At 57.6% G+C, this 56,770-nt stretch carries 53 protein-coding genes and 4 tRNA genes; 31 read left to right on the top strand and 26 right to left on the bottom strand.

Features of this window, described 5'->3' with window-relative positions:
* Positions 1–595: 595 nt before the first annotated feature.
* The gene (locus tag ACRZ9X_RS00005; protein ID WP_480514976.1) at positions 596–1,954 is read left to right on the top strand and encodes a hypothetical protein; all 1,359 of its coding nucleotides are present in this window, start codon (positions 596–598) and stop codon (positions 1,952–1,954) included.
* Positions 1,955–1,995: 41 nt separating this feature from the next.
* Here ACRZ9X_RS00005 and ACRZ9X_RS00010 read toward each other — a convergent pair.
* Positions 1,996–2,081, bottom strand: a tRNA-Leu gene (locus ACRZ9X_RS00010).
* Between the two features lie 145 nt (positions 2,082–2,226).
* Between ACRZ9X_RS00010 and ACRZ9X_RS00015 the strand changes: the two genes are divergently transcribed.
* Together ACRZ9X_RS00015 and ACRZ9X_RS00020 are read left to right on the top strand one after the other, a co-directional pair.
* On the top strand, positions 2,227–2,805 hold the full coding sequence (locus tag ACRZ9X_RS00015; protein ID WP_480514977.1) for a YqaA family protein: 579 nt from the start codon (positions 2,227–2,229) through the stop codon (positions 2,803–2,805).
* Complete coding sequence (locus tag ACRZ9X_RS00020) at positions 2,802–3,266, top strand: disulfide bond formation protein B (RefSeq protein ID WP_480514979.1); 465 nt, start codon at positions 2,802–2,804, stop codon at positions 3,264–3,266. Before ACRZ9X_RS00015 ends, ACRZ9X_RS00020 begins: the two co-directional genes overlap by 4 nt.
* A gap of 3 nt (positions 3,267–3,269) precedes the next feature.
* Here ACRZ9X_RS00020 and ACRZ9X_RS00025 read toward each other — a convergent pair whose 3' ends face one another.
* Complete coding sequence (locus ACRZ9X_RS00025) at positions 3,270–3,857, bottom strand: HNH endonuclease (RefSeq protein ID WP_170653521.1); 588 nt, start codon at positions 3,855–3,857, stop codon at positions 3,270–3,272.
* 212 nt (positions 3,858–4,069) lie between these two features.
* Here ACRZ9X_RS00025 and ACRZ9X_RS00030 point away from each other — a divergent pair, with 212 nt between their 5' ends.
* Both ACRZ9X_RS00030 and ACRZ9X_RS00035 read left to right on the top strand, forming a co-directional pair.
* Complete coding sequence (locus ACRZ9X_RS00030) at positions 4,070–4,675, top strand: pseudouridine synthase (RefSeq protein ID WP_480514981.1); 606 nt, start codon at positions 4,070–4,072, stop codon at positions 4,673–4,675.
* A gap of 31 nt (positions 4,676–4,706) precedes the next feature.
* The gene (locus ACRZ9X_RS00035) at positions 4,707–5,132 is read left to right on the top strand and encodes a VOC family protein (RefSeq protein ID WP_480514983.1); all 426 of its coding nucleotides are present in this window, start codon (positions 4,707–4,709) and stop codon (positions 5,130–5,132) included.
* Between the two features lie 9 nt (positions 5,133–5,141).
* Here ACRZ9X_RS00035 and ACRZ9X_RS00040 read toward each other — a convergent pair whose 3' ends face one another.
* The 4 genes from ACRZ9X_RS00040 to ACRZ9X_RS00055 are packed head-to-tail and all read right to left on the bottom strand — an operon-like array spanning position 5,142 to position 7,236.
* Complete coding sequence (locus ACRZ9X_RS00040) at positions 5,142–5,441, bottom strand: putative quinol monooxygenase (RefSeq protein WP_480514985.1); 300 nt, start codon at positions 5,439–5,441, stop codon at positions 5,142–5,144.
* Positions 5,441–5,938 (bottom strand): N-acetyltransferase family protein, encoded by a 498-nt coding sequence (locus tag ACRZ9X_RS00045; RefSeq protein WP_480514987.1) that lies wholly within the window; start codon positions 5,936–5,938, stop codon positions 5,441–5,443. The genes ACRZ9X_RS00040 and ACRZ9X_RS00045 overlap by 1 nt, the downstream gene beginning before the upstream one ends.
* Positions 5,939–5,941: 3 nt before the next feature.
* Positions 5,942–6,607 carry an alpha/beta hydrolase gene (locus ACRZ9X_RS00050; RefSeq protein WP_480514989.1) on the bottom strand — a complete coding sequence of 222 codons (666 nt, stop codon included), beginning with the start codon at positions 6,605–6,607 and terminating at the stop codon, positions 5,942–5,944.
* Positions 6,604–7,236 (bottom strand): DNA-3-methyladenine glycosylase family protein, encoded by a 633-nt coding sequence (locus ACRZ9X_RS00055; RefSeq protein WP_480514991.1) that lies wholly within the window; start codon positions 7,234–7,236, stop codon positions 6,604–6,606. Before ACRZ9X_RS00055 ends, ACRZ9X_RS00050 begins: the two co-directional genes overlap by 4 nt.
* Positions 7,237–7,335: 99 nt before the next feature.
* Between ACRZ9X_RS00055 and ACRZ9X_RS00060 the strand changes: the two genes are divergently transcribed.
* The gene (locus tag ACRZ9X_RS00060; RefSeq protein WP_480514992.1) at positions 7,336–8,562 is read left to right on the top strand and encodes an MFS transporter; all 1,227 of its coding nucleotides are present in this window, start codon (positions 7,336–7,338) and stop codon (positions 8,560–8,562) included.
* Positions 8,563–8,569: 7 nt separating this feature from the next.
* On the opposite strand, the gene ACRZ9X_RS00065 is transcribed toward ACRZ9X_RS00060, so the two are convergent.
* Genes ACRZ9X_RS00065 through cysS form a run of 3 tightly spaced genes read right to left on the bottom strand, consistent with a single transcriptional unit; the run spans position 8,570 to position 12,379 of the window.
* Positions 8,570–9,346, bottom strand: a complete 777-nt coding sequence (locus tag ACRZ9X_RS00065; RefSeq protein ID WP_480515881.1) for a squalene/phytoene synthase family protein — start codon at positions 9,344–9,346, stop codon at positions 8,570–8,572.
* Position 9,347: 1 nt separating this feature from the next.
* Positions 9,348–10,982, bottom strand: coding sequence for a citramalate synthase (cimA, locus tag ACRZ9X_RS00070; RefSeq protein WP_480514993.1), 1,635 nt, complete (start codon positions 10,980–10,982; stop codon positions 9,348–9,350).
* Positions 10,979–12,379 (bottom strand): cysteine--tRNA ligase, encoded by a 1,401-nt coding sequence (gene cysS / locus ACRZ9X_RS00075; RefSeq protein WP_480514994.1) that lies wholly within the window; start codon positions 12,377–12,379, stop codon positions 10,979–10,981. The genes cimA and cysS overlap by 4 nt, the downstream gene beginning before the upstream one ends.
* A 273-nt stretch (positions 12,380–12,652) precedes the next feature.
* Here cysS and ACRZ9X_RS00080 point away from each other — a divergent pair, with 273 nt between their 5' ends.
* A complete protein-coding gene (locus tag ACRZ9X_RS00080; RefSeq protein ID WP_480514996.1) occupies positions 12,653–13,840 on the top strand; it encodes a pyridoxal phosphate-dependent aminotransferase in 1,188 nt (395 codons plus the stop codon).
* A gap of 6 nt (positions 13,841–13,846) precedes the next feature.
* Here ACRZ9X_RS00080 and ACRZ9X_RS00085 read toward each other — a convergent pair whose 3' ends face one another.
* The gene (locus ACRZ9X_RS00085; protein WP_480514998.1) at positions 13,847–14,365 is read right to left on the bottom strand and encodes an outer membrane protein; all 519 of its coding nucleotides are present in this window, start codon (positions 14,363–14,365) and stop codon (positions 13,847–13,849) included.
* Positions 14,366–14,785: 420 nt separating this feature from the next.
* Here ACRZ9X_RS00085 and ACRZ9X_RS00090 point away from each other — a divergent pair, with 420 nt between their 5' ends.
* Positions 14,786–16,330 carry a trimethylamine methyltransferase family protein gene (locus tag ACRZ9X_RS00090; protein ID WP_480515000.1) on the top strand — a complete coding sequence of 515 codons (1,545 nt, stop codon included), beginning with the start codon at positions 14,786–14,788 and terminating at the stop codon, positions 16,328–16,330.
* Positions 16,331–16,901: 571 nt separating this feature from the next.
* On the opposite strand, the gene ACRZ9X_RS00095 is transcribed toward ACRZ9X_RS00090, so the two are convergent.
* The gene (locus ACRZ9X_RS00095) at positions 16,902–20,519 is read right to left on the bottom strand and encodes a vitamin B12-dependent ribonucleotide reductase (RefSeq protein ID WP_480515002.1); all 3,618 of its coding nucleotides are present in this window, start codon (positions 20,517–20,519) and stop codon (positions 16,902–16,904) included.
* Positions 20,520–21,087: 568 nt separating this feature from the next.
* On the opposite strand from ACRZ9X_RS00095, the gene ACRZ9X_RS00100 reads away from it, so the two are divergent.
* Complete coding sequence (locus ACRZ9X_RS00100; RefSeq protein ID WP_480515003.1) at positions 21,088–21,492, top strand: hypothetical protein; 405 nt, start codon at positions 21,088–21,090, stop codon at positions 21,490–21,492.
* A gap of 6 nt (positions 21,493–21,498) precedes the next feature.
* Here ACRZ9X_RS00100 and ACRZ9X_RS00105 read toward each other — a convergent pair.
* The 4 genes from ACRZ9X_RS00105 to pdxH all read right to left on the bottom strand — a co-directional run bounded on the left by ACRZ9X_RS00105 (position 21,499) and on the right by pdxH (position 23,348).
* Positions 21,499–21,575, bottom strand: a tRNA-Pro gene (locus tag ACRZ9X_RS00105).
* A 43-nt stretch (positions 21,576–21,618) separates the two neighbouring features.
* On the bottom strand, positions 21,619–22,086 hold the full coding sequence (locus ACRZ9X_RS00110; RefSeq protein ID WP_480515005.1) for a DUF192 domain-containing protein: 468 nt from the start codon (positions 22,084–22,086) through the stop codon (positions 21,619–21,621).
* 7 nt (positions 22,087–22,093) lie between these two features.
* A complete protein-coding gene (locus ACRZ9X_RS00115; RefSeq protein ID WP_480515882.1) occupies positions 22,094–22,600 on the bottom strand; it encodes a cold-shock protein in 507 nt (168 codons plus the stop codon).
* A 142-nt stretch (positions 22,601–22,742) separates the two neighbouring features.
* Positions 22,743–23,348 (bottom strand): pyridoxamine 5'-phosphate oxidase, encoded by a 606-nt coding sequence (pdxH, locus tag ACRZ9X_RS00120; RefSeq protein ID WP_480515007.1) that lies wholly within the window; start codon positions 23,346–23,348, stop codon positions 22,743–22,745.
* A gap of 135 nt (positions 23,349–23,483) precedes the next feature.
* Between pdxH and fabI the strand changes: the two genes are divergently transcribed.
* The 5 genes from fabI (at position 23,484) to trpE (ending at position 29,498) form a co-directional block, all read left to right on the top strand.
* Positions 23,484–24,290 (top strand): enoyl-ACP reductase FabI, encoded by an 807-nt coding sequence (gene fabI / locus ACRZ9X_RS00125; protein WP_480515009.1) that lies wholly within the window; start codon positions 23,484–23,486, stop codon positions 24,288–24,290.
* A 4-nt stretch (positions 24,291–24,294) separates the two neighbouring features.
* Positions 24,295–24,804 (top strand): xanthine phosphoribosyltransferase, encoded by a 510-nt coding sequence (gpt, locus tag ACRZ9X_RS00130; protein WP_480515011.1) that lies wholly within the window; start codon positions 24,295–24,297, stop codon positions 24,802–24,804.
* 69 nt (positions 24,805–24,873) lie between these two features.
* Positions 24,874–26,049 (top strand): aminotransferase, encoded by a 1,176-nt coding sequence (locus tag ACRZ9X_RS00135; protein ID WP_480515013.1) that lies wholly within the window; start codon positions 24,874–24,876, stop codon positions 26,047–26,049.
* Between the two features lie 84 nt (positions 26,050–26,133).
* Positions 26,134–27,975: a peptidyl-prolyl cis-trans isomerase gene (locus ACRZ9X_RS00140; RefSeq protein ID WP_480515014.1), complete on the top strand. Its 1,842-nt coding sequence runs from the start codon at positions 26,134–26,136 to the stop codon at positions 27,973–27,975.
* Between the two features lie 11 nt (positions 27,976–27,986).
* Positions 27,987–29,498, top strand: coding sequence for an anthranilate synthase component I (trpE, locus tag ACRZ9X_RS00145; RefSeq protein WP_480515016.1), 1,512 nt, complete (start codon positions 27,987–27,989; stop codon positions 29,496–29,498).
* A 36-nt stretch (positions 29,499–29,534) separates the two neighbouring features.
* On the opposite strand, the gene ACRZ9X_RS00150 is transcribed toward trpE, so the two are convergent.
* Positions 29,535–30,983, bottom strand: a complete 1,449-nt coding sequence (locus ACRZ9X_RS00150) for a divergent polysaccharide deacetylase family protein (protein ID WP_480515018.1) — start codon at positions 30,981–30,983, stop codon at positions 29,535–29,537.
* Positions 30,984–31,182: 199 nt separating this feature from the next.
* Here ACRZ9X_RS00150 and ACRZ9X_RS00155 point away from each other — a divergent pair, with 199 nt between their 5' ends.
* From ACRZ9X_RS00155 to lexA, 6 genes are all read left to right on the top strand, one after another.
* Complete coding sequence (locus tag ACRZ9X_RS00155; RefSeq protein ID WP_480515020.1) at positions 31,183–31,764, top strand: anthranilate synthase component II; 582 nt, start codon at positions 31,183–31,185, stop codon at positions 31,762–31,764.
* Positions 31,761–32,780, top strand: coding sequence for an anthranilate phosphoribosyltransferase (trpD, locus tag ACRZ9X_RS00160; RefSeq protein ID WP_480515022.1), 1,020 nt, complete (start codon positions 31,761–31,763; stop codon positions 32,778–32,780). Before ACRZ9X_RS00155 ends, trpD begins: the two co-directional genes overlap by 4 nt.
* On the top strand, positions 32,777–33,589 hold the full coding sequence (gene trpC, locus ACRZ9X_RS00165) for an indole-3-glycerol phosphate synthase TrpC (RefSeq protein ID WP_480515024.1): 813 nt from the start codon (positions 32,777–32,779) through the stop codon (positions 33,587–33,589). Before trpD ends, trpC begins: the two co-directional genes overlap by 4 nt.
* Entirely contained in the window at positions 33,589–34,062 is a 474-nt protein-coding gene (gene moaC / locus ACRZ9X_RS00170) for a cyclic pyranopterin monophosphate synthase MoaC (protein WP_480515025.1), read from the top strand. Before trpC ends, moaC begins: the two co-directional genes overlap by 1 nt.
* A complete protein-coding gene (locus ACRZ9X_RS00175) occupies positions 34,059–35,231 on the top strand; it encodes a molybdopterin molybdotransferase MoeA (RefSeq protein WP_480515027.1) in 1,173 nt (390 codons plus the stop codon). The genes moaC and ACRZ9X_RS00175 overlap by 4 nt, the downstream gene beginning before the upstream one ends.
* Positions 35,232–35,309: 78 nt before the next feature.
* Positions 35,310–36,008, top strand: a complete 699-nt coding sequence (gene lexA / locus ACRZ9X_RS00180) for a transcriptional repressor LexA (protein WP_480515029.1) — start codon at positions 35,310–35,312, stop codon at positions 36,006–36,008.
* Here the strand turns inward: lexA and ACRZ9X_RS00185 are convergent.
* Positions 36,002–38,044: a ComEC/Rec2 family competence protein gene (locus tag ACRZ9X_RS00185; RefSeq protein WP_480515030.1), complete on the bottom strand. Its 2,043-nt coding sequence runs from the start codon at positions 38,042–38,044 to the stop codon at positions 36,002–36,004. The genes lexA and ACRZ9X_RS00185 overlap by 7 nt on opposite strands.
* Positions 38,045–38,122: 78 nt before the next feature.
* Here ACRZ9X_RS00185 and gltX point away from each other — a divergent pair, with 78 nt between their 5' ends.
* Both gltX and gltA read left to right on the top strand, forming a co-directional pair.
* Entirely contained in the window at positions 38,123–39,523 is a 1,401-nt protein-coding gene (gltX, locus tag ACRZ9X_RS00190; RefSeq protein ID WP_480515032.1) for a glutamate--tRNA ligase, read from the top strand.
* Between the two features lie 119 nt (positions 39,524–39,642).
* The gene (gene gltA, locus ACRZ9X_RS00195) at positions 39,643–40,938 is read left to right on the top strand and encodes a citrate synthase (RefSeq protein ID WP_480515033.1); all 1,296 of its coding nucleotides are present in this window, start codon (positions 39,643–39,645) and stop codon (positions 40,936–40,938) included.
* Positions 40,939–40,988: 50 nt separating this feature from the next.
* Here the strand turns inward: gltA and ACRZ9X_RS00200 are convergent, their stop codons facing one another.
* Positions 40,989–42,074 carry a PA0069 family radical SAM protein gene (locus ACRZ9X_RS00200; RefSeq protein ID WP_480515035.1) on the bottom strand — a complete coding sequence of 362 codons (1,086 nt, stop codon included), beginning with the start codon at positions 42,072–42,074 and terminating at the stop codon, positions 40,989–40,991.
* 276 nt (positions 42,075–42,350) lie between these two features.
* On the opposite strand from ACRZ9X_RS00200, the gene ACRZ9X_RS00205 reads away from it, so the two are divergent.
* Both ACRZ9X_RS00205 and ACRZ9X_RS00210 read left to right on the top strand, forming a co-directional pair.
* Complete coding sequence (locus tag ACRZ9X_RS00205) at positions 42,351–43,049, top strand: corrinoid protein (protein ID WP_480515037.1); 699 nt, start codon at positions 42,351–42,353, stop codon at positions 43,047–43,049.
* 100 nt (positions 43,050–43,149) lie between these two features.
* On the top strand, positions 43,150–43,827 hold the full coding sequence (locus ACRZ9X_RS00210; RefSeq protein ID WP_480515039.1) for a DUF1638 domain-containing protein: 678 nt from the start codon (positions 43,150–43,152) through the stop codon (positions 43,825–43,827).
* A 3-nt stretch (positions 43,828–43,830) separates the two neighbouring features.
* On the opposite strand, the gene ACRZ9X_RS00215 is transcribed toward ACRZ9X_RS00210, so the two are convergent.
* Positions 43,831–44,241, bottom strand: a complete 411-nt coding sequence (locus ACRZ9X_RS00215) for a SufE family protein (RefSeq protein ID WP_480515041.1) — start codon at positions 44,239–44,241, stop codon at positions 43,831–43,833.
* 217 nt (positions 44,242–44,458) lie between these two features.
* Between ACRZ9X_RS00215 and ACRZ9X_RS00220 the strand changes: the two genes are divergently transcribed.
* Positions 44,459–44,908, top strand: a complete 450-nt coding sequence (locus tag ACRZ9X_RS00220; protein ID WP_480515043.1) for a hypothetical protein — start codon at positions 44,459–44,461, stop codon at positions 44,906–44,908.
* A 6-nt stretch (positions 44,909–44,914) separates the two neighbouring features.
* Here ACRZ9X_RS00220 and rnd read toward each other — a convergent pair whose 3' ends face one another.
* The 3 genes from rnd to purM form a co-directional block, all read right to left on the bottom strand.
* Positions 44,915–46,072, bottom strand: coding sequence for a ribonuclease D (gene rnd / locus ACRZ9X_RS00225; RefSeq protein WP_480515044.1), 1,158 nt, complete (start codon positions 46,070–46,072; stop codon positions 44,915–44,917).
* 116 nt (positions 46,073–46,188) lie between these two features.
* On the bottom strand, positions 46,189–46,785 hold the full coding sequence (purN, locus tag ACRZ9X_RS00230; protein ID WP_480515046.1) for a phosphoribosylglycinamide formyltransferase: 597 nt from the start codon (positions 46,783–46,785) through the stop codon (positions 46,189–46,191).
* Positions 46,782–47,828: a phosphoribosylformylglycinamidine cyclo-ligase gene (gene purM, locus ACRZ9X_RS00235; RefSeq protein WP_480515047.1), complete on the bottom strand. Its 1,047-nt coding sequence runs from the start codon at positions 47,826–47,828 to the stop codon at positions 46,782–46,784. The genes purN and purM overlap by 4 nt, the downstream gene beginning before the upstream one ends.
* 107 nt (positions 47,829–47,935) lie before the next feature.
* Between purM and ACRZ9X_RS00240 the strand changes: the two genes are divergently transcribed.
* A tRNA-Ile gene (locus ACRZ9X_RS00240) sits at positions 47,936–48,012 on the top strand.
* A 154-nt stretch (positions 48,013–48,166) separates the two neighbouring features.
* Here ACRZ9X_RS00240 and ACRZ9X_RS00245 read toward each other — a convergent pair.
* The gene (locus ACRZ9X_RS00245; protein ID WP_480515049.1) at positions 48,167–48,685 is read right to left on the bottom strand and encodes a hypothetical protein; all 519 of its coding nucleotides are present in this window, start codon (positions 48,683–48,685) and stop codon (positions 48,167–48,169) included.
* A gap of 267 nt (positions 48,686–48,952) precedes the next feature.
* Here ACRZ9X_RS00245 and ACRZ9X_RS00250 point away from each other — a divergent pair, with 267 nt between their 5' ends.
* A complete protein-coding gene (locus ACRZ9X_RS00250; RefSeq protein ID WP_480515051.1) occupies positions 48,953–50,935 on the top strand; it encodes an acyltransferase family protein in 1,983 nt (660 codons plus the stop codon).
* Positions 50,936–50,953: 18 nt separating this feature from the next.
* Here the strand turns inward: ACRZ9X_RS00250 and ACRZ9X_RS00255 are convergent, their stop codons facing one another.
* Complete coding sequence (locus ACRZ9X_RS00255) at positions 50,954–51,793, bottom strand: right-handed parallel beta-helix repeat-containing protein (RefSeq protein ID WP_480515053.1); 840 nt, start codon at positions 51,791–51,793, stop codon at positions 50,954–50,956.
* 893 nt (positions 51,794–52,686) lie between these two features.
* Between ACRZ9X_RS00255 and ACRZ9X_RS00260 the strand changes: the two genes are divergently transcribed.
* Together ACRZ9X_RS00260 and ACRZ9X_RS00265 are read left to right on the top strand one after the other, a co-directional pair.
* Positions 52,687–52,848, top strand: coding sequence for a hypothetical protein (locus ACRZ9X_RS00260; protein ID WP_480515055.1), 162 nt, complete (start codon positions 52,687–52,689; stop codon positions 52,846–52,848).
* A 390-nt stretch (positions 52,849–53,238) separates the two neighbouring features.
* Positions 53,239–53,352: a VPLPA-CTERM sorting domain-containing protein gene (locus ACRZ9X_RS00265; RefSeq protein ID WP_480515883.1), complete on the top strand. Its 114-nt coding sequence runs from the start codon at positions 53,239–53,241 to the stop codon at positions 53,350–53,352.
* A 143-nt stretch (positions 53,353–53,495) separates the two neighbouring features.
* On the opposite strand, the gene ACRZ9X_RS00270 is transcribed toward ACRZ9X_RS00265, so the two are convergent.
* Together ACRZ9X_RS00270 and ACRZ9X_RS00275 are read right to left on the bottom strand one after the other, a co-directional pair.
* Positions 53,496–54,092 (bottom strand): N-acetylmuramoyl-L-alanine amidase, encoded by a 597-nt coding sequence (locus ACRZ9X_RS00270; protein WP_480515057.1) that lies wholly within the window; start codon positions 54,090–54,092, stop codon positions 53,496–53,498.
* A gap of 155 nt (positions 54,093–54,247) precedes the next feature.
* Positions 54,248–55,567 (bottom strand): ATP-binding protein, encoded by a 1,320-nt coding sequence (locus tag ACRZ9X_RS00275; RefSeq protein ID WP_480515059.1) that lies wholly within the window; start codon positions 55,565–55,567, stop codon positions 54,248–54,250.
* A 44-nt stretch (positions 55,568–55,611) separates the two neighbouring features.
* Here ACRZ9X_RS00275 and ACRZ9X_RS00280 point away from each other — a divergent pair, with 44 nt between their 5' ends.
* Together ACRZ9X_RS00280 and ACRZ9X_RS00285 are read left to right on the top strand one after the other, a co-directional pair.
* The gene (locus tag ACRZ9X_RS00280; protein WP_480515061.1) at positions 55,612–56,526 is read left to right on the top strand and encodes an MBL fold metallo-hydrolase; all 915 of its coding nucleotides are present in this window, start codon (positions 55,612–55,614) and stop codon (positions 56,524–56,526) included.
* Positions 56,527–56,599: 73 nt separating this feature from the next.
* Positions 56,600–56,674: transfer RNA gene (locus tag ACRZ9X_RS00285), tRNA-Asn, on the top strand.
* Positions 56,675–56,770 lie beyond the last annotated feature (96 nt).

Genomic DNA, 56,770 nt, shown 5'->3' on the forward strand with positions numbered 1-56,770 from the left:
CGCACCACCCGTCGGATAATAAACACCCGTTACACCACCCGTCCCAATCGTGATAAACTCCTCAGCATACGCCGCAGGCGCTAAAAAGGCGGCCGCTGCAAATGCGGTAAGGCTGAGTTTTCCTGAATTCTTCATATCTGTTCTCCCTGTTGTCTTCTTTGGCAGACTTGACGACACCTGAAATCAGCTACTGCGCCAACCCGGCAACGTAAGGTATCTCAATACTTGATTTTTTCCAAAGTCTCCCGACCACTAAGAGGTTTCATTCAGACACTGCACTTGTCAAGTCCAGTGGACAGGTGCCAGGGCACGATTCCCAGTTCTGACAAGCAATCAGAGCTCAATTACCAGCACAAACCAAGCCTGATAGAGCGTACACCGCGCGATATCAAAACGGACCGCGACGGCTCACGCAAATTGGCGAGGCAGTCTTTCGCTCGTGCCAAAAATCCACTAATATTCCGAACTTGGAGCCATGAAATCAAAAAGGTAGTCACCTTGATCTGGGTTCAACCGACCACGATCTTCTGGTTCAAACACCAACTTGTGCACCTAATTTTGTCGAAATGCTTCAGATTGAATTTGGTTGCATTTCATGCCAGATCACGAGTCTGGTCCTGTGACTGGAAAAGGCGATGCATCTCAGAATTTATCGATGCAAAAAATAAAAAGTAGAGGCACGATGTTAAAAGAAATTTTAAACAAATTTCGTACTGATACCAACGATGCTGACTTTGACAAGCTTTTGCGGGTTAAGCAGAACCACAAACACAAACCTCACCTCATAGAACCTTTCCAAGATACGGAAAGCAGCGCAATCACATTTGCTATTCGGCGTCTATCACGCCAGAATCTCACGATAGATGTCACGACCCAACTCCAAAAGGATCAAATTCAGTTTACCGTCCCAAGAAAATTCAAAATAGAAGGCAATTGCCTCGCTGCTGCGCTTGCTTGTCTTTGCGGCAAAAACTACCAGTCCATTCACTTTGAGTTTCTGGTTTCAGCCGAAGCGCAAGCCCTAATCGCCAAAGGGTGCCAAGCCACAGTTACCGCGTCCGAAGTTTGCCCCCCAAGGCTTGCAGGGAACGGACATTGTCTAGGGTTTTCGGGCGGAATGGACTCGTTGGCCAGCAAGCACATCGCCCCGGATCGCAACTATGATCTGATCGGGATAGACTTCGGCGGATGGTTTGAACGCGAATACTTATTCCTAAAAGAATACGATCAGATTACTTCGGTTTGTTCCACGAATTTTCGCAGAAAGAAATATGACCGTAACAGTTGGATGTTTATGGCTGCTCCCATGCTTTTGGTCGCTGATCATTTCGGCTGGGGAAGCGTAGCCTTTGGCACAACTTTGGAATCGAATCCAGAGACCTTGTACGGTTTGGACTGGACGCCTCCTGACTTGCCGATTCTGGAGGCTGGCGGGTTAAAAAATGAGACCTTGCTTTTTGGATGTTCGGAATTTCTTGGTAGTCGTATTGTTTTAGTTAACGAGAAAGAAGCTGTTGAAAACTCACTGGTGTCCTTGGCCGCAATCGGTTCAGAAAAATCATTCAGGAAAGCGCTGGCATTGCATCTGGTAAATAGCCTGATGAAAAACCAACCCACAGATCGCTTTGACATCGCCCCTCCACGTGAAAAGGTTGTTTTGGGTAAAGAATCGTATGTCGACTTTGCCTTTATGGTTTTTGCCAAATTCTGTGATCCGGAGTGGCTGTCACTTGCAGTCGATATCCCTGACGACATCCTGGCCTCGGTGCGTCAGACGAAGCTGGATTGGTTGCTCAAATACCATCCCATCGGCTTGGAAAAGGTCACCGGCCAGGCGCGGAAAGACTTGGAAGCGGGACTTAAGAAAAATCAAATCGAAGTATTTTCGGACAACGACTTGCGCGACTATGAAGCATTCACCGACTTAGTCAGAAACTTGCAATTAAGTGGCTAGAACTACCGAATTCTCAGCCATTTTTAACGAGTCACGTGTGGTGGTGCCCAAGGAGAGACTCGAACTCTCACGCCCGTGAAGGCGGGGGATTTTGAATCCCCTGCGTCTACCATTCCGCCACTTGGGCCACACGCCTTGAAGTATAGTTCAATTCCGGGAAGGTCCAGAGGCAAAAAACACCCAGTGCCCTGTTTGTTTCCGCCCCGGCGGTTGACGGCTTGGTGACCACATGATTTGGCTTGCACGGTCTGAGATTGGGATTTGAGTTTCTTATGTTGCGATCGCTTTATGACTGGACCATTCGCCTGGCCGAACACCCCCATGCGCTGTGGGCCTTGGCCGCTGTCGCCTTCGTCGAAAGCTCGTTTTTTCCGATTCCACCAGACGTTCTTATGATCCCGATGATCCTGGCGCGCCCGTCGCGGGCTTGGCTGATCGCAACGGTCGCTCTGGTCGCGTCCGTTCTGGGTGGCATGCTCGGCTATGCGATCGGGGCGTTCTTTTACGAAAGCGTTGGTCAGCCGATCCTCGAGGCGATGGGCAAGGCCCATGCTATGGAAGAGTTCAACACGCGCTTCAACGATTTCGGCTTCTGGGCGGTGCTGACCGCTGGCGTCACCCCGTTTCCCTACAAAGTCATCACCATCATGTCGGGCTGGACGGGGATGCCGTTGGGAACGTTCATTGCAACCTCGATTCTGGCCCGCGCGATGCGATTTTTCCTTGTCGCCGGTCTGCTTTGGAAATTCGGAGAGCCGATCCGCGACTTCATTGAAAAACGCCTGGGTCTGATGTTCACTTTGTTCATCATTCTGCTGTTTGGCGGCTTTTTTGTCGTGAAGTACCTATGACGTCCAAAAGATCCTTGATTCTGATCGCCTCAGTCGGGTCAGCGGCGATGCTGCTGGGCGCTTGGGGATTCCAGTATCTGGGTGGGCTTGCCCCTTGCAAGATGTGCATCTGGCAACGGTATCCCCATGGGATTGCAGTGGTTTTGGGAGTGTTCGCTTTTGCCTTTCCGGCTGTCCGCATTCTGCCCGCGTTCGGGGCACTGGCGGCAGCAACGACGGCAGGCATCGGCGCGTTTCATGCCGGGGTTGAGAAAGGCTGGTGGGAGGGCCCCTCGACCTGCACCTCTGGCGATATTGGCGGTCTAACGCCAGAAGAGTTGCTCAATCAGATCATGTCCGCACCATTGGTGCGATGCGACGAGATTCCGTGGGAGATGTTTGGGATTTCAATGGCCGGATGGAACGCGCTGATTTCGGCAGCGCTGGTGTTGATCTGGCTGGCGGCGTGGCGGGTGCGCTGAAAGCTACTGCTGATCCAGCTCTGCATCCCAATAAAGGAAGTCGATCCAGCTGTCATGCAGGTGGTTGGGCGGGAACTTCCGGCCAATATTGCGCAACGCCTCGGCATCCGGCTGGCGCGGCGGTTTGTTCAGCGACATCCCCGCCTGCCGCAGCGACTTGGACCCCTTGCGCAGATTGCACGGGCTGCAGGCCGCGACCACGTTTTGCCAGCTTGTGACCCCTCCGGCGGCCCGAGGGACCACGTGATCAAATGTCAGCTCTCCCCGACTACCGCAATACTGGCATTTGAATTCGTCCCGCAGAAATAAATTAAAGCGCGTGAAGGCCACGCGCTTTCTGGGTTTTACATAGTCTTTCAATACAACGACCGAGGGTATTCGGATTTCGGTACTGGGGCTTCGGACCACTTCGTCATATTCGGCGACGATGTCCACCCGATCCAGCCAGGCGGCCTTGATGGCCTCCTGCCACGGCCAGAGGGACAGCGGATAATAGGATAAAGGGCGGTAATCGGCGTTCAGAACCAATGCCGGATGATGCCTGAGCGCACCGGGTTCCCTGACAAATTCGGTCCTGAAGTCTCCGTCCATAACAGAATCGCTCCTCGCTCTGCACTGCCCGTTTTTTGACATCAGAGCGGGAACACCCGCCCCGGCCTTACCTCAACTATATATCGTGTTAAAACTCTGACAAGTCCCGATTTTACACAACATCTCGGGTACTTGTTATGCGCGGTCCGTAACGGCTATGTGACAGTTATCCACAGCTTGCGCGCTTGTGATCTGCAGGTTATGGCGGAGACATGTCCTGGTTCATCCGTTTCAACAAACCTTTTGATGTGTTGCCGCAATTCACTGATCGGGCCAACGCGGACACACCGCGCCGCACCCTGTCGGATTTTATCGATCTGTCAGGCGTCTATCCGGCGGGCCGGCTGGACCGCGACAGTGAAGGCCTGATGCTGCTGACCGACAATGGCCGCCTGCAGGCGCAGATTTCAGATCCCAAGCACAAGATGCCAAAGACCTATTGGGTTCAGGTCGAAGGTGTTCCCGATGCAGCTGCATTGAAAGCGTTGCGGGACGGGATCGAACTTAAGGACGGCGTGACCCGACCCGCCAAGGCGCGGTTGATGGACGAGCCCACTGATCTTTGGCCCCGCACACCGCCCATACGCGAACGTCAGACCATTCCCGACACCTGGATCGAGCTTACGATCCGTGAGGGGCGCAACCGGCAGGTGCGCCGCATGACGGCGGCGGTGGGGCATCCGACCCTGCGCCTGATCCGCGCCCGCATTGGGGATTGGAACCTCGACGGACTGGCGTCTGGCGATTGGGACAGCCTGCCCGAACCGCAGGTCAACGCGGCACCGCATCGCAAACGGGACCGCCGTCCGCGCAGGTGACAAAAACGGCGAAATGTGATAGGCTTAGGCCATGAAACTTACGCCGGACATCCCTGCCCCAACAGGCATTCTGGAAGCCGCACTTTATGTAGATGACCTGGATGCAGCCGAGCAGTTCTATGGCGCGGTTCTGGCGCTTGAGAAAATCCAGCGTGTGGCGAACCGACATGTCTTTTACCGGGTCGGAAGCTCGGTTCTGTTGTTGTTTGTCGCCGACGAAACGGAAAAACCACCCGGAAATCCGGACCTGCCGGTGCCTCCGCACGGTGCCCGTGGTGCCGGGCATGTGTGTCTGACGATGACGCGTGATCAGATCGACGGTCTGCGCAAGCATCTGCTGGACTGGAACATCCCGGTGGATGCCGAATTTGACTGGCCAAACGGTGCACATTCTCTTTATGTGCGCGATCCGGCCGGGAATTCGGTCGAGTTTGCCGAAGGGCGGTTGTGGAGCTGAACGCCGACCCTAAAGCGGCTGTTTTTCGCCCCCAACCACACGGCAAATATCGCGCGAAACCACGCCAATCTCGGCCAGTGCCGCACGGAACGTCGCCATATGAGGCGCTTGAAAATGGGCCTCAAGCGCGGCCTGATCAGCCCATTCCTCATAGACACGAAACCGGTTCGGCTGGCCGAGAATCTGACTGAATTCGTAAACCAGACACCCCACCTCTTTAACCGTCTCAGCCACCATGGCCTGTGCCGCTGCGCTGGCCTTTTCCACGCTCTCGGGCGATACCTCAACAATTCCGGTTACAATCAGCATCAGTCCCCCTTTCTCAGGTCAAAACGTTTGGAAATTCTGTTCACGGGTGTTCCGTCGCGCAACGGCACCCCATACGCCACCGAAAAATCCTGAAAGCCCATCTTATCATAGTAGCTCAGGCCCATACCGTTATCCGCCCGAATCGTGGCGTTGATGGCGCTGAACCCAAGTGATTTCGCCATTATTACAGTCTTGGAAAACAAGGCCCTGCCCGCGCCTTTCAGCACCGGGTCACGTCGCGTGAATGTTGCGATGTCGGCGCAATCCTCCGGCAGTTTCACATTCGTTCCAAGCCACTGGAACCCGGCAACCTCTCCGTTCGGGTCCAGCGCGACATGGGTGCAGACCTTGTCCGGCCCGTTCAGATAGCTTTGGGCAAACAGAGCCTCGGTAAAGGGGATTTCAAAGGCCGTCGAGCCGCCAATCTCGATAATCTCGTTCAGGATGCGGCAAGCTGAAGCCACATCCTCTTGCATCATCGGGCGGATGGTGATCACGGCCTAAAGGCTCAGCTTGTCGCGCATGAAAGCCAGCGCGACACTCAACCCATCAGGCGCAATTCCGTGACCGGTGCCCTTCATGACATGCGCGTAGACCTCTTTGAATTCTGCGGCCTGCAGCGCTTCGGCAGCTTCGGGCAATGATTGCGGCGGTACCACGTCATCTGCGTCACCATGCACCAGCAGCACCGGCATCCGGCTGACGGTTTCATCCGGCAGCAGGTCTGGCTCAAGCAACCGGCCCGAGAAGGCAACGATCCCGGCGACGGGGTCCTCGCGCCGGGGGGCGACGTGCAGGCTCATCATTGTGCCTTGCGAAAAGCCGAACAGAACCACCTGCTCGGGCAGCACATCTTCGTCGACCATCAGCGCGTCGAGAAACGCGTTGAAATCCTCGACGGCCATTTCCATGCCGCGACGCGCCTCTTCCTCGGACGAGCCGTCGATCCAGGGAATCGGGAACCATTGGAAACCGTTGGGCATACCGGGTATTTGCTCGGGCGCGTCCGGGGCGACAAAAAGCGTATCGGGCAGATGTTCGCCCAGGACATCCGCCAGCCCCAGCAGATCAGCCCCGTTGGCTCCGTAACCATGCACAAACACAACGACCGAGCGCGTGTCGCCCGAAACCGGCTCTTTTCGGAGCGCATTCAATACTCGAGTCATCTGATCCCTTCTCGTTCCTTGGCTACCCGGTAATAGGCCCACAGCACCCGCGCCGCAACCGAGCGCCAGGGCGACCACGCCTCGGCCATCTGGCGCAATTCCTTGTCGGTCGGTCGCTTGGGCAGGTCATACAAAATACGCGCCGCTTCCTGTAGCGCCAGATCGCCCGGCGCAATCACATCCGCGCGGCCCAGCGAGAACATGGCATAAATCTCGGCCGTCCAAACGCCGATGCCTGGAACCTGAGTCAAAACGGCCACGACCTCTGCATCAGACGCATCGCGCAACGCCTTGTAATCAATACGTGCTTCGGCCAAAGCCCGGGCGTATCGCATCTTCTGTCGGCTTAACCCGACGGCCCGCAAATCCTCATCCGTGGCCCACATGATTTTGCGTGGTCCGGTCAGTTTGGCATCCTTCAGACGCGCCCAGATCGCATTGGCCGAGGCCACGCTGACCTGCTGACTGACGATCGCACTCAGCAATTGTGCGAACCCGTCCGGGCGACGGCGCAGGGGCAAAGGTCCGGTTTGTTCCATCGCATGGGCCATACGCGGACAGGCCTTGGCCAGCCACTCGGCCCCTTCGGACACGCAATCGGGTGTTTCGATGATACGACCGACGGACATGCACGCTTCCTAAAAGTGACGATTATTCGCACGTTAGGCAGATGCACCGGCGATGCAAGCGGCTTGTGTCCTTAGCTGTTCACCGATACCCATTGGCGCATGACGATGACCTCCGCCACCCCCGACAACTCTCAGGCCAAACGTAATGTTGCGGTTCTGGTTGCCGCGCAGTCCATTCTGGGTGCGCAGCTGCCGATGAAGTTCATCGTCGGCGGATTGGCCGGACAGTCGCTGGCCAGTAACCCGTGCCTGGCGACTCTGCCCATCTCGCTGATCGTTCTGGGGTCGATGCTCGCGGCGACGCCGGTTTCGGCGATCATGCAGCGCTGGGGACGTCGCACAGGATTTCTGATCGGAGCTACCGCCGGGGCATGTGGCGGCCTTGTCGGCGCGTACGGTCTTTATCTGGGGTCATTCCCGGTATTCCTGCTGGGAAGCCTGCTGACCGGCATCTATATGAGTGCCCATGGTTTTTATCGTTTCGCAGCCGCCGATACCGCGTCAGATGCGTTCAAACCCAAAGCAATTTCTTACGTGATGGCAGGTGGGCTTGCCGCCGCGATCATTGGGCCGCAGATCGTCAAGCTGACCTCAACCGCTTATGTTATCCCCTTTCTCGGCACCTACCTGGCCGTTATCGCACTGAACATTCTGGGCGCGGCTCTTTTCTTTTTTCTCGACATTCCAACGCCGGCGCGCCCGACCGAGGATACCCCCAAGGGGCGCACCCGGCTGGAACTGCTCAAGACACCCCGAATTGCCGTCGCGGTTATCTGCGCCATGGTCTCCTATGCGCTGATGAACCTTGTCATGACCTCGACCCCGCTGGCGGTGGTCGGATGCGGCTATACCGCCAATGACGCGGCTGATGTGGTGACGGGCCACGTGCTGGCCATGTATGTGCCCAGCTTTTTCACCGGTCATCTGATCGCGCGCTTCGGGGCCGAGAAGATCGTGGCCATTGGGCTGGCCATTCTCGCCGCCGCCGGGGTTGTTGCCCTTCAGGGGATCGAGCTTGAGAACTTCTTTGTCGCCCTGATCCTGCTGGGTGTCGGCTGGAACTTTGGGTTCATCGGTGCCACGTCGATGCTGGCCGCATCGCACGCGGTGCATGAGCGTGGGCGCATGCAGGGTTTGAACGACCTTCTGGTGTTCGGAGGGGTAACCCTCGCCTCGCTGGCTTCGGGTGGTCTGATGAATTGTTCCGGCGGTTCCGCGGTCGAGGGGTGGACGGCGGTGAACCTTGCCATGATCCCGCTTCTGACTTTGGCAGGTGGTGCGCTTTTGTGGTTGCTGCTGCGGCCCTCGGACGCGCAAACAGCCTGAGCGGATATCACCAGCGCCCTGTTGCCGCCATGCGCATCAGAGACCATCGACGACGTATCTCACCCTGCGCCAATGCGCCTGCGGCGACCCGCCCGGGCTGTGATAAGGCTTTGCGCAGAACCCATTCGGCCTGCCATCCGGCATACAACGCAGGTCGCGCCGCCGCCGAAACCGATGATCGCTGCGATCGCGCCAGTTCCAGACGGTGCAGCGCATCTTGCGCCAGGCCATGAACCCCGTCGGGTGTCCCGTCCAACAATGGAATGCGACCGCGCGCCTCAAGGTCCGGGATGGCCCGAAACCAGTTGGCGACCCCCACGGCATAGCCGTAATCCCGCAATACCGTCTCTTCGGCCTCGCCCAGCGATTGCGCCGAAGCAACCGTTAACGTCCCGGCGCTTTGATCAATGTAGGCGTCAAAGTGCTCTCGGTCTTCAAACGGGTCCTTATAGATATCCCAGCGCCTTACGGCGATATATTCATCCATCTGTGCCGCAAGATGCGGAGAAAGGATCCGTGACAGTGGCGTGACAACCTCGTGCCGTCGCACCGTCGGACCTTCGGCGATCTCTTGCAAGGCATCCCGCCACCACTGCAGGCGCATTTCAGCAATCATCGTCTCTTGGGTCACCCAAGGTGCCCGCGCCACTTCGACGTTGAGCGCATAGATCGGGAACAACACTGCGCGCGCGCTCACCGGTGCCGCCATAACCGCCATGAACCGGTCAGGATCGGCGCGATGCACCAGCGCGGCGCAGGCCTTGACGTCCTCGTCGAACTGCACCTTATTCAGCCGCTTCACTGCGCGGCACGCAGTCACGCACCAGTTTCCACTGAATCGCATCCAGCAGCGCCTCGAAGGACGCGTCCACTATGTTGGCGCTGACGCCCACCGTGGACCATCGACGGCCCTGCCCATCTTCGCTGTCGATGATCACACGTGTTACGGCCTCGGTCCCGCCCTGCGTGATCCGCACCTTGAAATCCACCAGATGCATATCGTCCAAGATCGGAGAATACTGCCCCAGATCCTTGGACAGAGCCTTGGCCAACGCATTCACCGGCCCCCGGTCACTGCCTTCCCCGTCCAGCGATTCACTGACGGACAGTTTCTTTTCACCGTCCACTTTCACGACCACGACGGCCTCGGACAGACTGACCATCCTGTTGTATTTGTTCTTCCGCCGTTCGACGGTCACCTTATAGCGCTTCACCTCGAAAAAGGCGGGCAGTTGCCCCAGTTCATCCCGGGCCAGCAGCTCGAAACTCGCTTGTGCGGTGTCATAGGAATAGCCTTCGGCCTCGCGCAGTTTGATCCGTTCCAGAATGCGACCCAACGCCGGATCACCAGCCTCGACCGTCAGACCCGCATCGGTCAGCCGCTTACGCAGATTGGATTGCCCGGCCTGGTTGGACATCGGGATGATCCGCGCATTGCCCACACTGCCGGGATCCACATGTTCGTAGGTCGAAGGGTCCTTGAGGATTGCACTGGCATGCAGCCCTGCCTTATGGGCAAACGCTGACGCCCCGACATAGGCCGATTGCTTGCTTGGCACGCGGTTGAGGATATCGTCCAGCATCCGGCTGATCTGTGTCAGACCCTCCAGCGCTTCGACGGTCACACCAATGTCAAACTGACCGGCATATGGATCCTTCAGCAGCAATGTCGGGATCAGCGAGGTCAGATTGGCGTTTCCACAGCGTTCTCCCAATCCGTTCAGAGTGCCCTGCACCTGCCGCGCACCCGCGTCCACAGCAGCCAGTGAACAGGCAACCGCGTTTTCAGTGTCATTATGCGTATGAATGCCCAGACGGTCGCCCGGTAGCCCGGCTGCAATAACCTCGGACACGATCCGTCCCACTTCGGCAGGCAGTGCGCCGCCATTGGTGTCACACAAAACCACCCAACGCGCACCCGCGTCCAGCGCCGCGCGGCACACCTGTACCGCGTATTCCGGGTTGTCTTTGTAGCCGTCAAAGAAATGCTCGGCATCGAAAAGCGCCTCGCGCCCCTGCGCCACGATATGCGCGACCGAGGCGCGGACGTTCTCGACATTCTCCTCCAGCGAAACACCAAGCGCATGGGTGACATGATAATCATGCGACTTGCCAACCAGACACACCGCTGGCGTGCCGGCGTTCATCACTGCGGCCAGAACATCGTCATTTTCGGCTGACCGGCCAGAGCGCTTTGTCATCCCGAAAGCTGTCAAAACCGCCGAAGTCTTTGGGGTAACGTCGAAAAACGCGCTGTCCGTGGGGTTGGCGCCCGGCCATCCGCCCTCGATATAGTCCACCCCCAAAGCATCCAGCGCCTGCGCGATCTGAACTTTTTCCGCCGTCGAGAATTGCACACCCTGCGTTTGCTGGCCGTCCCGCAACGTGGTGTCATAAAGATAGAGGCGTTCTTTGGTCATGTGACACCCTCCAGCTTGGCCGCGTCGAACCCGGCACCAGGAACCAGTTCAACACCGTCCTTGCTCATGCGCACTTCAAGACCGGCCTCAACAAAGGCGGCTTTCAAACGGTCAACTTCGGAGAAATCCTTGCTTTGCATCGCATCGGCACGGGCGGCCGCCAGCCGGGCCGCAAAAGCGGACAGATCAGAAGACCCTGCATCGGCCCAGCCCCCCATGTCATCGGACAACAAACCAAGAACCCGGGCACTTGCCAGCAACCCACCCGCATCTCCATCCGCCGCAAGCCGGTGGAGTTCCGCAATGGCACCGGCAGTGTTCAGATCATCCGCCAGTGCGCCGATCACCGCAGGTGCCGCGCTGGCGGCGGGCTCGATGCCCGCTGTCAGCGCCCGCCACTTGCGCAATGTCGCTTCGGCCTCACGCGCCTTCTTCTCTGTCCAGTCCATCGGCTTGCGATAATGGGTTTGCAGGAACACGAAACGGATCACCTCACCCGGTACACCTTTGTCCAACAGATCATGAACGGTAAAGAAATTGCCCAGCGACTTGGACATCTTCTTGCCTTCGACTTGCAGCATCTCATTATGCAGCCAGACCCTTGCGAACTCACCATGCGGATGCGCGCAGCGGCTCTGGGCGATCTCGTTCTCATGATGCGGGAACATCAGATCGTTGCCGCCGCCATGAATGTCAAAGCTCTCGCCCAGCAGCTCATAGCTCATGGCCGAGCATTCAATATGCCAGCCCGGACGCCCCCGCCCCCAAGGGCTGTCCCAGCCCGGCAACTCATCGGTCGATGGCTTCCAAAGCACGAAATCCATCGGGTTTTTCTTGTACGGCGCCACCTCGACCCGCGCGCCGGCAATCATGTCATCGACCGACCGACCCGACAGCTTGCCGTATTCGTCTTTCCAGCTGTCCACAGCGAACAGAACATGACCCTCGGCGGCATAAGCGTGTGATTTTGAGATCAAGTCCTCGATCATCGCGATCATCTGCGCGATATACTGCGTCGCACGCGGCATCTGGTCGGGCTCCATCGCCCCAAGCGCGCCCATGTCATGCAGATACCAGCCGATGGTCTCATCCGAGCGCTCCTTTACCAGCTGCTCCAGCGACCCTGCTGCACCGGCCTGTTTTCGCGCCAATGCGGTTGCATTGATCTTGTCATCGACATCCGTGAAATTGCGTACATACGTTACGTGATTGGCGCCATAAACATGGCGTAACAAACGATAAAGCACATCAAACACCACCACCGGACGCGCATTGCCCAGATGGGCACGGTCATAAACCGTTGGCCCGCAGACATACATCCGCACATTATCGGGATCGATCGGCACGAAATCCTCTTTCGTCCGTGTCCGAGTGTTGTGCAGTTTGATCGTCGTCATCGGTTCAGCTCCAAAAAACAGCAAGCGCGGTCGCGTTGGCGCGGGCTTAGCAACTTGTCTCAGAGATGAAAACGAAAGAAACCGGCCCGCTTGAGAATTCAGCAGGAAATGCAGCAGATAATGATGCAGGTCATCCGGTTCATGCGCTGTTGATAACATCGGATGCCACCCGAGCCAAGGTTTCATTTGCCCATCCCTTGACTACCCTTTGTTGTGATTGACAAACCCGTCCGCCTCTGCCCCATTCCCCAAACGCAGGCTACGGAGACGGCCATGAAATTGTCGCATCGCATCACACATCTGACCGAGGGCGGCTCGGATGGTTGGGGTGTGTTCTACCGTGCCCGGCGTTTGGTCGCAGAGGGTCACGCCATCACCGAATTGACTATCGGAGAACACGATATCGGCACGGATGCCTCGATCCTGAAGGCGATGGATGCCTCGGCTCGCGATGGGCATACCGGATATGCAATGGTGCCCGGAACCGATCTGTTGCGCGACACGGTAGCGGCGCGGGTGCAACTGCGGACCGGGGTAAAGACAACACGAGACAATGTTCTGATCACGCCTGGTGGACAAGCCGCGCTGTTCGCGTCTCATATGGCGGTTTGTAATCCAGGCGATATTGGTCTCTATCTGGCCCCCTATTATGCCACCTACCCCGGCACCATCCGTGGCGCGGGTGCTGTCGCCAAAGAGATCCAGCTGCGGGCCGAGGATGCGTTTCAACCCCGCGCGGCAGATATCGATGCCGTCGCTGAAGGCGCAGCATCGCTGCTGATCAACAGCCCGAATAACCCTACTGGCGTGATCTACTCTCAGGACACATTGAACGACATCGCCCAAGTCTGCCGCGCCCGCGACCTTTGGCTGATTTCGGACGAAGTCTATGACACACAGGTCTGGGAAGGCCGCCATATCTCGCCCCGGGCCCTGCCGGATATGATCGACCGGACGCTGGTGGTCGGGTCGATGTCGAAATCCCACGCAATGACCGGATCGCGCTGCGGCTGGATCGTCGGACCGGAAGAGGTCGTTGCCCATCTGATCAATCTGGCCACCCATACCACTTACGGGGTGCCCGGATTTATTCAGGATGCCGCAAGCTATGCTCTCGCCGCCGGGCCAACCTTGGAAACCGAAATTGCTGAACCGTTCCGCCGTCGGCGGGCTCTGGCGCTGAATGTTCTAAAGAGCCAGCAAACCGTTGGCGTCATTCCCGCACAGGGCGCGATGTATCTGATGCTTAATATTCGCGCTACAGGGCTCAGCGGCGAGGCTTTTGCCGATGCGCTGCTGGACACGCATGCCATTGCGGTCATGCCTGGTGAAAGCTTTGGTGCAGCGGCGGCAGGACATATAAGGATCGCCATGACTGTCGCGGACGAAAAGTTTGAGGCCGCAATGCGCACGGTTTGCGATTTTGCCGCAAAATTGGCTACGCAGCGCGCTGCGGAGTAGGTCGATTCAGAATCGGAAGGTTGTGCGCAGGTTGAACACGTTTGTATCCAGCCCGCCGCCGGAATCCGGCAGATCATCAAAATCCTGGCGCAATGCCTCGCCACTGATCACGAACCGATCCCCCAGAGGGTAGGCCACGCCGATCCCGTAAACCGCCGCCGTATCATTGTCGCCCGAGGTCTCGGCCCGCGATGTACCGACAACCACATATCCAAGCGCCGAGCCAAAATCATAGCCGCCTTTGATTTTCACGCGCGACATGCTGTCCAGACTGCCTTCGCCACGACCCAGATCAAGGTTAAGGCGATTATATTCCAACTCACCCCCCAGAACGAAATTGCCGAAGTCATAGTCGTAACCGATGAGCGGTCCAAAGCTGAGGTCGCCACCGCCCGAGCCTGACGGGCCGTCGGCATCCGCATAACCCAGGCTGAATCCGGCATAGGCCCCAGTCCAGTCTTCTGACAATGCAGGACCGGCCCCTGCTATCAGAACTGCGACCCATATGGCCTTAAGTGCCTTCATGTAGACCCCCACATACAAAACCCCAGTCCGCAGAACCGGCGCGAGCCCCTTTCAAATTGGTTCGGGCGCAATGAAATCAACATTAACTTACGACCTAGTTTCAAATACCTAATGACAGCTTAACAGAAAGTCATCAAATCGGGAGAAAAACATTTTATCACGCATTGTTGGGCTTCCGTCATCCCAGACCTGAGACGCAAAGAATTTAGGCACCAGGTCGCAAACAGGACAGATTGTGCCGCAGCAGATTGGATAATCGCGAATTACCAATATGGGGATCGCATGCCAAACGATGTCTGGAAAATCCGTTTGATTAGCCGAACAATCGGTGCAGATCGCGGGCGCGCTGCGCGGGGACGCCCGACTGAGGTTTAACCCGAGCGTTACCCTGACACCCGATTCCCAATCCGGACTTTACCCATGACCGAACAAACCCGTACCACCTCTCGCAGTGGCGGACGCGCTGCGCGCCGCGCCGCGCGTGCCGCGGCCCTACCCGATCACCTTCGCCCGGTGCGCCCGGGGATGGAAAGCGGCACCTATCGCCCGCTCAGCCAAACTGATGTCGAACGCATTCACCGAGCTGCGCTGCAGGCGCTTGAAACCATTGGACTTGCCGATGCGCCGCAAAGCGGCGTCGATTATCTGGTAAAAGCCGGGTGCGTGCTGGGGGAGGACGGCCGCATTCGGTTTCCCGCCGCGCTGGTCGAGGATACGCTGGCCCGTGCAAACCGGTCGGTCACCCTGTGCAGCCGGGATGGTCAAACCGACCTGATTCTTTCGGGAAATCGTGTGCACTACGGCACAGCCGGAGCCGCCGTTCACATGGTCGACGTCGATGGGCGCAACTATCGCGACTCGACACTGCAGGATCTCCACGATGCGGCCCGCATCTGCGAGCAGCTCGACAATATCCATTTCGTACAGCGCCCCATGGTTTGCCGCGATATCACAGATAACCTCGAAATGGATCTGAACACCATCTACGCCTGCTGTTCAGGCACATTCAAACATATCGGAACCTCGTTCAGCGATCCGAACTATGTAGCGCAAGCGGTTGAAATGCTTCACATGATTGCGGGCGGAGAAGACGCGTGGCGCGCGCGGCCATTTGTGTCGAATTCCAATTGCTTCGTGGTCCCTCCGATGAAGTTCGCCACTGAAAGCTGCGAGGTGATGGAGCGGTGCATCAAAGCCGGGATGCCAGTTCTGCTGTTATCGGCGGGAATGGCCGGCGCCACGGCCCCGTCCACCGTTGCCGGAGCCATCACTCAGGCGACCGCCGAATGCCTTGCTGGCCTGGTTTATGTCAACGCCGTAAGCCCCGGAGCACCCGCCATTTTCGGCACATGGCCTTTTGGTCTGGACCTACGTACCGGAGCCATGTCGGTCGGTTCTGGCGAGCAGGCACTGCTCAGCGCAGGCTGCGCGCAAATGCATGCGTTTTATGACCTGCCGGGCGGAACTGCTGCCGGCGCCTCGGATGCAAAACTGCCCGACATGCAAGCCGGATGGGAACAAATGTGCTCGAACATCATGGCCGGGCTTTCTGGGGCGAACATGATCTACGAAGCTGCCGGTATGCACTCGTCACTTCTGGGGTTTTGCCACGAATCCCTGATCCTTGGCGATGATCTGATCGGTCAAGCGCAGCGCTGCGTGCGCGGGATCGAAGTTTCGGACGAGACGCTGGCTCTGGATCAGATGGCCGAGGTTTGTCTGAGCGGACCCGGCCACTATCTGGGCACGGATGCGACGCTGAGCCGGATGCAGGCGGACTATGTTTATCCAACCTTGGGCGATCGTACCTCGCCCAAGGAATGGGCGGAGCTGGACAAGCCCGATCTGGTTGAAAAAGCGAAAGCACGAAAAGACGAGATTCTGTCGTCGCCTTCTCCGGCACGGTTCGACCCGATGCTGGATGCCGCGTTACGATCAAGGTTCAACATTCACTTGCCGACGTAAGTTATTGAAAAAGAAAGGGGGCCGAAGCCCCCTGTCAGTTTCGCCATCCAGGCTCATCTCGTTGACCGCCCGGTGTTTTTTTGCCTGCGGCCTGGACGTCGTATGGGACGAGCGCACCCGTCCCCAAAAAGAGTGGGAAAGAGCAATCTTCCGCCCCACCCTGTTCCCGGCCAACACGGGCATGTCGGCCGAGTGGAGCACCGCGCTTGGTAAGTCTTGGCGCTTCGCTCCGTATTCGTCGGGGTCGGTGCCTGTGGCAGCTATCCGACCCCTGCACCCCGGGTTGCCGGGGCGCTAAGTTCTTGGTTCAATGCAATAGCTCAAAGTTATCCTACGACCGCTCTGTGAGCCCGTGCCTTGAGGTTCGAGACCCCAAGTATGGTTGCCGGGATAAGCATCAAACAGTTCCGGATGATCCAAACAGAGCTCTAGTTCGTGCGCCCTCGTCCGGTTGGAACATAGAAAGTTCAACGGCACCGGAAGCAAAAACTCCCCTTGGCCAAAGTTTTCGTGGAAACTGTGAACTTTATCTCCAATTTTGAAACATCCAGAAACTTGCATTGGGTTCTCCTCAGCTACACCCGCTTGTCGCACCGCAGGTGTTGCACTTCATGCAGGTGCCGTTGCGCACCAGCGTATAGTTTCCGCACTCGCCGCATGGATCACCCTCATAGCCCTGCATCTTGGCTTTCGTACGCGCGTCCATTCCGGTTGCGACTGACGTTTCAGCAGATGTTTCGAACGTAGCGGCCGTTTCCGCCATGCCCGTCACGTCACCCTGGCCGCCATTGAACACCATCAGGTCTTGCGGCAGGCGCTTGCGCAGATACCCGGTCGAGCTGATTTGTTTCAGTACTTCCAAGGACTTAGTGGCCGCACTTTCACTGATTTCCGAGACATTCGACAGGCCGTCCTCTTCGCCGCGGCCCAGATCGTCAAAGGTTGCACCCTCGGGTTTAACATGCGCCAGATCGGTGCGGTCCAGATAGGACACAGCCAGTTCGCGGAAGATGTAGTCCAGGATCGACGTCGCGTTCTTGATCGAGTCGTTGCCCTGCACCATCCCCGCCGGTTCGAACTTGGTGAAGGTGAAGGCATCCACGAACTCTTCCAGCGGCACACCGTATTGTAGGCCAACCGAAACGGCGATGGCAAAGTTGTTCATCATCGCCCGAAAGCCAGCGCCTTCCTTGTGCATGTCGATGAAAATCTCGCCCAGCTTGCCGTCTTCGAACTCACCGGTGCGCAGATAGACCTTGTGGCCGCCCACAATTGCCTTCTGGGTATAGCCCTTGCGGCGATGCGGCAGTTTCTCGCGGTGGCTGCGGATCATTTCCTTGACCACAACCTTCTCGATCACCTTCTCGGCCAGAACGACAGCTTTTTCCTGCGTCGAACCGCTTTCCAGAACCTCTGCCGCATCGTCGTCATCCTCGACCAGCGCCGCCGCCAGAGGCTGCGACAGCTTCGAGCCGTCGCGGTACAGCGCGTTGGCCTTCACGCCCAGCGACCACGACAATTCGTAAGCCTTCTGGCAATCCTCGATGGTCGCGTCATTCGGCATGTTGATCGTCTTGCTGATCGCGCCCGAGATGAAGCTTTGCGCCGCCGCCATCATGGTGATGTGGCTATCAACCCCAAGGAAACGCTTACCTTTCTTGCCGCACGGGTTGGCGCAGTCGAAGATGGCGTAGTGCTCTTCCTTCAGGTGCGGAGCCCCTTCCAACGTCATGGTTCCGCAGACGTGGTCGTTGGCCGCGTCGATATCCGCTTTGGTAAAGCCCAGATGGCGCAGCAGGTCGAAGGTCGGGTCGTTCAGCTTGGTCGCGGGGATGCCCAGAACGCCAGTGCAGAAATCCTCGCCCAGCGTCCACTGGTTGAAAACGAACCGGATGTCGAAGGCGCTTTCCAGCGCGGCGTCTACCTTGGCCAACTCATTCGGGCCAAAGCCATGACCGGTCAGCGAGGTATGGTTGATTCCCGGCGCGTTGCCGATGGTGCCGTGACCAACCGCATAGCTGACGATCTCTTCGATCTGAGCCGAGGAATAGCCCAGCTTTTCCAGCGCCGACGGTACCGAGCGGTTGATGATCTTGAAGTAACCGCCACCGGCCAGCTTCTTGAATTTGACCAGCGCAAAGTCTGGCTCGATCCCGGTCGTGTCGCAATCCATCACCAGACCGATGGTGCCGGTGGGCGCAATCACAGTAGCCTGCGCGTTGCGGTAGCCATTTTTTTCACCAAGGCTCAGTGCCTCATCCCAGGCTGACATTGCGAGATCAACCAGACGTTTGTCTGGGCAGTTGCCGTGGTCCAGAGGCACCGGCTTCACAGCCAGTTTCTCATAGCCTTCGGTCACGCCCTGCGACGCACGGCGGTGGTTGCGGATGACGCGCAGCATGTGATCCGCGTTGCGTTCGTACCCTTTGAACGGACCAAGCTCCCCGGCAATTTCGGCCGAGGTCGCATAAGCCACACCGGTCATAATCGCGGTCAGCGCGCCACAGATGGCCCTGCCCTCATCCGAGTCATAGCTGTAGCCCATGTTCATCAGCAGGCCGCCGATATTGGCATAGCCCAGACCCAAGGTGCGGAAGTCATAGGACAGCTGCGCGATTTCCTTCGACGGGAACTGCGCCATCGTCACCGAGATTTCCAGCGTCAGAGTCCACAGGCGCGAGGCGTGCATGTAGTCCGCAGCCTGGAACTCACCGTCCTTGAGGAAGGTCAGCAGGTTCATCGACGCCAGGTTACAGGCCGTATCATCAAGGAACATGTATTCCGAGCACGGGTTCGATCCGCGAATCTCACCATCTTCGGGGCATGTGTGCCATTCATTGACCGTGTCGTGGAATTGGATGCCCGGATCGGCGCAGGCCCATGCGGCATGGCCAACCTTTTCCCACAGATCCCGCGCCTTAACGGTCTTGGCGACCTTGCCATCGGTGCGGTTGATCAGCTCCCAATCGGCGTCTTTTTCAACGGCCGTTAGGAACGCATTGGTCACACGGATCGAGTTGTTCGAGTTCTGGCCCGAGACCGAGCTATAGGCCTCCGAATCCCAGTCCGTATCATAGGTCGGGAATTCGATGCTGTCGTGGCCCTGCTTTGCATAGTCCAGCACGCGTTTGATGTAAGTTTCGGGGATTGCGACCTTTTTGGCCTCACGAACAGCCTTCTTCAGCGCGTCGTTCTTGTTCGGATCGTACGCATCGTCCGCAGACCCGTCCCAAGACCGAATGGCCTCGAAAATGCCATTCAGCATCTTCTCGTGCATCTTCGACCCGGCAACGATCGAGGCCACCTTCTGCTCTTCGAGCACCTTCCATTCGATGAATTGCTCGATATCGGGGTGATCTGCATCGACGATTACCATCTTTGCTGCCCGACGGGTTGTCCCGCCTGATTTGATCGCGCCAGCGGCGCGGTCGCCGATCTTGAGAAAGCCCATCAGGCCCGAGGATTTGCCGCCACCCGACAGCGCCTCGCCTTCCGCGCGCAGATGGCTGAAGTTGGTCCCGGTGCCCGAGCCGTATTTGAACAGGCGCGCTTCGCGGACCCACAGGTCCATGATGCCACCTTCGTTCACCAGATCATCATCGACGGACTGGATGAAGCACGCGTGCGGCTGGGGATGTTCGTAAGCGGATTTCGATTTGGTCAGCTTGCCGGTTTTGTAATCGACATAGTGATGCCCCTGCGCGGGACCGTCGATGCCATAAGCCCAATGCAGACCCGTGTTGAACCACTGAGGCGAGTTCGGCGCGGCGCGCTGTGTTGCCAGCATATAGCGCATCTCATCAAAGTAAGCGCGCGCGTCTTCCTCGGTCGAGAAATAGCCACCCTTCCAACCCCAATAGGCCCAGGCACCGGCCAGACGGTCAAACACCTGCTTTGACGAGGTCTCGCCGTCGAATTCAGCGCCATCCGCCGGGACCGAGCGCCACAGGAACTCGGGCACATCCTTTTCTTTGACCTTTTTCAGAGCAGACGGAACACCCGCCTTCCGGAAATACTTCTGAGCAATGACGTCGCTTGCGACCTGGCTCCACTTTGCGGGCACTTCAATGTTGTCCAGACGGAAAACAATGGTGCCATCCGGATTGCGGATTTCAGAAGTTGCGGACACAAAATCCAGCTCTGCATATGCATCCTGGCCTGACTTGGTGAATTTTCTCTCAATCTTCATGTCCGCTGCCCCAGCTAATTTCAAAGTTCCCGGCACTAAATGTTGGGGTGCGGGGTGCCGCCCGCACAGCCGATCATTTTCAGGCACAAAGGACCGGACGCCGCCTGTCACAGCGCGAAACCGCCAATACGGTTGCACGTTTACACTGGTTTGCTTTCCGTCCCTTGCCCATGGGCCGTTCTGGTCATTGCCTACCAGATTTTGTGGCTCATTGTTCGGCTTATACAATCTGGCGTATATTGCCATAGTAGGTCAACGGGGTTTTTCCCTCATTTTTGAAATCTTTTTTGTTGACCTCCAGCCGCAGATAAGCGGGAACCAGCCAATGCTCGATTCTTTGTCTTGAAGTGCATCCGCCACGCCCCCGCGGCACCGAACCAGTTGCATCTTGATTCCCGTTTATGTCCCCATGCTTACCGGCCGATGATCAACCAAGATGTGATTAACGATGAGGTCAGAGAATCATCGTACGGTCGCGACATGCCATGCCATACTCAGAAAAGATCGAAATCTGCGATGCAGGGTTGTTTTCAGTATGGGATGTCTTCGATTTTTTCCGGTGATCGCAATGATCGTGTCCTGCACGACACAAGAACCTGTGGTCGGCTCGCGCAGCGCTCAATTCCCTGAATACCCCCAGACTCTGTTCAACTCGTTCAAAACCGACTGCGCCGGACCGGGGGATGATTACGAGATCACAGGCCAGAGCAGTTTCGAATGCCGCGAGTTGTTGCCGCCGGATACAACGGCTTTCCTGATTCTGAACTATGACGGATACCCGCAAGAGCTGCCCCGGATCGTGACTCGCCTGAGTTCCAGCAAGAACCCGCAAGGCTACCGCGTCGATGCCGATTTGTTTTTCCTGGTGCCACAGAAAAGCGGAAATACGTTAAAAGTTCCCGTCCGCAGCCAAAGCCTGGATCGGGATTTCTCACAGCTCTACACCAATTTCGGTGGAAACCCCGTTGAGTGAGGAAAGTGGTCGGGGCGGCAGGATTCGAACCTACGACCCCCTGTACCCAAAACAGGTGCGCTACCAGACTGCGCCACGCCCCGGACCGTGCGCCTTCCTAAACGTGCCGTTCTGATTTGAAAAGCCCTAACAGGGCCAAATTGCGGGGCCTTGCGAAAAAACTTCGTGGCGCATCTGAGTTCCGGGACGAATGCCATAGCGTGCAGCCAACCCGGCATTGATTTCCAGAACCGCAAACACCGAATCCCCTCCTTCGATCGGAGTCAAATCACCCGGGATGGCGCCTTCATGCACATGCGACACCAACCCGGTCTGATCGACAAAGATCATATCCAGCGGAATCAGCGTATTCTTCATCCAGAAGGCAACGGGCTGAGGCCGGTCATACACGAACAGCATACCCGCCCGGGACGGCATGCTCTCGCGAAACATCAAACCTCGGGATTTTTCCTGCGGCGTGACCGCAAGTTCGATATCAAATCTGATCTGAGCCGCGTCGTTTCTAAGTTCAACCCGGTCAGGACGGCACTCGGCCTGCGCGATCCCACTGAACCACAGTGTCAGAATCACCAGTACCGAGAACAACCTGACCATAAGAGTCTCAACCGTTAAGAGCGGCTTCCCAAGCCAGAACCTGAGCCGCCATCCGGCCCCGCTTGCCATCGATCACCCGCATCGCCAACGCCTCACCCGGCTGCAAATCCGCCAAGCCCGACCGACGCAGAACTTCGATATGCAGGAACACATCCTCACTGCTGCCAAAGACATTGGCGAACCCAAAGCCCTTGCCCTTGTCGAACCATTTGACCCGTGCGGCCTCAAGCGGCGCATGAGAGATCACGTCCGGGTCAAGTTCTGCAAAATCCGCCAGCATCATGGTCTCGGCGCGGGCGGGCGGATCGACACTGATCACTTCGACCGCCTGAACACCGCGGTCGGTCTTATGCGTCATGATTTCGATGCCAGCGCCATCCGCAACCGAGCTTTGCCCGAAATTGCGCAAGACGTTGACGTGCAGCAAAATATCCGGACCACCCGTTTCGGACACAACAAATCCGTACCCTTTGGCAGGGTCGAACCACTTTACGTGTCCTCGGACGCGATACATGCTGTTCATGTCATCTGGCACTGTTTTCTCATCACGATAGTGAGCGCTTCATAGAAGGCTAGTTGTTTATGGGATTGGCCCACAAATTCAAGCCGAAAAAACCCTTTGTTTACTATGTGTTGCATTTCACGATACGCGAACGTCATGGATTCAACCTCTGCACCCGCCAATCCGAGTCTGCCTGCGTCCGGCTCCAGCGGAAGCGGTCATGCAACCGGAATGCGCCATCGGCCCAAAACTCGATCTCCAACGGGACCAATCGGTACCCACCCCAGAATTTAGGGCGCGGCGGGTTAGGGCCAAGTTTGGCTGTCACCTTTGCAACCTCGGCCATCAGTGCGGCCCTGCTTTCCAAAGGTTGCGACTGATGCGAGGCCCACGCCCCCAACCGGCTTTTGAGCGAACGTGACGCATAATACTCATCCGCCTGCGGTCCTTCTTCTCGCGATATTATACCACGAACGCGCAGCTGACGCCGCAAAGATTTCCAGTGCATGACAAAAGCCGCCTTGCCGGCCATCTCCAGCTCCGTCGCCTTCGCACTGTGGTAGTTCGTATAAAACACAAAGGCATCGGCCTCGATCTCTTTCAGAAGTACCATTCTGACATTTGGCAATCCATCCGTATCCACGGTTGCCAGCGCGACCGCGTTCGGATCATTGGGCTCGGTCTTCTCGGCCTCGGCCAGCCACCGCCCCGCTATTTCAAACGGATCGGCCCCGGCAAAGATGCCACTGCGCTCGCTCATTTCCATCCCCTGGAAAGACTTACGGCCAACCCTAAGGCGAGAACCTGCTATGGGCAAGAGCGCATGGCCTTGAAGCAAGGCAATCAATGGCATAAACCAACCGGACATAACGCGACGACATGCGGAGAAACAAACATGTCAAATCAGTTGATGGCCGGGAAACGCGGCCTCATCATGGGACTGGCCAATGACAAATCAATCGCATGGGGCATTGCGCGCGCCTTGTCCGACGCCGGGGCCGAGCTTGCATTTTCCTATCAGGGCGACGCTCTGAAAAAGCGGGTCGACCCGCTGGCAGCGCAATTGGGCAGCGAAGTGGTTCTGCCCTGCGACGTCAGCGACGAAGCGTCGATCGACGCACTGTTCACCGCACTGTCCGAAACATGGGGCAAACTGGACTTCATCGTCCACGCCATCGGGTTTTCCGACAAGAATGAGCTGCGCGGACGCTATGTCGACACAAGTCGTGCCAATTTCAATCTGACCATGGATGTCTCGGTCTACTCCTTCACCGCCGTCATGCAACGGGCCGAGAAATTGATGACCGAAGGTGGCTCCGCAATCACTCTGACCTATTATGGCGCGGAACAAGTCATGCCACATTATAATGTCATGGGTGTCGCCAAGGCCGCGCTGGAGGCGTCGGTTAAGTATCTGGCCGAGGATCTCGGCAAGGACGGCATCCGCGTCAACGCGATCTCGGCAGGCCCGATCAAGACACTGGCCGCCAGCGGTATCGGTGATTTCCGCTACATCATGAAGTGGAACGAATACAACTCGCCCTTGCGCCGCAACGTAACCATCGACGATGTGGGTAAATCGGCGCTCTACCTTCTGTCCGACCTCAGCAGCGGCGTGACCGGTGAAAACCTGCACGTGGACTCGGGGTATCATATCGTCGGCATGAAAGCTGTTGACGCACCAGACGTTGAAAAGGGGTAAAACCATGAGCGCCAAGGACCGCCTGCCCCACGAAAAAGGCTTTCACATCAGCTGGGATCAGATTCACCGCGACTCGCGTGCGCTGGCCTGGCGGCTGGACGGGCAAGGCCCCGACGATGGCGCATGGCGCGCCGTTGTGGCCATCACCCGTGGCGGAATGGCCCCGGCGATGATCGTCAGCCGCGAACTCGACATCCGCACCGTCGATACCGTCAGCGTCAAATCCTACCACCATCAGGCCCAGGGCGAGGCGGAAGTGCTCAAGGCGCCCGACGACAAACTGATGGGCGACGGCGAAGGCATTCTCATCATCGACGATCTGGTCGACAGCGGCAAAACGCTGGAACTGGTCCGCGATATGTATCCCAACGCCCATTTCGCCACCGTTTACGCCAAGCCCAAAGGCCGCCCGATGGTCGATACATTTATCACCGAGGTCAGCCAGGATACATGGATCTTTTTCCCATGGGACATGGCTCTGCAATATGTCGAACCCTACCGGGGCACAGACTGACTCCATCTTCTTCTGTTCAAAAATACCTCGGAGCGCGAGGCAGAGCCTCGCAAAAAGATTGCGATTGCCATGACCCAGACCCGCACCAGCGCCACATTTCCCCCTCCGGTGATGGAGGCAAGGCGCTGGCTTGACGGTGTGACATTTCTGATCGACCGTCCTCTGATCAATGTCAGTCAGGCGGCCCCCGTCGATCCGCCCCCGCTGCCGATGCGGCAGGCCATGGCCGAGTTTGCCGTCACCCAGGACAGTGCGCATCTCTACGGCCCGGTTCTGGGGAACAACGATCTTCGTGAGGAACTGGCGAAACAGATCGGACAACACTACCACGCAGACGTGACCACCGACCAGGTCGCCATCACCTCGGGATGCAATCAGGCATTTGCGGCAACGATCTCGGCCATCACAGATCAGGAAGATGAGGTCATCCTGCCTACGCCATGGTATTTCAACCACAAAATGTGGCTGGATATGGCAGGGGTAAACACTGTCGACCTGCCAACCGGTGACGACCTTCTGCCGAACCCGGACAAAGCCCGCGCGCTGATCACTGATAGGACCCGCGCGATTGCGCTGGTCACGCCGAACAATCCCGGCGGTGTGGAGTATCCATCTGAGCTGGTTCGCGCCTTCTTTGATCTTGCGCGCGAAACGGGCATTCGTCTTTTGGTGGATGAAACCTACCGGGATTTCGACAGCCGCAGCGGCCCGCCGCACGCGCTGTTCCAGCAACCGGACTGGCAGGATACGCTGGTTCACCTCTATTCCTTCTCAAAAGCGTACCGCCTGACCGGGCACCGAGTCGGCGCGATTGCCACCAGTCCCGCCTTGCTGGCCGAGACCGAAAAGTTCCTGGATACCGTCGCAATCTGCCCGGGCCAGATTGGCCAGTATGCGGCCCGCTGGGGCATGCAGAACCTGTCGCAATGGGTGGCAGGGGAACGCGACGAAATCCTGGACCGGCGCGCCGCGATTTCCGAGGCAATGCCCCGGCTGACCGACAAAGGCTGGCGTTTGCTGGGGCTGGGTGCGTATTTTGCCTATATGGAACACCCGTTCGACATCCCGTCAGACGAGCTGGCCCGGCGGCTGGTGCCAGAGGCGGGCATTTTGCTGTTGCCCGGAACCATGTTCATGCCTGACCACGATCCGGCGGGGAAACGGCAGGTACGCATTGCGTTCGCCAATCTCGATCGTGCCGGAATCGGTCAAATGTTCGACCGTCTGCTTGCGCTGACCTTCTGAGCTTGCCCCCCGGCGGTGCCCGTCGTATTCAGGGCCGCAACTGACAGGGCAGACACCTGCCAAAACGCACGAAAGAGGGCACCCATGGCCGTAGGCATGAAAAACCTATCCAAAACCTTTGTCTGGATTCTCATGGGTCTTTTGATGCTGGGTCTGGCGGGATTCGGCGCGACAAGCCTGTCCGGCACTGTTCGCACTGTCGCGCAGGTAGGAGACGAAAACGTCTCGGTCGATGAATACTTCCGCGAGCTACAGCGCGAAATTCGTGCCGTTGAAGCGCAAACCGGCCAGCCGCTGCAAATCTCGCAGGCGCGCGATCTGGGGCTCGATCAACTGGCCCTGTCCCGCCTGATCTCACTGGCCGCCCTCAACAACGAAGTGGGCCAGTTGGGCATCTCGATCGGCGACGAGAACCTACAGGAGGAAATCGTGCAAATCCCTGCCTTTCAGGGCGTGAACGGCACCTTCGACCGTGAAGCCTATCGCTTTCAGCTGGAACAGGTCGGCATGTCTGATTCCGAATTCGAGGACGATCTGCGCAAGGAATCGGCCCGCACCATCGTTCAGGGCGCGCTGATGAGCGGGGTGGAAATGCCTCTGACAATGACCGATGCGCTGGCCAATTACGTGCTCGCCCGGCGCAGCTTTACCGTCGCCACCCTGTCCGCTGACGCGCTGGAGGTACCGATTCTTGCCCCAACCGACGCTCAGGTTCAGACATATTACGACGAGAACACCGATCAATTCACCCTGCCCCGCACCAAACGCCTGACCTATGCCATCCTGTCGCCCGGCATGCTGCAAGACAGCGTGGATGTGGATGAGGACACGCTGCGCCGTCTCTACGACGACCGCGCGGCTCAATACCAACAACCCGAACGCCGTCTGGTAGAGCGTTTGACGTATCCCACCGAGGCCGAGGCGACCGAAGCGCTGGCCCAGCTTGAAGTCGGCGGCACGACGTTTGAACAGCTGGTGCGTGACCGCGAACTGGAACTGAGCGATATCGACCTCGGCGACGTCACCCGTGAAGATCTGGGCGAGGCCGCTGATGCCATCTTTGCGGCTGAGATCGACGATGTGGTCGGCCCCCTGCCCAGCACATTTGGCCCCGCGCTGTTCCGCATCAACGGATCGCTGGCCGCCAACAACGTCACCTTTGAACAGGCCGAGCCGGAACTGCGCAAAGAACTTGCAGCCGAACGGGCACGCCGCCAGATCGAGGCACAGGCCGAAGACATCAATGACCTGCTGGCCGGTGGCGCGACGCTGGAAGAACTGGTCGGCGAGACCGAGATGGAGCTTGGCAGCATCGACTGGACGCAACAAAGTGACGAAGGTGTCGCGGCCTATGATGGCTTCCGCATGGCTGCGCAGGCGGTGAACGAAGGCGATTTCCCCGAAATCGCATTTCTGGAAGACGGCTCGATCTTTGCTTTGCGCGTGAACGAAGTTCTGCCGCCGCGTCCCGAACCACTGGCAAGCGCCCGCGCGCGAGTCGCCGGAGCCTGGGTGCAGCAGGAGATAGCCAAAGCGCTGCAGGAGCAGGCCAATACCACGCTGACACAACTGGCAACCGATGGCGATTTTACGGCGACCGGACTTCCTTTCCGCGTTGAAAATGCCTTGACCCGCACGGCATTTCTGGACGATGTGCCTGCGGATTTCATGGTGCAGGTTTTCGAGATGGAGCCCGGAGAGCTCCGCGTGATCTCCGGCACTGAATCGGCGTTGATTGTGCGCCTGGATGAGGAATTGCCTCCGGCGGAAACTGATGAGCAACGTCAGATGCAGGATGCACTGGCCGCGCAGCTCAATCAGGCACTGGCACAGGATATCTTCAACATCTATGTGCGCGACGCCCAGACTCGCGCCCGCCCCGTTCTGGACCAACAGGCGCTGAACGCGGTCCAGTCGAGCTTTTAAAGAGTAGCAGCATGGCCCTGACCCCAGATTTCGACACCTTCGCCCGCGCCTATGAGGCGGGCGAAAACCAGGTGGTTTACACCCGGCTCGCGGCGGATCTGGACACGCCGGTCTCGCTGATGCTCAAGCTGACGGGCGCACAAAAAGACGCGTTCATGCTGGAATCGGTTACCGGCGGCGAGGTCAGGGGGCGGTATTCGATCATCGGGATGAAGCCGGACCTGATCTGGAGATGCCGGGGGGAAAGCTCCGAGCTCAATCGCTCGGCCCGCTTTGATGCCGACGATTTTGCCACTCAGGATGGCAACCCGATGGACAACCTGCGAACATTGCTGGCTGAAAGCCGGATCGCGCTGCCTGACGATCTTCCCCAGGCTGCAGCTGGTCTGTTTGGGTATCTCGGATATGACATGGTGCGGTTGGTCGAATACCTGCCCGATGCAAACCCGGATCCGCTGGGCCTGCCGGACGCGATCATGTTGCGCCCGTCCGTGGTGGCAGTACTGGATGGTGTCAAAGGTGAAGTGACCGTTGTATCGCCCGCATGGGTCAGCGACGGCCAGTCGGCCAAGGCCGCATATGCGCAAGCCGCCGAACGTGTCATGGATGCGGTGCGCGATCTGGAGCGTGCCATGCCGGCGGAAACCCGCGATCTGGGTGACGCGTCCGAGGTTGCACCACCAGTCTCGAATTTCACCAAATCCGGCTATATGGAGGCGGTTGAGAAGGCCAAGGAATATATCCGGGCCGGTGACATCTTTCAGGTCGTTCCCGCGCAGCGCTGGACACAGGATTTTCCGCAACCGCCCTTTGCACTCTATCGCTCGCTTCGGCGCACCAACCCGTCGCCGTTCATGTTCTATTTCAATTTCGGTGGGTTTCAGGTGGTAGGTGCAAGCCCTGAAATCCTTGTGCGCGTCTTTGGCAACGAGGTCACCATTCGTCCCATCGCAGGCACGCGTCCCCGGGGTGCAACCCCCGAAGAAGACAAGGCGAACGAGGTCGATCTGATGGCCGACAAGAAAGAGCTGGCCGAACATCTGATGCTGCTGGATCTGGGCCGCAATGACACCGGTCGCGTGTCAAAGATCGGCACCGTGCGCCCCACCGAAGAGTTCATCATCGAACGCTACAGCCACGTGATGCATATCGTCTCGAACGTGGTGGGCGAACTGGCCGAAGATAAAGACGCTCTGGACGCGTTCTTTGCCGGGATGCCTGCGGGTACGGTCTCGGGCGCACCTAAAGTGCGCGCGATGGAGATCATTGATGAGCTGGAGCCTGAAAAGCGCGGTGTTTATGGCGGTGGCGTAGGCTATTTCAGCGCAGGGGGCGACATGGACATGTGCATAGCCCTGCGCACGGCCATCGTGAAGGATCACAAGCTCTATATTCAGGCGGGGGGCGGCGTCGTCTATGACAGCGACCCAGAAGCCGAGTTTATGGAGACTGTCCACAAATCCAACGCAATCCGGCGCGCCGCCGCTGACGCGGCCCGGTTTACTGGTAACGGGAACACCTGACGAACCCGCGTCACACAGGTTGCCTGAGGGTTCGCGCTACTGGATTTCCTGCATCATCACGGCCGAGATCGGAGCCATGGCAACCCGGTTTCCGCGATCTTCCAGCCCCCACAACAGCAGAGCCGAGATCGTTTCGGGACGCAGCCGCCCCAACATCACGACCGCCCCTTCCTGTCCGGCGCGGAAAGCGGCCTGATCCAGAAAACGGCGCATGCTCTTGGAGTCTTGCCGGGCGCCATCGAAGTCCCGAAAGACGACGCTGGATGGCACACCGTTTCGCGCGGCCAGTTTCTGTACCGTGTTCAGCCCATTGTCCTGCGTAATCAGCCCGCGCCCCGTTCCGGCAGCAATCGCGGCCACCTGATCGGCCAGCTTGCGGTTGCCCTGAATTCCGCCGTCGACGCCTTCCAGAATGCCGACGGTTTCGGGCAGCTCATCCAGCCAGACAGAAAGCGAAACCTCGGCATCCTGCGCACTGGCTGCTTTCGGCAGGTCGGCCATCGCCAGAACCTCGAACCCGGCGGCACGATACCGCGCCATCTTCTCGGCCGCTTCCGGATCGGACGGGCTGACCGCAAAGCTCAGCGGGTACGGGAATTCCTGTAACGCCTCAGCCCCATATGCGCCCTCTTCGTCGATCAGGATGATCGACATCAGGGGTTTGGCCTCGGGGTTCTCGAAAGACGCCGCAAAATCCTCGATCGGTTTGGCCGAGCTCTGGACCGGAGCCGCAGCGGCCTCAACCGGTTTTTTGTTACGCTCATGAATGGGCACGACGCGCTTGCCGACCAACGTACCCGACGTCGCCGGCTGATCGGTCTCAATTCTGGGCAAGGTCAACACGCGGGGCTGAGCACGTGGCTGAGTGTCTTCCTCACCCTCTACCGCGATGGGGCTTGTCTGCACCTCAGGCTGGAAATCAGGCTCGTCCGTGTCTTCGGCTCCAACCGGTTCAGCCGGAGGCGCAGGTTGCTCGGGCACGAGGGCCGCGACCTGCTGGTCCTGCGGCGGGGTTTCGCCGACCGGTTGCGGTTCGGGTGCAGGGGGCGTGTCTGTCACAACCTCGGGCGCGACTTCGGTCTGTGGCGACGCGGGTGCGGGAATCGGCATCGGCGGTGCGGCAGGCGCGTCCGTGTCCAAAGAGACCGACAGCGACGCAGGAACTGGTGGAACATCCGGGCTGTCAGGCGTTACCCCGGTATCGGGCCGGGCATCGGTCTGCAGGCCCGCTGTTCCAAGGCTGTCCAGCGTATCAGATTGCGCTTCGGGTGTTTCCGGCGCATGGGGCGGCAGCTCGACCAGATCCGCGTCTGCCCCGGAATCATCTACATTTCCGGCATTTACGGGTTCAGGCGTCGCCGCAACCTCGGGCGCTTGTGTCACCACTTCGGGCTTGCTTGTCAGGGGCGAGGTCATCGATATGACCGCCCCCACTGCCAGAACAGCGACCGCCCCGGCGATCAGACCACCGAAAAATCCGCCCATCGAAAACTCGCCTTTCGCGTTGTTTCTTGCCTCACACACCCAAAGCGCCATCTGCTGTGGCACTCACTCGAACGGGCGTCAAGTTGGGTATGTCCTCTTGACGCTGACGCACAAGCCTGAGCATGTATGTTCCGACATTATATCGCGGCTCGGGTCTGCATCGCCAGCCCCAAATGCCCAAGCAAAGACAAGTGCCCCAATGCTGCTGCTGATCGACAACTATGACTCGTTTACCTACAACCTGGTTCACTACCTGGGTGAGCTTGGGGCCGAAATGGTCGTGCGCCGCAACGACGCGCTGAACGTGCAAGAGGCGATGGCGATGAACCCCGCAGGCATTCTGCTCAGCCCCGGCCCCTGCGACCCGGATCAGGCCGGTATTTGCCTGGCGTTGACCGAGGCCGCTGCCGAGACGCAGACACCGCTGATGGGCGTTTGCCTGGGTCATCAAACCATCGGCCAGACCTTCGGTGGCAACGTTGTGCGCTGTCATGAGATCGTGCATGGCAAGATGGGACAGATGCATCATACCGGCAAAGGCGTGTTCGCGGGCCTGCCGTCGCCGTTCGAGGCAACGCGATACCACTCGCTGGTCGTGGACCGCGCTACCCTGCCCGACTGCCTTGAGATCACCGCCGAACTTGAGGACGGCACGATCATGGGATTGCAGCACAAAGAATTGCCAATCCACGGTGTTCAGTTCCACCCGGAATCCATCGCATCCGAGCATGGTCATGCCCTGCTCAAGAATTTCCTGAATGAGATGAAAGTCCCTGCATGAGCGACGCATTGAAACCGCTGATCGGTGCTGCCGCCGACCGGCCCCTGACTCGCGCCGAGGCTGAACAGGCCTTTGGCATCCTGTTTGATGGTGCCGCGACGCCCAGCCAGATCGGCGGTCTGCTGATGGCCCTGCGCACGCGCGGTGAAACGGTCGAGGAATATGCCGCAGCGGCGGGTGTGATGCGGTCAAAATGCAATGCGGTGACGGCACCTGAAGGGGCGATGGATATCGTCGGCACCGGTGGGGACGGAAAAGGCACGCTGAACATCTCGACCGCGACCGCCTTTGTCGTGGCAGGTGCCGGAGTAATCGTCGCCAAGCACGGCAACCGGAACCTGAGCTCGAAATCCGGTGCAGCAGATGCGCTGGGTCAGCTTGGGATCAACGTGATGGTCGGGCCTCAGGTCGTTGAAAAGGCGCTGAAAGAGGTCGGTATCGGATTTATGATGGCCCCGATGCACCATCCCGCGGTCGCTCATGTCATGCCCTCGCGGCAAGAGCTGGGCACGCGTACGATTTTCAACATCCTCGGCCCTCTGACCAATCCTGCGGGCGTCAAACGTCAGCTCACCGGCGCGTTCAGCCGCGATCTGATCCGGCCGATGGCAGAAACGCTGGGCCTGCTTGGGGCTGAACATGCCTGGCTGGTCCACGGGTCGGACGGCACGGATGAACTGACCATCACCGGGGTAAGCTGGGTGGCCTCGGTCGAGGATGGAACCGTGAAAGAGGTTGAGCTGCACCCCGAAGACGCCGGGCTGCCCGTTCATCCTTTTGAAGACATTCTCGGGGGCACCCCCGAGGACAACGCCGTGGCTTTCCGCGCTCTACTGGATGGCGCGCCTTCGGCTTATCGTGACGCCGTTCTGCTGAACGCCGCCGCCGCGTTGGTGGTTGCCGAGGCTGCAGGCGATTTGCGAGAAGGTGTCACCATGGCGGCCGACAGCATCGACAGCGGCCGGGCACGGGACAAAATCACCGCCCTGGCGCGCATAACACAGGAAGCCGCATGACCGAGACCGTTCTGGACAAAATCAAAGCCTACAAACTCGAAGAGGTCGCGGCGGACAAGACAGAAACCCCGCTGGAAACCCTTGAGGCCGAAGCAAGAAACGCGTCAGAGCCACGCGGATTTGCCAACGCTCTGCAAACAGCGGCGCGCGGTGGATATGGCTTGATTGCCGAGGTCAAGAAGGCCAGCCCTTCAAAAGGTCTGATCCGTGAAGAGTTTGACCCTCCGATGTTGGCGAAAGCCTATGAAGATGGCGGCGCGGCCTGTCTGTCCGTCCTGACCGACACGCCCAGTTTTCAGGGCGCCAAAAGCTTTCTGACCGACGCGCGTGACGCCTGTTCGTTGCCCGCATTGCGAAAGGACTTCATGTACGACCCCTATCAGGTCGTCGAAGCGCGCGCGCTGGGGGCTGATTGTATCCTGATCATCATGGCATCGGTCAGTGACGCGCAGGCCGCCGAGTTGGAGCAGACAGCGTTCGATTGGGGCATGGACGTTCTGATCGAGGTGCATGACGAGGTCGAGCTGGAGCGTGCAACCGCCCTAAAAAGCGCACTCATCGGCATCAACAACCGCAATCTCAAGACCTTCGAAACCACTCTGGATACGACCCGACGACTGTCCAAGCTGGTTCCCGCTGACCGGACCATCGTCTGTGAAAGCGGGCTGAGCACGCCCGCAGATCTGGCCGATATCGCGCGTTATGGCGCGCGCTGTTTCCTGATCGGTGAAAGCCTGATGCGTCAGGATGACGTCGCCGCAGCCACCCACACTTTGCTGGCCAACCCCCTGATTCCAGGAGTGATGTGATGACCCTGACCCATTTCGATGCGCAGGGACAGGCGCATATGGTCGATGTGTCGGACAAGGCGGTAACCGATCGTGTTGCCGTGGCAGCAGGCCACATCAAAATGGCCCGGGAAACCTTTGAAATCATTTCAGAAGGACGCGCCAAGAAAGGCGATGTTCTGGGCGTCGCCCGACTGGCGGGGATCATGGGGGCCAAGAAAACACCCGATCTGATCCCGCTTTGCCATCCTCTGCCCGTCACACGTGTGGCGGTCGAACTGACGCTGGACCCAAGCCTTCCCGGTGTGCAGATCGAAGCCACAGTCAAGACGACCGGACAGACCGGGGTCGAGATGGAAGCTCTTACAGCAGTCTCGACCGCTGCGTTAACCGTTTATGACATGACCAAGGCTGTGGACAAGGCGATGGAAATCGGCGGAATTCGCGTCCTTTTGAAAGATGGCGGCAAGTCCGGACTTTACGAGGCAAAATGATCACCGTAGAAGACGCCCGCGCCCTTCTTTTTGATCTGGTAACACCTCTGCCCGACGAAATAGTGCCGCTTGCCGACGCCGCCGGGCGCGTGTTGGCGCATGACGTTGCGGCGACGCGGGATCAACCGCCCTTTGCAGCCTCGTCCATGGATGGCTATGCGGTCAAATCAACCGAGGTCGAACTGCATGCCATGTTCAAGGTGGTCGGCGAAGCAGCCGCGGGGCGGCGCTATGACGGGACAGTAGGGCCGGGTCAGGCCGTGCGCATTTTCACCGGTGCGCCTGTTCCTCAAGGCACTGATTTCGTTGTCATTCAGGAAGACACAGAGCGTCGCGGTGATCTGCTGACGATCACGGACGATCCGGGTTCAAAAACCAATATTCGCCCCGCCGGTGTCGATTTTAAAAGCGGATCAACAATCACCGCACCACGCACCTTGCGCCCCGAGGATGTCGCATTGATGGCAGCGATGAACATCGCCTCGGTGCCCGTCTCTCGCAAACCTGTGGTGGCGTTAATCTCGACCGGAGATGAGCTGGTCATGCCCGGTGAAACGCCCGGCCCCGACCAGATCATCGCATCCAACACATTTGGTCTGAAAGCGTTGCTGGAAAACGAGGGTGCACATGTCCGTGTCCTGCCGATTGCCCGCGATACCGTGGCCTCGCTTGAGACGGCGTTTGAGCTGGCGCAGGGAGCCGATCTTGTGGTGACCATCGGCGGCGCCTCGGTCGGAGAATACGATCTCGTCGCGGATGTCTCGCACGGGTTGGGCATGGAACGTTCATTCTACAAAATCCGGATGCGACCCGGAAAGCCTCTGATGGCGGGGCGTCTGGGGGGCGCGGCAATGGTCGGTCTGCCCGGCAATCCGGTCAGCGCGATGGTCTGTGGTTATCTGTTCCTGTTGCCCATGGTGCGTAAAATGCTGGGGGTAGAACAGGTCCTGCCGCCGTTCCAGCGTGCCAGGCTGGCTGAACCTATCGGCAAAAACGGTCCGCGCGAACATTACATGCGCGCTGTCCTTGACCAGAACGGCATTCGGGCTTGCGACGATCAGGACAGCTCATTGCTTAGCGTTTTGGCGCAGGCCAATGCGCTTTTGGTGCGCGTGCCGCATGACCCCGAACGGGCCGCGGGCGACGAAGTTCAGTATCTGCCGATCTAGTTGCACGGCAAATCCGTTGACACAAAACGTGAACATGCGTAGAACAAAAGAAAACGTATGAGCGACGAGGTGTGAGCGATGCTGACCAAGAAGCAGTTGGATTTGCTGGAATTCATCCATAAACGCGTGCAGGCGGACGGTGTTCCGCCCAGTTTCGACGAAATGAAGGCCGCATTGGATCTTCGATCCAAGTCCGGCATCCATCGTCTGATCACCGCATTGGAAGAGCGCGGGTTCATTCGGCGTCTGGCCCACAGGGCCCGCGCCATTGAGATTGTGAAATTGCCCGAAAGTCTGGGCGGGGAGCCGACGGCAAGCTTCAAACCGCGTGTGATCGAAGGCGACAAGCCGGATGGCCCGCGCCCCGCAAATTTCGAGCCGGTTACCGTGAACGCGATGGAACTGCCCGTGATGGGCCGGATCGCCGCTGGTGTTCCGATCGAAGCCATCAGCCATGTCTCGCATCACGTCGCTGTTCCGGGAACCATGGTGTCCGGGAAAGGCGATCACTATGCGCTTGAGGTTCGCGGAGATTCGATGATCGACGCAGGCATCAACGACGGCGATGTTGTGGTGATCCGCGAAACCTCGGCCGCTGACAATGGTGACATCGTCGTAGCGCTGGTCGAAGATCAGGAAGCCACGCTGAAACGGTTCTTTCGACGCGGCCACGCCATCGCGCTGGAGGCCGCGAACCCGGCCTATGAAACCCGCGTCCTGCCGGAAGACAAGGTCAAGGTTCAGGGTCGTCTGGTTGGGTTGATACGCAGCTACTGAGCGTAACCGCCGTCCGATCCGCCCGGTGACCACAAACGCTGACCCGAAATGGTTGTGCTTGTGACCCATTTGCCATTGCCGAATGCAAGGCTGCCGGTGCCTTGCAGCCTGTTCAGATCAAGAACCATGCAATCCCCGTTCAAGGTCAATGCGACCGGGGCCACCACAATCTGATCGCCTTTGCATTCGTCAAAGCTCTGCGCTGCGCGCTTTCCCGTCAGGTGCACAATCTCTTTGTCGCCCACTGCATAGCGCTGAACCCTTTTATCCGATGCGGGCCAACGGTCGGCGGCAAGAGGCTGTGCCACCCCGTCCCCGTCATTTTCCAGCCAGACCGTCGCGACAAATCCACTGCCCTTGGGTTTGCTCAGGGCGCGGCCTTTTTCCGTCATCACACCGACCAATCCGCCACTATCGGCAATCAGGATATCCGGACGTTGCCCCTGCCCCCACAAGGTCAGCGCGATGATGGCCGGTGCAAGGCCCAGCCACCGCGCCCGTCCCTGCCACAGGACAAGCCATAAGACCCCGATGGCCAGAACCGGCAGAACGAAACCCGGGGGGCTGGCAATATAGCCAAGCGAGCCATCCAGCCCCGACACGTGATCAGCTACCCACAATACCCATCTAAGACCCAGCCCCATGACCGTGAGTGCAATCCACTCCAAACCAACCGGAGCCAGCAGGGCCGCGACAACAGCAGACGGAACCACGATGGTGCCCATGATCGGCACCGATAGAAGGTTGGCCAGCAACCCGTAATGCGACATGGTGTTGAAATGCGCGGCCCCGATCGGAGCCGTCGACAGCCCGGCGATGGCCGAAGACATGACCAGCGCTGCGACCGGGTGCAACCATTTCGGACCCGGCATTGGGCGGACATCGCGCAAGGCACCAAAGACCGCCACCAAAGCCGTGGTCGCGGCAAAAGACATTTGGAACCCAGGGCTGAGCAGGCTTTCAGGCCTCAACACCAGGACGATCAACGCGGCAACCGCAACCGCCCGTAACGAGATGGCGCGACGGTCGATCAGGACAGCCCCTAACATGACGCAAACCATCACAAAGGCCCGCTCGGTCGCCACATTACCCCCGGACATCAACAAATACATCGTGGCGGCCGCCAAGGCGCAGATCGCAGCGATTTTTCTGACCGAGATCCGCAATGCAAGTGCGGGAATGGCCGAAAGACCAATCCGGCAGGTCAGAAACACAAAGCCCGTTAACAACCCCATGTGGAGCCCGGAGATCGCCAGCAAATGCGCCAGATTAGACGCCCTCAGGTCCTTGAGGGTTTGTTGCCCCATACCGCTTCGGTCGCCGGTGGTTACCGCGGCTGCGAATCCTCCAACCTCGCCAGGCAGAAGCATCCGTACCCGCTCAGAGATCGCCATACGCACGGCATTCACGCGCACGCCTGCCAGACCCTTATGCGCCGGGGCAAGCGTGACAACCGGCACTCGCGTATAGCCGACGGCGCCCAGATGCTGAAACCAGGCGTGGCGACGAAAGTCGAACCCACCCGGTTCGACCGGACCTTGCGGCGGCGACAGATGCGCCGTTGTCATGACCCTTTGACCGGGGTGCAGGGGGACGGCATCGCCGTGAATCGACAGCCGGATGCGCTGGGGTCGCTGGTCAGCAGGAGCGTCCCCGATCCGAACCTGATCCAATGTAACCCGCAGCGCATCCGACGCAGAGCGGTCCAGCGCCACGACCCTCCCCTCGACCGGGCCGTAAAAACGCCATTGCAAGACCGGTTCTGCAACCATATGAGCGCGCGCGCCGGCCAGCAGAAACCCACCACAAACCAACGCTGCACCCATCGCCAACGGAGCCCAGGCGGCAGACAGACGCCACGCCGTACCAAACGCGACGACCATCAGGGCACCAACCCAGAGGTAATGATCCGTTTCCGGCTCAAACCGCAGGCTGAAATACAGGCCAATCCCGACCGCCAGGAATACCGGAGCCCAGGCGAACAAGTGCCCGCGCTGGTTCAGCAGCCCTGCAGCAGAACCTGCAAGAACACGCATGGTTGCCCCCGTCCTTCCGGCTCGTTAGACAGGCGCCACTCTATGCCCGACACGGTTACCAAAAGGTTAATCCCAACAATGTCCGATCAGGTCGTCACTCGTTTTGCCCCCTCTCCTACCGGTTTCCTGCATATCGGCGGCGCGCGCACCGCATTGTTCAACTGGCTGTTCGCACGCGGTCGCGGCGGTAAGTTCCTGTTGCGGATCGAGGACACAGATCGCGAACGCTCTACCCCCGAAGCAACGGCAGCCATTCTAAAGGGCATGGCGTGGCTGGGCCTGGATCACGATGGAGATGTCGTCAGCCAGTTTGAAGGAGCCACCCGCCACGCCGAAGTGGCCCATCAGCTGCTGGCCGAAGGCAAAGCCTACAAGTGTTTTTCCACGCAGGATGAAATCGCATCCTTCCGGGAACAGGCCCGCGCAGAGGGTAAGTCCACCTTGTTCCGCAGTCCCTGGCGCGACGCGGATCCAGCAACCCTCCCGGATGCTCCTTACGTCGTTCGAATCAAAGCACCGCAAGATGGAACGACTGTCATCCGCGATCAGGTGCAGGGCGATGTAAGTATCCGCAACGACCAATTGGATGATATGGTGTTGCTCCGCTCGGATGGGACACCCGTCTATATGCTGGCTGTGGTGGTGGACGACCACGATATGGGCGTGACCCATGTGATCCGTGGTGATGACCATCTGAACAATGCAGCGCGTCAGATGATGATCTATGAGGCGATGGGCTGGGATGTTCCGGTTTGGGCCCATATTCCACTGATTCACGGTCAGGACGGTAAGAAGCTGTCGAAGCGTCATGGCGCATTGGGCGCACAGGAATATCAGGCGATGGGGTATCCAGCCGCCGGTATGCGCAATTATCTGGCCCGCCTGGGGTGGAGCCATGGCGATGATGAGTTTTTCACAGATGAACAGGCTCGTTCCTGGTTCGATCTGGACGGAATCGGCAAAAGCCCCGCCCGCTTCGATCTGAAAAAACTGGAAAATCTATGCGGGCAGCACATTGCCATCTCAGATGATGCTGCGCTGCGGCGAGAAATCGAAGAATATCGGGCTGCAGCCGGTTTGTCAGCCCTGACTGACACACAATCCGGTGATCTGGAGCGTGCGATGTATTGCCTCAAGGATCGGGCGCGCACATTCCCTGAACTCCTTGAAAAAGCGGAATTCGTTCTGACGTCGCGCCCCATTGAGCCCGATGAGAAGGCCGCGAAGGCGCTGGCCTCTGTATCCGACGGTATACTGAAAGAATTGACGCCGCATGTGCAAAATGCTAGCTGGACGCGGAACGAACTGGAGGATGCCCTGAATTCCTTTGCGGAATCCAAGGGCGTCAAGTTCGGCAAGCTGGCGGGGCCTTTGCGCGCCGCATTGGCAGGCCGGGCTGTTACACCTTCGGTTTTTGACATGATGCTGGTGCTGGGGCGGGAGGAAACCCTGGCCCGGCTTTCTGACGCAGCGGTTTGAACCAAAGTTTCATATTTGGGTAACCCTGCTCAGCTAACACCCGGACTGCGCGCCCGCGCGTCCGTTGGTCGCAACATCGGACAGCGAACCGGTTTGCGCATGAATGAGGAAGGGACACTATGACCGACAGCAATAAACCTGCCACTCTGACAGTCCATGGCGAAACCTACGAGTTGCCGATTCATTCACCAACTCTGGGCCCGGATGTAATCGACATCCGCAAGCTCTATGGCCAGGCTGGTGTGTTTACATACGATCCGGGCTTTACCTCGACTGCCAGCTGCGACAGCACAATCACCTTCATCGACGGTGAAAAAGGCGAGTTGCTGCATCGGGGATATCCAATTGATCAACTGGCCGAGAAGTCGCATTTCCTCGAAGTGTGCTACCTGCTGCTGTACGGAGAATTGCCGTCCGCATCCGTGCTGGAAAAGTTCGAAACCACGATCACCCGTCACACGATGCTGCATGAGCAGATGCAGTATTTCTATCGTGGTTTCCGCCGGGACGCGCATCCGATGGCCATCATGGTCGGCGTCGTGGGTGCCATGTCGGCCTTCTATCACGATTCGACCGATATCACTGATTCGCATCAGCGCGAGGTCGCTTCGCATCGCCTGATCGCCAAGATGCCGACCATTGCGGCCTGGGCTTACAAGTACCACACCGGTCAGCCATTCGTGTATCCGCGAAACGATCTGGATTATGCCTCCAACTTCCTGCGCATGTGCTTCAGCGTTCCGGCCGAGGAATATGAGGTGAACCCGATCCTCAGCCGCGCAATGGATCGCATCCTGACCCTGCATGCTGATCACGAACAGAACGCCTCGACCTCGACTGTGCGTCTGGCGTCGTCCTCGGGCGCAAACCCGTTCGCCTGTATCGCGGCCGGGATCGCCTGTTTGTGGGGACCGGCGCATGGCGGCGCCAATCAGGCCTGTCTGGAAATGCTGGAAGAGATCGGCTCGGTCGATCGCATCCCCGAATACATCGCCCGCGCCAAGGACAAGAACGATCCGTTCCGTCTGATGGGCTTTGGCCACCGCGTCTACAAGAACTTTGACCCACGCGCGAAGGTCATGAAACAGTCGGCTGACGAGGTTCTGGATCTTCTCGGGATTGAAGACAATCCGAAGCTGCAGGTTGCCAAGGCGCTGGAAAAGCAAGCGCTGGAAGATCCGTATTTTGCCGAGAAGAAGCTGTTCCCGAATGTGGACTTCTATTCAGGCATCATCCTCGAAGCGATGGGCTTTCCGACATCCATGTTCACACCGATCTTCGCGTTGTCGCGCACGGTTGGCTGGGTCAGTCAGTGGAAAGAGATGATTGCCGATCCACAGAACAAGATCGGCCGTCCGCGCCAGCTGTATCTGGGCGAGACCAACCGCGATTACGTGGACATCGAAAACCGCTAAGCCACTTCGGCTTGCCAATGAACCCCTGCCCCATGGCGGGGGTTTCCTTTTTAAAACAGGCTGAGTTGATCACCTGCCTGCGCTGGCCGACTGAACAGGTCACACCGCAGAGGCGGAGACTTGACGGCCAGATCAAGCCGCTTGACCGCTGCCCTGAAGCGACGTGCGATAAGGTCGGCATAGACGCCCTCACCTCGCATTCGATGCCCCCAACGCGGGTCATAATCGCGGCCGCCATGCATGTCGCGCAAATGGCTCATGATCTTTTCCGTGCGATTTGGCTCGTGCCGGGCCAGCCAATCCTGCCAAAGCTCGGACACTTCGCGCGGCAGCCGCAGCATGATCCAGCTGGCCGCGTCCGCCCCCGCCTCTTTGCCTGCTTCCAGCAAACTTTCAAGTTCATGATCGGTCAGACCCGGAATGACCGGAGACGTCATGACGCGCACCGGAATGCCTGCCTGTGACAAGGTTCGGATGGTCTGCAATCGCCGTCTGGGCGAGGGCGCCCGAGGCTCCATCCGACGCGACAGACCAGCGTCCAGCGTTGTGAGTGAAATCCCGATCCGCACCAGTCCTTTCTCCGCCATCGGCGCCAGAATATCGATGTCACGTTCGACCAGCGCACCCTTGGTGACGATACCAATCGGATGGGAAAATGCGCTGAGAACTTTTAGGCATTCCCTTGTTATACAACGTGTTTTCTCGACCGGCTGATAAGGATCGGTATTGGTCCCCAGGGCCAGCGTCGCCACCTTATAGCTGGCCCTGGACAATTCTTGCCGCAAGACCGCAGCCGCATTCGGCCGTGCGATCAGGCGGGTTTCGAAATCCAGCCCCGGCGACAACCCCAGATAGGCATGTGAGGGGCGCGCAAAACAATAGACGCACCCGTGCTCGCACCCGCGGTACGGATTGATCGAGCGGTCAAACGGCAGATCAGGCGACGTGTTATATGAGATCACGCTGCGCGCGACCTCCTCCCGTACTTCTGTTCTGAGCAGAGATAAGTCTTCGGGAATGTCCCAGCCATCCGCGTCGGCCACTGTCACGAACCGCTCGAACCGGCCCGCCGCGTTCGATGCCGAACCACGTGCGCGACTCCGATTGTCCGTATATTTGTTCGCTTTTTGTTCCATTGCTCGACACTAATCCAGCCAACGCCGCCAAGCAAGCTTGGCCCGCGCTTCAGACCCGGAAAGCAAAGCGGCGACCATGGCAGCAACTCAGTTAAAATGAGACAAACGCACGATGTTCTTGCAAATTTTGATATCGCGAGGGCTCACATTTCCGCCTATAGGTCGGTCTCGGATCGACCTAGGTCGCAATCGTCACAGTAGACCTGCGACGAAATAGCCAAAACGGAAAAAATGCCACCACGGGCCGCGTGCCCGCACAGCTCAGGGAAACGCCCCATGTCCGACGAAGAAGACATCGTCCTGTCCGAACTGAATGACGACGAACTTGTCGAACAGATGTTCGATGACCTTTATGACGGCCTGAAAGAGGAAATCGAGGAAGGTGTGAACATCCTGCTGGAACGCGGGTGGATGCCTTACGACATTCTAACCAAGGCCCTTGTCGGCGGCATGACCATCGTGGGCCATGACTTCCGCGACGGCATCCTGTTCGTTCCCGAAGTGCTGCTGGCCGCCAACGCAATGAAAGGCGGCATGGCGATCCTGAAGCCCTTGCTGGCCGAAACCGGCGCGCCACGCGTCGGCAAAATGGTGATCGGCACCGTCAAGGGCGACATCCACGACATCGGCAAGAACCTCGTGTCGATGATGATGGAAGGCGCGGGTTTCGAAGTTGTCGATATCGGCATCAACAACCCGGTCGAGAACTATCTGGAAGCGCTGGAAAACGAAAAGCCGGACATTCTGGGCATGTCCGCCCTGCTGACCACCACCATGCCTTACATGAAAGTCGTGATCGACACGATGATCGAGCAAGGCCTGCGTGAAGAATACGTGGTTCTGGTTGGTGGCGCGCCACTGAATGAAGAGTTCGGCAAAGCCATCGGTGCCGACGGTTACTGCCGCGACGCCGCTGTGGCCGTGGAAATGGCCAAGGACTTCATGTCGCGCAAGCACAACTCGCTGGCCGGCTGAGCCACAGACCATGCTGTGAGACAGGCCGTCCTGCGAAGGGGCGGCCTTTTTCGTCAGAAGCGCGCGCACTTATATGAAGTCAGCCCGGAGGAGAGATCAGATGACCGATGCCCCCCTGCCAGATGATGAAAGCCTGACCCGCCAAGGCTATGTCACGCCACGCGCCGCCGAATCCATTCTTCTGATTGCCTGCGGTGCGTTGGCGCGCGAGATTCTGGACCTCAAGGCTCGCAATGGATGGGATCATATTGCGCTGACCTGCCTTCCAGCCATTCTGCATGTGCACCCCGAACGGATCACACAGGCCGTCGAAGACGCGGTGACCAAGCATCTAGGCAACTACGATCAGGTCTTTGTGGTCTATGCCGATTGCGGGACCGGAGGTTTGCTGCAACAGGCCTGTGATCGTCTTGGGGTCGAGATGATCAAAGGCCCGCATTGCTATTCTTTCTTCGAAGGTAATACCGCATTCGCCGCGCAGGCCGAGGATGAGACCACCGCTTTTTACCTCACCGATTTTTTGGCGCGTCAGTTTGATGCTTTTGTCTGGAAACCGCTTGGGCTGGATCGCCACCCGGAATTGCGCGACATGTATTTCGGCAATTACACCAAACTGGTCTATCAGGCGCAAACCGACGACCCGGAACTAACCCGACGGGCGCAGGACTGCGCGGATCGGATGGGGTTGGCGTTTGAACGCAGGCTGACCGGTTATGGCGATCTGGCAGTGACCTTGTCCGATTGGGCAATGCAGACGTCCAACAGCCCCAAAGCCTGACGATTACGCGTTTGCCAGCGCAACCTCACGGATACGCTCGACCATGGCGCGCAAGCCGTTTGAACGTTGCGCTGAAAGATGGTCATTCAGCCCGAGACGCCCAAGTTCGCCCGCCGCGTCCACTTTCGAGACCTCAGCAACCGGCAGATCATTGTAAAGCGCTCGCAACACAGCAATCAGCCCTCGCACGATCATCGCATCGCTGTCGCCATCGAAGTGGAACTTGCCCTGGTCTATCGTGGGATGAAGCCAAACCTGACTGGCGCAACCATGAACCTTGGTCGCGGGTACCTTGAATGCATCGTCCAGCGGCGACATCGCCTTTCCCTGCTCGATGACATGCCGATAGCGGTCTTCCCAATCCTCAAGGAATTCGAAATCTTCGACAATTTCTTCAAAGGCTGGCGTTGCCATGACAGATGGGTCCTTCGAGCTGTGCGATCACAATTGTGACCTATGCCCGGCGCAAGCGCCTGTCCACCCCTATGCGTGGCTTTTCAACCGGTTGAATTTGCGTTAACCCCTTTCAGGTACCATTGCGTAAAATGTTGGGTCCATGCACAAATCACTCTCTGTTCTTTTGATCGCGACTTTGACGCTTTCGGCCTGCAGCAGGTGGAGCGAGTCGCGCGTGAATCCGTCCAACTGGTTTGGCAGCAGCACACCGGCCCCGGTCGATGTCTCGCCTGATGACGCCAACGCCCTTGTCCCACAGCAAAGCGAAGGGGTTGGCCTGTTCTCGCGCGGGGAAGAAGAAGACACCAGCGTTCCGATTGCCATGATTGACGAACTGCGGATTGATCCAACCCCAAATGGTGCGATCGTCTATGTCACTGGCACCGCAAGCCGTCAGGGGGCGTTCAACGCAAGACTGCAGCGCGTCGAATCTGAGGAAAACACCCAAAATGGCGTGATCGAGTATTCGTTCCGCGTTGAGTATCCCAGCTACGCCACGGCTCAGGGCAACGCCCGTAGCCGAATGGTTTCAGATGCGGTGAATCTCAGCCGCCAACAGCTGGCGGGTGTGCGATTGGTGCGAGTCACCGGCGCGCAAAACGCGCTGGAGTCCCGTCGCCGTTAAAGCAGGTCAAAGGTTGACGACGTTTACCGACTGCCCCTTGGCGGCCAGCGCGATTTTGCCATCACACAGTTTCAGCGCATCTTCGCCAAAAACCTCAAAGCGCCATCCCGACATTGCGGGCACCTCGCGCTCGCCCGCCGCGATTTGATCCAGTTCGGCGCTGGATGCGATCAGTTTGGCGGCAACGCCTGCGCTTTCGGTCTTGGACTTCAACAAAACCCGCAGAAGATCGGCCAGGGCCGGATTGACCTTCAGCTTGTCGCGGCTGTTATCCACCTTTGGCATCTGGTCGGGTGGGCAATTCACGCCGCGTTTGACCGCGGCCAGAATACCATCCGCAATCGCGCCTTTCCGCGCCTCGCGCAGCAGCAAACGCGATCCGCCAAGGTCCGACGGAGATTTGGGCTTGATCGACGCCATCTCGATCAACGCATCATCCTTGAACACGCGATTGCGTGGGACGTTGTTTTCCTGAGCATACAACTCTCGGAATTGGGCAAGCTCGCGCACAACGGCAAGAAACTTGGACGAATTTGTCCGTGTCTTCACCCGTTTCCAAGCATCCTGAGGGAGAATATCGTAGGTTTCGGGTCGCGTCAGAATACGCAATTCCTCGGCCACCCAATGACTGCGTCGGGTTTTGTCCAGCTCCGAAGCAAGATGTTCATAGATTTTCCGCAGATGCGTCACATCCGCCAGCGCATAGGTCTTTTGCGCATCACTCAGCGGGCGGCGTGACCAGTCGGTAAACCGGGATGTCTTGTCTACCCCTTCCTTGCAGATCTTGCGCACAAGCGTTTCATAACCCACCTGCTCGCCGAAACCGCAGACCATTGCCGCGACCTGGGTGTCAAACAGCGGTGTCGGAAATACCCCGGCTTCGACCCAGAAAATCTCAAGATCCTGCCGCGCCGCGTGGAACACTTTGACCACGCTTTCATCACTGAACAGCGCATAAAGCGGATCAAGCGACATCCCATCGACCAAAGGATCAACCAGCACAGCGCTGTCCTTACCTTCGGACGGAACAGCCAACTGGATCAGGCAAAGCTTGGAGTAATAGGTCCGTTCCCTCAGAAACTCGGTGTCGACTGTGACATAGGGATACTGGGTGGCAGCCGCGCAGAAATCGGCCAACTCTTGCGTCGTCGTGAGGGTTTTCATGCGTTGGTGTATTCTTGCTTTTCGTTCTTGGTGACTGCCCGTCAATTCTTACTATCCCGAGCCTTAGTGCAAATCATAGGCCGAACAACAGGCAGCTGTAAATCACCCCGCACCCATCAGGGCAAAAGCACCGGTGTCCGCTTACCTTCGGCAAACCTGCGCAAAACCGCCGGATACAGGCGATGTTCCCACACCAGAACGCGGGCTGCCAAAGCCTCGGGCGTGTCATCCGGTTCAATATCCAAACGCGCCTGCCCCAAAATTGGCCCGTCATCCAGCGCAGCAGTGACCTCATGGACCGAGCATCCGTGCTGCGCATCCCCAGCCTCGATGGCGCGGGCATGGGTGTTCAGACCCTTGTATTTCGGCAACAGTGAGGGGTGGATATTCAGCATCCGCCCCTGAAATCGCGAAACGAAATCTCCGGTCAGGACCCGCATAAAGCCTGCCAGACAGACGATGTCAGGTTGCGCGGCTTCCAGTGGTTTCAGCAATTCGGCCTCAAACGCCGCCCGGTCGCCTTTGAACGGACGATGGTCGATGGCCGCCGTCGGGATGCCGCGTGCCGCTGCTTTTTGCAACCCACCAGCCTGCGGGTCATTTGACAGCACAAGACAGGACCGCGCCGGATGGTCGCCAGTCATGCTCTCGACCAGCGACACCATGTTGGAGCCTCCACCCGAGATCAGAATGGCGACACGCTTGTGGCTCACAGCAATTTGCCTGCGTAGGCCATGCCAGGCTCGTCAGTGACAGTCCCAAGGTGCGCTACGGTCTCTCCGGACCCGGTCAACAAAGCGGCCAACGCCTCGGCGCGGTCTTCGGCACAGACAACGATCATCCCGATGCCGCAGTTGAAAGTCTTGAGCATCTCAGCTTCGGCAATCCCGCCAGTCTCCGCCATCCATCGGAATACGGGGGGCAATTCCCAGGCATTCAGGTCGATTTGGGCGCCCAGACCCTCAGGTAGAACGCGCGGCAAATTCTCGGTCAGACCGCCACCTGTGATATGAGCCAGCGCGTGCACGCCCCCAGCCCGGATCGCCTGCAGCGCTGGCTGCACATAAAGCCGCGTCGGCGTCAGCAGCGCATCCCCGAGCGGACCACCGCCAAATGGAGAATCGGCGTCCCAGCCCAGCCCCGACATTTCGACCAGTTTACGCACCAGTGAATAGCCGTTGGAATGCACCCCGTTCGAAGCCAGCCCCAGCAAAACGTCGCCTTGCTGCACACCCTCGGGCAACGCCGTGCCGCGTTCCATCGCGCCGACCGAGAATCCGGCCAGATCGAAATCGCCATCCGGGTACATGCCCGGCATTTCAGCGGTTTCACCACCGATCAGCGCGCAGCCGGACTGAACGCAGCCTTCGGCAATGCTTTCAATGATCCGCGCAGCGGTGTCGGTATCCAGTTTTCCGGTGGCAAAATAATCCAGAAAGAACAGCGGTTCAGCCCCCTGACAGATCAGGTCATTGACGCACATGGCCACCAGATCGATGCCCACGCCATCGACCACACCTGTATCAATCGCAATCCGCAGCTTGGTGCCGACCCCGTCAGTTGCCCCCACCAGAACCGGGTCCCGATACCCGGCTGCCTTCAGATCAAACAAGGCTCCAAATCCGCCCAAACCGCTCATCACGCCGGAACGGTCGGTCCGCTTGGCCGCAGGCTTGATCCGGTCGACCAGAGCGTTGCCCGCATCAATATCAACACCTGCATCTGCATAGGTGATTCCGTTCTTGCCCGCTGTCATGGCCAACCCTTCGTAATGCTGTCCCGCGCGGGTTAGTCGATTGTGCCGGTTCTTGCAACGGTCAGGCTTGACGCGGGCGTTCACCGTGATAGGCAAAGCCCTCAGGCGGGCCTGTAGCTCAATTGGTTAGAGCAGAGCGCTCATAACGCTTTGGTTGGGGGTTCGAGTCCCTCCGGGCCTACCAAAATCCTAAAATTTCCCTTAAAAATCAACGCGACAATGTTCCACGTTAAGTCAAGCATGACCCATATGATTTAGATGACCTACATGGCAAGTGTCCCACGAAATCAATACTTCACCGAATCTACCTCCGACCACTCAGGCAGATCACTCGGCGTTCATATTTTTCCCATCGCCTTTTGATGCAAAGCATGTGCGACGGCTTCAAGAACCTCATCCAGAGAGTTTGAGAAAAAGTCTACAGACAATTTCAGCGCTTGCTCCAAGTTTACCTTCTTGTCGTCAATTAGAGCAAGATAACCTAGTCTCACTGCTAACGGTTTTCCGTTTACAATAAGCGCCTTCCCGTTGACGTCCAAAAACGTGCCTCTTGGTTTCTCAATGTCATCAGACTTCAATCCCTTGGCAGCTTTTGAGTTCGAAACCTCAACGTGTTTTTGCGCCAAAGCTACGCAGAAAATCGAATGAAATTCAGGGCACAGGCGAGTTACCTCTTCTCTAGTGATTTCGATGTGCCCGTTGTGTACCTTTTCATCATGCCTAACGTAATACGTGATATAGTCGACCATGTGGTACGTTGTTGCCATTGCGGCGAACAAGTTTGCGAGTGAGCGATCCTTCTCAAAGGAAGCGTTCAGTGGTAAAATAACTTGGTGCAGATAATCACTTGGCTTCATAGCTTTTTCATATACTGGAACCTCTCACAAAAAACAAAAAAGTCCGCCAGCGCGAAGTTGACGGGCTAAGTGGTCAGGACAGAAACAAGTACCAACGGGCACTGTTCACAACATTTGAAACTAGGCTAGTATCCCTTTCTCTGTATGGGATAACGCGCCTGAGACCTCCGGCGCCGGGGTGTTCAAAATCCAAAAGTTGCAAAATGACACTCTTTTGGCTTAGCCTCGGCGGGGTAATAGTTAAATGTTTCGAAGGCACACAGTTTCTTGACAAAAAATACACTTGTTTACCGCCGTGATATCGACGGACTTAGATCAGTTGCGGTTGTTCCAGTTGTTTTAGGCCATGCCGGTATAGCTGGGTTTTCAGGCGGCTTTGTTGGCGTTGATATCTTCTTTGTAATCTCGGGTTTTTTGATCACGTCCATACTGGTGAAAGAGCTAGCGAGCGGAAATTACTCGATAGTCAATTTTTACGAACGACGAGCCAGACGCATCCTGCCCGCCCTTCTCTTGGTATTGATCGCTGTAATGGCGCTTGGTTGGTTCACTATGCTGCCAGACGCTTACACACGGCTAGGCCAATCAGTTCTAGCGGCTTTGGGTTTCGTCTCAAATATTTGGTTCTGGATGGCTGCTGGTGATTACTTTGGATCGGCGGCTGAAATCGAACCCCTTCTGCACACGTGGTCGCTGGCAGTCGAAGAGCAGTTCTATATCCTTTTTCCCATATACCTATGGCTTGTTTGGAAATACGCGCAACGATGGCTTTTGGCCCTGCTAATTATACCTTGCCTGTTGTCATTCGGTCTGTCTGTTTGGGGCTCGACCGCTAATCCAACTGCAAACTTCTATCTGACCCCATCTCGGATCTGGGAGCTTGGATTAGGCTCTGTTTTGGCTGTCGGCGGATTTCCCGCCATCCGGTCAAAGCTAACGCAGGAAGCCATTGGGGCGGCAGGATTGGTTATGGTCCTCGGGAGTATATTCCTGATTTCCCCGTCTACGCCCTTTCCAGGACTAGCTGCGTTTCCAGTCGTGTTTGGAACCGTTCTGATAATCTGGAGCGGCGGACAGACATTCACGGGCCGAATACTCTCACTCCCGCCACTGGTCTGGATAGGATTGATTTCCTATTCCTTATACCTTTGGCATTGGCCTGTTTTGGTATTCTCCCGCTTTTTTAGTGGATCAATACATTTAGCCGCGGAAACCGCCATTGCTGCCATTGTTGTTACTGTCGCATTGGCTTGGTTGAGTTGGCGCTTTGTGGAACGACCCTTTCGCCGGAAATCAGTTTTTTCCAGAAAATCGATATTCCTATCATCTGCCATTGGCGGTATCGCCGTTGCCTCTTTAGCCGTCACAATTGCAGCAACAAGGGGCTATGAAACGCGCGTCGATTCAGTCGTATTAGAAGCGTACCGGCAGGATATTCAGAAGTCTCCGCGCTTTCAGAAATGCGTCAATCGAACGATTACTGATGGCCTATGCGCCTTGGGCCGTGGCGACGCCGAAACAAAAAGTGTGTTGGTGTGGGGAGATTCGCACGCATTAGTCATGCTCGATGGGTTGCACGACTGGCTTGAGGAAAGCAATAGATCCGGCCTCGCTGCAGTAAAAACGGCCTGCCCGCCGATGTGGGGTGTACGACGCGCCGACCTAGGCATCGAGCATGCCTGCGGGAAATTCAATCGCAACGTGTTGGAATTTGCTACCAACAATCCTGAGATTGAAACCGTGATCCTCCATGCGCGATGGTCCCTTGCCGTAGAGGGCACGAGGATACAGGGCGAACCTGGAACCGAAGCTGAATTGCAACTAGCATCTTATGCCAAGGAGGCAACCGAAGCTCAGGGTAACCGCGAATTGTCTCAATTTGGGCTAGAAGAAACTGTGAAACGACTGAGGCAAGCAGGAAAAAACGTTGTCATCGTCGGCGGAATCCCCGAAGCAGGTTTTTCTGTGCCTCAAGCGTTAGCGAGTTCAAAGGCTTTCGGGTTGCCATATCCAATCGCCCCAACACGCAAATCTTTTGACGTTCGCAATCGGCGTACCAATGAAATAATTATGTCGATCACGAATGAATACAATGCGATATATATTAGTGCGGCGGAGTTAATGTGCGACGGCACGTGCATGTTTTCCTACAAACAACACGCCTTGTATCGCGACGACGATCATTTGAGTGTATACGGCTCTAAGGAAATCGTTCCAAAAATCATGAGTATTGGGTTTGCAGAAGATTGAGTATGAATTCCTACTGTTTTAAGCAACGCTCACGGCAACCGAAACACCTCCCGCCGGAATGACCGGGGTAGACGCTGCACCCCGGCTTCTGATCCATGTCAAATTGTCGAAGGGATAGGCAGAATTGACGGCCTGCGCGCCATCTCCTGCGCCAATCAATGTGCCACCTGCCTTAAACGCATATTGGTTGTATCCATCAGTCGAGTAATCACGCAGAACGTCGAACTCGGTTCCATAGTTGGCTTCTGCCAAAGTCGAATTGCTACTAACTGTGTTCGATCCGATGGAATTTCCTGTGACATTTGGGGCAATATTATCTTGAATGGTGATATTCTGTGTGCCGCTGTCCGCTCCGATTTGTGGCGTGAAACCAGTCCCGGTTTGGGACGCATCCTTGTCAACCTGAATAACCGTGTTGCCTGAAACCGTGCCGCCGTCTGCTTGGTTCAAGGTAATGCCGTGGGTCTGGCTGGCGTATATGATGTTATCCGTAATCGTAACATCGGTGTGCCAATCGCTTGGAGCACCCTGAGACCGACCGTCCCCGCCGGAGAAAATCGACTGCATAAATTCTCTAGAGTCTTTGTCGATGAGGTTGTTTCGTATCGTTGGTCTGGTAACTCCGCCAGATGATCCTCGGATTTGAATGGCATCGCGGTGTTCAGCGGCAGTCCCAAGGCCGCGATCTTCTGCATCATGTATCCAGCACCACTCAACAATGCCATCATCAGAGGCTCCAAAAACAACGGCGTCAGCACAGGTCTCATCAAACTCACACCCCGAAAGCAGGGACCCGGTATTTCTTGAGCCGCTGGTGGAGTTGATAAAAACGCCGACCACCAAGTACGAAAAGTACAATCAACAGCCGAACAGTTGGTAGTGCTCGAAAAGGTCAGCCCTTGGCCCGTTCCGAACCCCGCCACTACGTTGAGTCCGCCGGACACATATGTCTGCGTTGCGCGTGTCGATTGGAAATTACATCTCTTAAAGTGGATATTGGTGCCGCGCGTCAGGAAGAACCTTTTTTCCTTAATGCCATCGGACGCGGAGATGTGCTGATAAAAGCAATACAAATCCTCGAAGGAAATGTTCTGTGCATCGCTCATCAGGATGTCTGAGAACTGCGCGGGGCTGACGGCATCCTGTGACCGCACAATCACTCCACTGGCAACGGACCATGAGCCCGAGGTTATTGCGAAGATGTTACCCTGAACGCATTCGATAATGTCGCCGCCGTATGCGGTATTCAGTGCTGAGATTAGCTCGGTTGTGTTGTTATCCACGGACACGCTCAAGCGAGTACATCAGAGGTCTGCAACGAGAGTGTCGAGCGCATGAAATTGGCAGAGATGAGGCATCAAAACTGGCCAATCTGGACTGGTGAGGTGTACCACGAGGTATTCCGGCGTGGGACACCCGCGTCGATTGCAAACAAGAATTTCCCGATCCGTGCAGTCCCTCCGGGCCTACCATTACTTCCACTTCAACCTGACCTATTAAGTTGACGTGCTGGAAAGCAATGCACCGTCACTTCACGAACCCAATGCTCAATCCTGAAGGAACCCGAACGGGTTGACCTTAACAGCGCGCGAATAAGTCAAAACGAATTTCAAGATTCTCGGCCAGCTTCCCTTTCGAACAATGTCTGCGGCTTCACATTCTCAAAATGATATTTAATTATTGATTTCATAGGGCCTTTCAGTAATGTAATTAACAAAATAACTTGTTTTAACGATTTCTATGGGGGACCCATGTTGAAGAAGTTACTGGCGGCTTGTGTCGCTTCCACCTGGCTCGCAACAAGTGCCGTTGCTTTGACAGTGACCTATGAAGCGACAATCTCGAATGTGACCGGAGATGCAGTTGCGCTTTCTAGTCTTGGTATTTCAAGTGGAGGAACCCTGAAATTATGAGCATCGTTTGACCCAGACGTCAGTCAAGGAGCAGGTGGAGTAGGCAACTTTGGAGGCGGAACTGGGACAATCCTATCAATTTCGCTGTCGCAACTGAGTCTTATTTCTCCATCCGGCACCCTGACCACTTCGGTAAATGACAGAAACTCAACAGGATTGACGACACTGGACGCCGTCGTAAATCCCGGTGGGAGGTATTCATTGACTGATGGGCTGACATTCTATTCGAGGGACTTAAGTGGCATTCCCCAAGTCCAGATTTCGCAAGTCGCGGCTGATGAAACAACTTGGTCTCGGAATACGGCGATATCCGTGCCCGTGTTGAATTCGTTCACAACCAGAATTTTCTCTCTGAATGGTCCAAATGGTACATACTTGGGATCGACAAATGTGGTCTGGTCAGATGTCACGGTCGCTCCTGTCCCGCTGCCGGCTACCTTACCTCTGCTTCTTGTAGGGCTGACTGGCTTGGGTTTGGTTTCGCGTCGTCGCAAACCCAGTTGAGCCATCCGCAACGGGCGCAGCGACACCCGGCTTGGCGTCAAGTGGATCGACCAAGTAATCCGGGCCTATTGCTGACACCGCGTAAGTACGGCGTTTATTCATTAATAACCTGCGTAAAGTCAGCTGTTCGTTTCGCCTGATCGCTAGGCCCGATACTCCTTGATGAACTCACTGATATGGGCGGCCAGTTTGATCGCGAAATCATCTTCTTCTGCAGATGCCATGACCGGCGCCGCTTCACCACGTAGCTGATCCAGTTTGGCTTGTACCATCTCGCGCAGGCGATCTCCGATTGCGATGGGATCGCCGGGTTTGACCATGCCGGGCAACCAGGTGATATCCCATTTGCCAGACTGCGGTTTGTCATGTGTGATCGGGGCCTCGCAATGGGTAAAGACCGTTTTTCGATTCACATCAAAGCCATAGGTGTCCGCGTATTCCGCGACCATCTGCGTGAAAGCTTCCAGCTGAACCGGCGTGATCGGATGGGAACCGGCAGAAAACGGGCTGTGCTGGGCACCTGCCATGGCCGCCATTGCCAAACCGATTGAGCCGGTGTTGAAGCCCTTGATATGCGCCGCATAATGTCCGTCGGACGTCGAATTATTCGCCTCGGGCAACTTGTCACCCTCAACTCTGTTTCCGTCACCTTCAACGATTTCATGATAATGCTTCTTGTCCGAAGCGCTGGCCCGATGTGAGCCGGCAGACCAGTGCATTACAATTCGTTTCAACGCCATAATTATACCCTCTTTCGAAATAAATGAGGGTATCATAACACATTTTAACGATTTCGTGCACATTGGCCATTTCCGGCACGGTAATCAGCCAGGGTGATCGGCAGCGCAAAACATCAATTGTCGGTCCGTAAAGCGCGTTTTCCGACTTGATGAAGTTACCGCGCCACAACGATATCGGCGCATAAACCACCCAAGCGCTCACTCTGGCCCAGCCTCAACACACCGCCATGGACCCGGGCAATATCTGCGACGATGGCCAGCCCCAAGCCCACCCCACTGCCCTTGTTCTGATTGCGCGCAGGGTCGAGACGGGTAAAGGGCTTGACGGCCTCGGTGCGCTGGTCCGGAGGAATTCCGGGCCCGTCATCCTCGACCCGGATACGCAGGGATTTGGGCGACAGGTTCAGGCTGACCTCTGCGCGGGTGCCATACCGCACGGCATTCCCGATCAGGTTTTCAACCGCGCGGCGCATGGACATCGGGCGCAGCAGGGTCGAACCGGTGCCCTCGACCGTGCGCAACTCTACATTATGCCCTGCCCTTTGTGCGTCGCTGACGATTTGGCCCAACCAGGCTTCGGGCTCAATTTCTTCGGGAACTCCTTCCGCGGCCCCCCGTGAAAACTCCAGAAACGCATCCAACAAGGATTGCATCTCATCAACGTCTTTCAACAGCGGTGCGGCGTCGTCTTCGGGCAACAAAGACAACCCCAGTTTCAGCCGCGTCAGGGGTGTTCGCAAATCGTGACTGACACCCGACAGCATCAGCGTGCGCTGTTCGATCTGCCGCTCGATCCGGGCCCGCATGTCGACAAACGCACTGCCCGCAGCGCGGACCTCGGTCGCGCCGCCCGGCGTGTAAGGCACAGTTCGCCCGCGCCCGAAAGCCTGCGCGGCATCCGCAAGGCGCGAGATCGGACGTAGCTGATTGCGCATATACAAGAACGAAATCGTCGTCATCAGCGCAGCAAAAAACACCATCGTCACGATCAACTGGTGCGGGGCGGTCGGGGACAAGCGCCGCCGGTCGAAGGACAATTCCAAAACGCCCAGATCGGTATCCAGATACAACTCGGCCACCTGGCTACTGGGTAACGAGATTTCCAGCAGTGACGGCAAGAGCGCCCGCATGTCCGTTTCTACCCGCGGGGCAATGAAATCGTACCAGCGACGGCGATCCGGAACGGGCATTTCACCAAACGGCAGGAAACGCGCCTGCATCTCAAGCGCAGACAAATCCACACGAAATGCGGCAAAGGCCTGTTGATGCGTTTCGGTGCCATCGATCGCGTCCAGTATCAACTCAACCTCGCGCGCAGCGGCACGGGTCATTTGCCCGGTTACATCTTCCAGGTGCTTTTGCAGAAAGGCGATCGACACGACCAACAAAACCACGATAACCGGCAACGCAAGGATCAGCGCCGCCCGGGTATACAAGCTGCGTGGCATATAAGGTTTGAGCCATTGGGTCGTCATGGGCTAAACCTAGCGGGCTGCCCAGCGAAGAGAAAGAGGACAGAATGCGGCCACCTGACGAATTCGACCCGACCCCGGGTGTGGCTGTGGACCTGTCCGAAGGGATCCGGCGCATCGTGGCGCCCAACCCCTCGCCGATGACCTATCGCGGCACAAACACGTATCTTGTCGGCTCTAAAGAAATCGCCATCATCGATCCCGGCCCAATGAGCGACGAGCACCTCGAAGCAATCCTGAATGCTCTGGGCCCGGACCAGAACATCAGCCATATCTTTGTCACGCACAGCCATCTGGATCATTCGCCTCTTGCGGCTCCTCTATCGCAACGTACGGGCGCGCCGATACTGGCCTTTGGTGGTCCCGAGGCCGGCCGCAGTGATATCATGCATCAGTTGGCGCAAGACGGGCTGTCGGGCGGCGGCGAAGGTATAGATGTGGATTTCAAACCCGATATCGAGCTGAAGGACGGTCAGCGCATCACCACAGATGGCTGGGACTTTGAGGTCATCCACACACCTGGCCATTTGGGTAACCACATTGCCTTGGCCTGGGAGGATGTCTGTTTCACCGCAGACCACGTCATGGGATGGGCGAGTTCTCTGGTGTCTCCGCCAGACGGAGATCTGACCGATTTCATGATGTCCTGCCGCAAGTTGCGCAAACGCCAGTGGTCCGTCTTTCATCCCGGCCACGGCGCCCCGGTCGCAGATCCCGCCACCCGGCTTGATTGGCTGATTCAGCACCGGCTGACCCGCGAAGCGCAGATTCTGGATGCACTGGCGCAAGGACCGGCCACCGCACAACGCCTTGCCCGCATGATCTACACCGATACGCCAAACGCGCTTTTGCCTGCGGCAGAGCGCAATGTTTTTGCCCATCTGATTGATTTGACCCGACGATCCAAAACAGCCGCCCTCGGCAAACTGTCAGATACGGTTACGTTTCACCGTCTTGACTGACCGTGAAAAAATCCATGCGGAATGCGGTTCCCCTCTGGACGCCGAAAATCCGGATTGTTATATGCCCCTCAGTTCCGGCGTAGCTCAGCGGTAGAGCAGTTGACTGTTAATCAATTGGTCGTAGGTTCGATCCCTACCGCCGGAGCCAAATCCATCAAGAAAATCAACCTTACCGATCGCAAAAGCCATACTTCAGGCTCGGGCTTTCTGGTCCGTAGCTGGATTCGCCTCAAGGGCGAAACTG

The organism is Ruegeria sp. AL1, from assembly GCF_056540905.1.

Coding starts and splice junctions, on each gene's coding strand:
- ACRZ9X_RS00005 (WP_480514976.1), top strand. CDS start 596: ATGCCAGATCACGAGTCTGGTCCTGTGACTGGAAAAGGCGATGCATCT.
- ACRZ9X_RS00015 (WP_480514977.1), top strand. CDS start 2,227: ATGTTGCGATCGCTTTATGACTGGACCATTCGCCTGGCCGAACACCCC.
- ACRZ9X_RS00020 (WP_480514979.1), top strand. CDS start 2,802: ATGACGTCCAAAAGATCCTTGATTCTGATCGCCTCAGTCGGGTCAGCG.
- ACRZ9X_RS00025 (WP_170653521.1), bottom strand. CDS start 3,857: ATGGACGGAGACTTCAGGACCGAATTTGTCAGGGAACCCGGTGCGCTC.
- ACRZ9X_RS00030 (WP_480514981.1), top strand. CDS start 4,070: ATGTCCTGGTTCATCCGTTTCAACAAACCTTTTGATGTGTTGCCGCAA.
- ACRZ9X_RS00035 (WP_480514983.1), top strand. CDS start 4,707: ATGAAACTTACGCCGGACATCCCTGCCCCAACAGGCATTCTGGAAGCC.
- ACRZ9X_RS00040 (WP_480514985.1), bottom strand. CDS start 5,441: ATGCTGATTGTAACCGGAATTGTTGAGGTATCGCCCGAGAGCGTGGAA.
- ACRZ9X_RS00050 (WP_480514989.1), bottom strand. CDS start 6,607: ATGACTCGAGTATTGAATGCGCTCCGAAAAGAGCCGGTTTCGGGCGAC.
- ACRZ9X_RS00055 (WP_480514991.1), bottom strand. CDS start 7,236: ATGTCCGTCGGTCGTATCATCGAAACACCCGATTGCGTGTCCGAAGGG.
- ACRZ9X_RS00060 (WP_480514992.1), top strand. CDS start 7,336: ATGACGATGACCTCCGCCACCCCCGACAACTCTCAGGCCAAACGTAAT.
- cimA (WP_480514993.1), bottom strand. CDS start 10,982: ATGACCAAAGAACGCCTCTATCTTTATGACACCACGTTGCGGGACGGC.
- cysS (WP_480514994.1), bottom strand. CDS start 12,379: ATGACGACGATCAAACTGCACAACACTCGGACACGGACGAAAGAGGAT.
- ACRZ9X_RS00080 (WP_480514996.1), top strand. CDS start 12,653: ATGAAATTGTCGCATCGCATCACACATCTGACCGAGGGCGGCTCGGAT.
- ACRZ9X_RS00085 (WP_480514998.1), bottom strand. CDS start 14,365: ATGAAGGCACTTAAGGCCATATGGGTCGCAGTTCTGATAGCAGGGGCC.
- ACRZ9X_RS00090 (WP_480515000.1), top strand. CDS start 14,786: ATGACCGAACAAACCCGTACCACCTCTCGCAGTGGCGGACGCGCTGCG.
- ACRZ9X_RS00095 (WP_480515002.1), bottom strand. CDS start 20,519: ATGAAGATTGAGAGAAAATTCACCAAGTCAGGCCAGGATGCATATGCA.
- ACRZ9X_RS00100 (WP_480515003.1), top strand. CDS start 21,088: ATGATCGTGTCCTGCACGACACAAGAACCTGTGGTCGGCTCGCGCAGC.
- ACRZ9X_RS00110 (WP_480515005.1), bottom strand. CDS start 22,086: ATGGTCAGGTTGTTCTCGGTACTGGTGATTCTGACACTGTGGTTCAGT.
- ACRZ9X_RS00115 (WP_480515882.1), bottom strand. CDS start 22,600: ATGTATCGCGTCCGAGGACACGTAAAGTGGTTCGACCCTGCCAAAGGG.
- pdxH (WP_480515007.1), bottom strand. CDS start 23,348: ATGAGCGAGCGCAGTGGCATCTTTGCCGGGGCCGATCCGTTTGAAATA.
- fabI (WP_480515009.1), top strand. CDS start 23,484: ATGTCAAATCAGTTGATGGCCGGGAAACGCGGCCTCATCATGGGACTG.
- gpt (WP_480515011.1), top strand. CDS start 24,295: ATGAGCGCCAAGGACCGCCTGCCCCACGAAAAAGGCTTTCACATCAGC.
- ACRZ9X_RS00135 (WP_480515013.1), top strand. CDS start 24,874: ATGACCCAGACCCGCACCAGCGCCACATTTCCCCCTCCGGTGATGGAG.
- ACRZ9X_RS00140 (WP_480515014.1), top strand. CDS start 26,134: ATGGCCGTAGGCATGAAAAACCTATCCAAAACCTTTGTCTGGATTCTC.
- trpE (WP_480515016.1), top strand. CDS start 27,987: ATGGCCCTGACCCCAGATTTCGACACCTTCGCCCGCGCCTATGAGGCG.
- ACRZ9X_RS00150 (WP_480515018.1), bottom strand. CDS start 30,983: ATGGGCGGATTTTTCGGTGGTCTGATCGCCGGGGCGGTCGCTGTTCTG.
- ACRZ9X_RS00155 (WP_480515020.1), top strand. CDS start 31,183: ATGCTGCTGCTGATCGACAACTATGACTCGTTTACCTACAACCTGGTT.
- trpD (WP_480515022.1), top strand. CDS start 31,761: ATGAGCGACGCATTGAAACCGCTGATCGGTGCTGCCGCCGACCGGCCC.
- trpC (WP_480515024.1), top strand. CDS start 32,777: ATGACCGAGACCGTTCTGGACAAAATCAAAGCCTACAAACTCGAAGAG.
- moaC (WP_480515025.1), top strand. CDS start 33,589: ATGACCCTGACCCATTTCGATGCGCAGGGACAGGCGCATATGGTCGAT.
- ACRZ9X_RS00175 (WP_480515027.1), top strand. CDS start 34,059: ATGATCACCGTAGAAGACGCCCGCGCCCTTCTTTTTGATCTGGTAACA.
- lexA (WP_480515029.1), top strand. CDS start 35,310: ATGCTGACCAAGAAGCAGTTGGATTTGCTGGAATTCATCCATAAACGC.
- ACRZ9X_RS00185 (WP_480515030.1), bottom strand. CDS start 38,044: ATGCGTGTTCTTGCAGGTTCTGCTGCAGGGCTGCTGAACCAGCGCGGG.
- gltX (WP_480515032.1), top strand. CDS start 38,123: ATGTCCGATCAGGTCGTCACTCGTTTTGCCCCCTCTCCTACCGGTTTC.
- gltA (WP_480515033.1), top strand. CDS start 39,643: ATGACCGACAGCAATAAACCTGCCACTCTGACAGTCCATGGCGAAACC.
- ACRZ9X_RS00200 (WP_480515035.1), bottom strand. CDS start 42,074: ATGGAACAAAAAGCGAACAAATATACGGACAATCGGAGTCGCGCACGT.
- ACRZ9X_RS00205 (WP_480515037.1), top strand. CDS start 42,351: ATGTCCGACGAAGAAGACATCGTCCTGTCCGAACTGAATGACGACGAA.
- ACRZ9X_RS00210 (WP_480515039.1), top strand. CDS start 43,150: ATGACCGATGCCCCCCTGCCAGATGATGAAAGCCTGACCCGCCAAGGC.
- ACRZ9X_RS00215 (WP_480515041.1), bottom strand. CDS start 44,241: ATGGCAACGCCAGCCTTTGAAGAAATTGTCGAAGATTTCGAATTCCTT.
- rnd (WP_480515044.1), bottom strand. CDS start 46,072: ATGAAAACCCTCACGACGACGCAAGAGTTGGCCGATTTCTGCGCGGCT.
- purM (WP_480515047.1), bottom strand. CDS start 47,828: ATGACAGCGGGCAAGAACGGAATCACCTATGCAGATGCAGGTGTTGAT.
- ACRZ9X_RS00245 (WP_480515049.1), bottom strand. CDS start 48,685: ATGAAGCCAAGTGATTATCTGCACCAAGTTATTTTACCACTGAACGCT.
- ACRZ9X_RS00260 (WP_480515055.1), top strand. CDS start 52,687: ATGTTGAAGAAGTTACTGGCGGCTTGTGTCGCTTCCACCTGGCTCGCA.
- ACRZ9X_RS00270 (WP_480515057.1), bottom strand. CDS start 54,092: ATGGCGTTGAAACGAATTGTAATGCACTGGTCTGCCGGCTCACATCGG.
- ACRZ9X_RS00275 (WP_480515059.1), bottom strand. CDS start 55,567: ATGACGACCCAATGGCTCAAACCTTATATGCCACGCAGCTTGTATACC.
- ACRZ9X_RS00280 (WP_480515061.1), top strand. CDS start 55,612: ATGCGGCCACCTGACGAATTCGACCCGACCCCGGGTGTGGCTGTGGAC.